The 54,270-nt window shown below is 60.6% G+C and carries 58 protein-coding genes and 2 tRNA genes (2 of these 60 only partly in view); 33 read left to right on the forward strand and 27 right to left on the reverse strand.

The window, feature by feature from the left end; translation table 11 throughout:
* A protein-coding gene (locus HCZ23_RS01705; RefSeq protein ID WP_167599959.1) for an AI-2E family transporter crosses the window boundary here: on the reverse strand, positions 1–140 show its 5' end (the start). 943 nt of this gene lie to the left of the window's left edge; only the first 140 of its 1,083 coding nucleotides appear in the window; its start codon is at positions 138–140; the stop codon falls past the left edge of the window.
* A gap of 170 nt (positions 141–310) precedes the next feature.
* On the opposite strand from HCZ23_RS01705, the gene proS reads away from it, so the two are divergent.
* The 4 genes from proS (at position 311) to HCZ23_RS01725 (ending at position 4,401) form a co-directional block, all read left to right on the forward strand.
* Entirely contained in the window at positions 311–1,648 is a 1,338-nt protein-coding gene (proS, locus tag HCZ23_RS01710) for a proline--tRNA ligase (RefSeq protein ID WP_167599960.1), read from the forward strand.
* A 140-nt stretch (positions 1,649–1,788) separates the two neighbouring features.
* Entirely contained in the window at positions 1,789–2,295 is a 507-nt protein-coding gene (locus tag HCZ23_RS01715; RefSeq protein WP_167599961.1) for a DUF2937 family protein, read from the forward strand.
* Between the two features lie 122 nt (positions 2,296–2,417).
* Complete coding sequence (locus HCZ23_RS01720) at positions 2,418–3,713, forward strand: lipoprotein-releasing ABC transporter permease subunit (RefSeq protein WP_167599962.1); 1,296 nt, start codon at positions 2,418–2,420, stop codon at positions 3,711–3,713.
* The gene (locus HCZ23_RS01725; RefSeq protein WP_167599963.1) at positions 3,706–4,401 is read left to right on the forward strand and encodes an ABC transporter ATP-binding protein; all 696 of its coding nucleotides are present in this window, start codon (positions 3,706–3,708) and stop codon (positions 4,399–4,401) included. The genes HCZ23_RS01720 and HCZ23_RS01725 overlap by 8 nt, the downstream gene beginning before the upstream one ends.
* Here the strand turns inward: HCZ23_RS01725 and HCZ23_RS01730 are convergent.
* From HCZ23_RS01730 to parE, 4 genes are all read right to left on the reverse strand, one after another.
* Positions 4,398–5,261, reverse strand: coding sequence for a phosphotransferase (locus tag HCZ23_RS01730; RefSeq protein ID WP_167599964.1), 864 nt, complete (start codon positions 5,259–5,261; stop codon positions 4,398–4,400). The genes HCZ23_RS01725 and HCZ23_RS01730 overlap by 4 nt on opposite strands.
* 65 nt (positions 5,262–5,326) lie before the next feature.
* Positions 5,327–5,761: a hypothetical protein gene (locus HCZ23_RS01735; RefSeq protein ID WP_167599965.1), complete on the reverse strand. Its 435-nt coding sequence runs from the start codon at positions 5,759–5,761 to the stop codon at positions 5,327–5,329.
* A 94-nt stretch (positions 5,762–5,855) separates the two neighbouring features.
* Positions 5,856–6,779: a restriction endonuclease gene (locus HCZ23_RS01740; protein ID WP_167599966.1), complete on the reverse strand. Its 924-nt coding sequence runs from the start codon at positions 6,777–6,779 to the stop codon at positions 5,856–5,858.
* A gap of 39 nt (positions 6,780–6,818) precedes the next feature.
* Positions 6,819–8,774, reverse strand: a complete 1,956-nt coding sequence (parE, locus tag HCZ23_RS01745) for a DNA topoisomerase IV subunit B (RefSeq protein WP_167599967.1) — start codon at positions 8,772–8,774, stop codon at positions 6,819–6,821.
* Between the two features lie 183 nt (positions 8,775–8,957).
* Here parE and ppk2 point away from each other — a divergent pair, with 183 nt between their 5' ends.
* Positions 8,958–9,947, forward strand: coding sequence for a polyphosphate kinase 2 (gene ppk2, locus HCZ23_RS01750; protein WP_167599968.1), 990 nt, complete (start codon positions 8,958–8,960; stop codon positions 9,945–9,947).
* Positions 9,948–10,016: 69 nt separating this feature from the next.
* Here the strand turns inward: ppk2 and queC are convergent, their stop codons facing one another.
* Together queC and HCZ23_RS01760 are read right to left on the reverse strand one after the other, a co-directional pair.
* The gene (gene queC / locus HCZ23_RS01755; protein ID WP_167599969.1) at positions 10,017–10,709 is read right to left on the reverse strand and encodes a 7-cyano-7-deazaguanine synthase QueC; all 693 of its coding nucleotides are present in this window, start codon (positions 10,707–10,709) and stop codon (positions 10,017–10,019) included.
* Between the two features lie 82 nt (positions 10,710–10,791).
* A complete protein-coding gene (locus HCZ23_RS01760; protein WP_167599970.1) occupies positions 10,792–11,736 on the reverse strand; it encodes an isopenicillin N synthase family oxygenase in 945 nt (314 codons plus the stop codon).
* Positions 11,737–11,895: 159 nt separating this feature from the next.
* Here HCZ23_RS01760 and HCZ23_RS01765 point away from each other — a divergent pair, with 159 nt between their 5' ends.
* The gene (locus tag HCZ23_RS01765; RefSeq protein WP_167599971.1) at positions 11,896–12,360 is read left to right on the forward strand and encodes a GNAT family N-acetyltransferase; all 465 of its coding nucleotides are present in this window, start codon (positions 11,896–11,898) and stop codon (positions 12,358–12,360) included.
* 9 nt (positions 12,361–12,369) lie between these two features.
* Here HCZ23_RS01765 and HCZ23_RS01770 read toward each other — a convergent pair whose 3' ends face one another.
* Positions 12,370–12,801 (reverse strand): DUF983 domain-containing protein, encoded by a 432-nt coding sequence (locus tag HCZ23_RS01770; protein ID WP_167599972.1) that lies wholly within the window; start codon positions 12,799–12,801, stop codon positions 12,370–12,372.
* A 294-nt stretch (positions 12,802–13,095) separates the two neighbouring features.
* Between HCZ23_RS01770 and HCZ23_RS01775 the strand changes: the two genes are divergently transcribed.
* The 4 genes from HCZ23_RS01775 (at position 13,096) to HCZ23_RS01790 (ending at position 15,554) form a co-directional block, all read left to right on the forward strand.
* Positions 13,096–13,842: an EF-hand domain-containing protein gene (locus HCZ23_RS01775; protein ID WP_167599973.1), complete on the forward strand. Its 747-nt coding sequence runs from the start codon at positions 13,096–13,098 to the stop codon at positions 13,840–13,842.
* A 91-nt stretch (positions 13,843–13,933) separates the two neighbouring features.
* Complete coding sequence (locus tag HCZ23_RS01780; RefSeq protein ID WP_167599974.1) at positions 13,934–14,524, forward strand: RNA polymerase sigma factor; 591 nt, start codon at positions 13,934–13,936, stop codon at positions 14,522–14,524.
* Positions 14,511–14,966 carry a hypothetical protein gene (locus HCZ23_RS01785; RefSeq protein WP_167599975.1) on the forward strand — a complete coding sequence of 152 codons (456 nt, stop codon included), beginning with the start codon at positions 14,511–14,513 and terminating at the stop codon, positions 14,964–14,966. The genes HCZ23_RS01780 and HCZ23_RS01785 overlap by 14 nt, the downstream gene beginning before the upstream one ends.
* A gap of 3 nt (positions 14,967–14,969) precedes the next feature.
* Positions 14,970–15,554, forward strand: a complete 585-nt coding sequence (locus tag HCZ23_RS01790; RefSeq protein ID WP_167599976.1) for a periplasmic heavy metal sensor — start codon at positions 14,970–14,972, stop codon at positions 15,552–15,554.
* A gap of 49 nt (positions 15,555–15,603) precedes the next feature.
* On the opposite strand, the gene HCZ23_RS01795 is transcribed toward HCZ23_RS01790, so the two are convergent.
* Together HCZ23_RS01795 and HCZ23_RS01800 are read right to left on the reverse strand one after the other, a co-directional pair.
* Positions 15,604–16,101: a hypothetical protein gene (locus HCZ23_RS01795; protein ID WP_167599977.1), complete on the reverse strand. Its 498-nt coding sequence runs from the start codon at positions 16,099–16,101 to the stop codon at positions 15,604–15,606.
* Positions 16,102–16,180: 79 nt separating this feature from the next.
* Complete coding sequence (locus HCZ23_RS01800) at positions 16,181–17,557, reverse strand: diguanylate cyclase (protein WP_167599978.1); 1,377 nt, start codon at positions 17,555–17,557, stop codon at positions 16,181–16,183.
* Positions 17,558–17,761: 204 nt separating this feature from the next.
* Here HCZ23_RS01800 and HCZ23_RS01805 point away from each other — a divergent pair, with 204 nt between their 5' ends.
* The 5 genes from HCZ23_RS01805 to HCZ23_RS01825 all read left to right on the forward strand — a co-directional run bounded on the left by HCZ23_RS01805 (position 17,762) and on the right by HCZ23_RS01825 (position 20,710).
* Positions 17,762–18,040 carry a DUF3572 domain-containing protein gene (locus HCZ23_RS01805; protein ID WP_167599979.1) on the forward strand — a complete coding sequence of 93 codons (279 nt, stop codon included), beginning with the start codon at positions 17,762–17,764 and terminating at the stop codon, positions 18,038–18,040.
* A 12-nt stretch (positions 18,041–18,052) separates the two neighbouring features.
* A complete protein-coding gene (locus tag HCZ23_RS01810; protein ID WP_368487267.1) occupies positions 18,053–18,760 on the forward strand; it encodes an HAD family hydrolase in 708 nt (235 codons plus the stop codon).
* Between the two features lie 141 nt (positions 18,761–18,901).
* Complete coding sequence (locus HCZ23_RS01815; protein ID WP_167599980.1) at positions 18,902–19,501, forward strand: heme NO-binding domain-containing protein; 600 nt, start codon at positions 18,902–18,904, stop codon at positions 19,499–19,501.
* Entirely contained in the window at positions 19,498–20,526 is a 1,029-nt protein-coding gene (locus HCZ23_RS01820) for a diguanylate cyclase (protein WP_368487268.1), read from the forward strand. Before HCZ23_RS01815 ends, HCZ23_RS01820 begins: the two co-directional genes overlap by 4 nt.
* Before the next feature lie 109 nt (positions 20,527–20,635).
* A tRNA-Glu gene (locus tag HCZ23_RS01825) sits at positions 20,636–20,710 on the forward strand.
* An 82-nt stretch (positions 20,711–20,792) separates the two neighbouring features.
* Here HCZ23_RS01825 and HCZ23_RS01830 read toward each other — a convergent pair.
* The 5 genes from HCZ23_RS01830 to HCZ23_RS01850 are packed head-to-tail and all read right to left on the reverse strand — an operon-like array spanning position 20,793 to position 25,186.
* Positions 20,793–21,191: a DUF2177 family protein gene (locus HCZ23_RS01830; protein WP_167599981.1), complete on the reverse strand. Its 399-nt coding sequence runs from the start codon at positions 21,189–21,191 to the stop codon at positions 20,793–20,795.
* Between the two features lie 33 nt (positions 21,192–21,224).
* Positions 21,225–21,965 carry an SDR family oxidoreductase gene (locus HCZ23_RS01835; protein WP_167599982.1) on the reverse strand — a complete coding sequence of 247 codons (741 nt, stop codon included), beginning with the start codon at positions 21,963–21,965 and terminating at the stop codon, positions 21,225–21,227.
* On the reverse strand, positions 21,958–23,112 hold the full coding sequence (locus HCZ23_RS01840; RefSeq protein WP_167599983.1) for a cyclopropane-fatty-acyl-phospholipid synthase family protein: 1,155 nt from the start codon (positions 23,110–23,112) through the stop codon (positions 21,958–21,960). The genes HCZ23_RS01835 and HCZ23_RS01840 overlap by 8 nt, the downstream gene beginning before the upstream one ends.
* Positions 23,112–23,864 carry a DUF1365 domain-containing protein gene (locus HCZ23_RS01845; protein WP_167599984.1) on the reverse strand — a complete coding sequence of 251 codons (753 nt, stop codon included), beginning with the start codon at positions 23,862–23,864 and terminating at the stop codon, positions 23,112–23,114. Before HCZ23_RS01845 ends, HCZ23_RS01840 begins: the two co-directional genes overlap by 1 nt.
* The gene (locus HCZ23_RS01850; RefSeq protein ID WP_167599985.1) at positions 23,861–25,186 is read right to left on the reverse strand and encodes an NAD(P)/FAD-dependent oxidoreductase; all 1,326 of its coding nucleotides are present in this window, start codon (positions 25,184–25,186) and stop codon (positions 23,861–23,863) included. The genes HCZ23_RS01845 and HCZ23_RS01850 overlap by 4 nt, the downstream gene beginning before the upstream one ends.
* Before the next feature lie 302 nt (positions 25,187–25,488).
* On the opposite strand from HCZ23_RS01850, the gene HCZ23_RS01855 reads away from it, so the two are divergent.
* Positions 25,489–26,013 carry a sigma-70 family RNA polymerase sigma factor gene (locus tag HCZ23_RS01855; protein ID WP_167600296.1) on the forward strand — a complete coding sequence of 175 codons (525 nt, stop codon included), beginning with the start codon at positions 25,489–25,491 and terminating at the stop codon, positions 26,011–26,013.
* The gene (locus HCZ23_RS01860) at positions 26,006–26,641 is read left to right on the forward strand and encodes a ChrR family anti-sigma-E factor (RefSeq protein WP_167599986.1); all 636 of its coding nucleotides are present in this window, start codon (positions 26,006–26,008) and stop codon (positions 26,639–26,641) included. Before HCZ23_RS01855 ends, HCZ23_RS01860 begins: the two co-directional genes overlap by 8 nt.
* A 103-nt stretch (positions 26,642–26,744) precedes the next feature.
* Here HCZ23_RS01860 and HCZ23_RS01865 read toward each other — a convergent pair.
* The 5 genes from HCZ23_RS01865 to HCZ23_RS01885 all read right to left on the reverse strand — a co-directional run bounded on the left by HCZ23_RS01865 (position 26,745) and on the right by HCZ23_RS01885 (position 31,917).
* Positions 26,745–26,819: transfer RNA gene (locus tag HCZ23_RS01865), tRNA-Glu, on the reverse strand.
* Positions 26,820–26,944: 125 nt separating this feature from the next.
* Positions 26,945–28,690 (reverse strand): single-stranded-DNA-specific exonuclease RecJ, encoded by a 1,746-nt coding sequence (recJ, locus tag HCZ23_RS01870; protein WP_167599987.1) that lies wholly within the window; start codon positions 28,688–28,690, stop codon positions 26,945–26,947.
* A 219-nt stretch (positions 28,691–28,909) separates the two neighbouring features.
* Positions 28,910–29,872, reverse strand: coding sequence for a class II fructose-bisphosphatase (gene glpX, locus HCZ23_RS01875; protein ID WP_167599988.1), 963 nt, complete (start codon positions 29,870–29,872; stop codon positions 28,910–28,912).
* A gap of 231 nt (positions 29,873–30,103) precedes the next feature.
* Positions 30,104–31,414: a homoserine dehydrogenase gene (locus HCZ23_RS01880; RefSeq protein ID WP_167599989.1), complete on the reverse strand. Its 1,311-nt coding sequence runs from the start codon at positions 31,412–31,414 to the stop codon at positions 30,104–30,106.
* Between the two features lie 158 nt (positions 31,415–31,572).
* Positions 31,573–31,917: a hypothetical protein gene (locus HCZ23_RS01885; RefSeq protein ID WP_217703096.1), complete on the reverse strand. Its 345-nt coding sequence runs from the start codon at positions 31,915–31,917 to the stop codon at positions 31,573–31,575.
* 127 nt (positions 31,918–32,044) lie between these two features.
* Between HCZ23_RS01885 and HCZ23_RS01890 the strand changes: the two genes are divergently transcribed.
* Positions 32,045–32,548: a hypothetical protein gene (locus HCZ23_RS01890; protein ID WP_368487269.1), complete on the forward strand. Its 504-nt coding sequence runs from the start codon at positions 32,045–32,047 to the stop codon at positions 32,546–32,548.
* Between the two features lie 85 nt (positions 32,549–32,633).
* Here HCZ23_RS01890 and HCZ23_RS01895 read toward each other — a convergent pair whose 3' ends face one another.
* The 3 genes from HCZ23_RS01895 to HCZ23_RS01905 are packed head-to-tail and all read right to left on the reverse strand — an operon-like array spanning position 32,634 to position 35,537.
* Entirely contained in the window at positions 32,634–33,311 is a 678-nt protein-coding gene (locus tag HCZ23_RS01895) for a TadE/TadG family type IV pilus assembly protein (protein ID WP_167599991.1), read from the reverse strand.
* 10 nt (positions 33,312–33,321) lie between these two features.
* Entirely contained in the window at positions 33,322–33,867 is a 546-nt protein-coding gene (locus HCZ23_RS01900; protein WP_167599992.1) for a TadE/TadG family type IV pilus assembly protein, read from the reverse strand.
* Positions 33,864–35,537 (reverse strand): TadE/TadG family type IV pilus assembly protein, encoded by a 1,674-nt coding sequence (locus HCZ23_RS01905; RefSeq protein WP_167599993.1) that lies wholly within the window; start codon positions 35,535–35,537, stop codon positions 33,864–33,866. Before HCZ23_RS01905 ends, HCZ23_RS01900 begins: the two co-directional genes overlap by 4 nt.
* Positions 35,538–35,909: 372 nt before the next feature.
* Between HCZ23_RS01905 and dnaG the strand changes: the two genes are divergently transcribed.
* The 5 genes from dnaG (at position 35,910) to HCZ23_RS01930 (ending at position 42,213) form a co-directional block, all read left to right on the forward strand.
* Complete coding sequence (gene dnaG / locus HCZ23_RS01910) at positions 35,910–37,895, forward strand: DNA primase (protein WP_167599994.1); 1,986 nt, start codon at positions 35,910–35,912, stop codon at positions 37,893–37,895.
* Positions 37,896–38,209: 314 nt separating this feature from the next.
* Positions 38,210–40,198, forward strand: coding sequence for an RNA polymerase sigma factor RpoD (gene rpoD / locus HCZ23_RS01915; RefSeq protein ID WP_167599995.1), 1,989 nt, complete (start codon positions 38,210–38,212; stop codon positions 40,196–40,198).
* A complete protein-coding gene (locus tag HCZ23_RS01920) occupies positions 40,195–40,863 on the forward strand; it encodes a hypothetical protein (RefSeq protein WP_217703097.1) in 669 nt (222 codons plus the stop codon). Before rpoD ends, HCZ23_RS01920 begins: the two co-directional genes overlap by 4 nt.
* A 260-nt stretch (positions 40,864–41,123) precedes the next feature.
* Positions 41,124–41,426 (forward strand): HlyU family transcriptional regulator, encoded by a 303-nt coding sequence (locus HCZ23_RS01925; protein ID WP_167599997.1) that lies wholly within the window; start codon positions 41,124–41,126, stop codon positions 41,424–41,426.
* A complete protein-coding gene (locus tag HCZ23_RS01930; protein WP_167599998.1) occupies positions 41,419–42,213 on the forward strand; it encodes a Stf0 family sulfotransferase in 795 nt (264 codons plus the stop codon). Before HCZ23_RS01925 ends, HCZ23_RS01930 begins: the two co-directional genes overlap by 8 nt.
* An 85-nt stretch (positions 42,214–42,298) precedes the next feature.
* On the opposite strand, the gene HCZ23_RS01935 is transcribed toward HCZ23_RS01930, so the two are convergent.
* Positions 42,299–43,153 carry an SDR family oxidoreductase gene (locus tag HCZ23_RS01935; protein ID WP_167599999.1) on the reverse strand — a complete coding sequence of 285 codons (855 nt, stop codon included), beginning with the start codon at positions 43,151–43,153 and terminating at the stop codon, positions 42,299–42,301.
* Positions 43,154–43,262: 109 nt separating this feature from the next.
* Here HCZ23_RS01935 and HCZ23_RS01940 point away from each other — a divergent pair, with 109 nt between their 5' ends.
* The 6 genes from HCZ23_RS01940 (at position 43,263) to ribD (ending at position 46,708) form a co-directional block, all read left to right on the forward strand.
* On the forward strand, positions 43,263–43,652 hold the full coding sequence (locus HCZ23_RS01940) for a helix-turn-helix domain-containing protein (protein ID WP_167600000.1): 390 nt from the start codon (positions 43,263–43,265) through the stop codon (positions 43,650–43,652).
* A 120-nt stretch (positions 43,653–43,772) separates the two neighbouring features.
* A complete protein-coding gene (locus HCZ23_RS01945; RefSeq protein ID WP_167600001.1) occupies positions 43,773–44,030 on the forward strand; it encodes a hypothetical protein in 258 nt (85 codons plus the stop codon).
* Between the two features lie 104 nt (positions 44,031–44,134).
* Entirely contained in the window at positions 44,135–44,584 is a 450-nt protein-coding gene (locus HCZ23_RS01950; RefSeq protein WP_167600002.1) for a hypothetical protein, read from the forward strand.
* A complete protein-coding gene (locus HCZ23_RS01955) occupies positions 44,581–45,000 on the forward strand; it encodes a secondary thiamine-phosphate synthase enzyme YjbQ (RefSeq protein WP_167600003.1) in 420 nt (139 codons plus the stop codon). The genes HCZ23_RS01950 and HCZ23_RS01955 overlap by 4 nt, the downstream gene beginning before the upstream one ends.
* 140 nt (positions 45,001–45,140) lie before the next feature.
* Positions 45,141–45,608 carry a transcriptional regulator NrdR gene (gene nrdR / locus HCZ23_RS01960; RefSeq protein WP_167600004.1) on the forward strand — a complete coding sequence of 156 codons (468 nt, stop codon included), beginning with the start codon at positions 45,141–45,143 and terminating at the stop codon, positions 45,606–45,608.
* Positions 45,605–46,708, forward strand: coding sequence for a bifunctional diaminohydroxyphosphoribosylaminopyrimidine deaminase/5-amino-6-(5-phosphoribosylamino)uracil reductase RibD (gene ribD / locus HCZ23_RS01965; RefSeq protein WP_167600005.1), 1,104 nt, complete (start codon positions 45,605–45,607; stop codon positions 46,706–46,708). Before nrdR ends, ribD begins: the two co-directional genes overlap by 4 nt.
* Here ribD and HCZ23_RS01970 read toward each other — a convergent pair.
* The 3 genes from HCZ23_RS01970 to HCZ23_RS01980 form a co-directional block, all read right to left on the reverse strand.
* Positions 46,694–48,445 (reverse strand): capsular polysaccharide biosynthesis protein, encoded by a 1,752-nt coding sequence (locus HCZ23_RS01970; protein ID WP_167600006.1) that lies wholly within the window; start codon positions 48,443–48,445, stop codon positions 46,694–46,696. The two genes, ribD and HCZ23_RS01970, sit on opposite strands and share 15 nt — an antisense overlap.
* Before the next feature lie 5 nt (positions 48,446–48,450).
* The gene (locus HCZ23_RS01975; RefSeq protein WP_167600007.1) at positions 48,451–49,581 is read right to left on the reverse strand and encodes a polysaccharide biosynthesis/export family protein; all 1,131 of its coding nucleotides are present in this window, start codon (positions 49,579–49,581) and stop codon (positions 48,451–48,453) included.
* 251 nt (positions 49,582–49,832) lie between these two features.
* Positions 49,833–51,137: a capsule biosynthesis protein gene (locus HCZ23_RS01980; RefSeq protein WP_167600008.1), complete on the reverse strand. Its 1,305-nt coding sequence runs from the start codon at positions 51,135–51,137 to the stop codon at positions 49,833–49,835.
* A gap of 218 nt (positions 51,138–51,355) precedes the next feature.
* On the opposite strand from HCZ23_RS01980, the gene HCZ23_RS01985 reads away from it, so the two are divergent.
* From HCZ23_RS01985 to HCZ23_RS02000, 4 genes are all read left to right on the forward strand, one after another.
* The gene (locus tag HCZ23_RS01985; protein ID WP_167600009.1) at positions 51,356–51,955 is read left to right on the forward strand and encodes a riboflavin synthase; all 600 of its coding nucleotides are present in this window, start codon (positions 51,356–51,358) and stop codon (positions 51,953–51,955) included.
* The gene (locus HCZ23_RS01990) at positions 51,952–52,521 is read left to right on the forward strand and encodes a hypothetical protein (RefSeq protein WP_167600010.1); all 570 of its coding nucleotides are present in this window, start codon (positions 51,952–51,954) and stop codon (positions 52,519–52,521) included. The genes HCZ23_RS01985 and HCZ23_RS01990 overlap by 4 nt, the downstream gene beginning before the upstream one ends.
* A gap of 152 nt (positions 52,522–52,673) precedes the next feature.
* Complete coding sequence (ribB, locus tag HCZ23_RS01995; protein ID WP_167600011.1) at positions 52,674–53,789, forward strand: 3,4-dihydroxy-2-butanone-4-phosphate synthase; 1,116 nt, start codon at positions 52,674–52,676, stop codon at positions 53,787–53,789.
* A 3-nt stretch (positions 53,790–53,792) separates the two neighbouring features.
* Positions 53,793–54,270: the 5' portion of a 6,7-dimethyl-8-ribityllumazine synthase gene (locus HCZ23_RS02000; protein ID WP_167600012.1), read on the forward strand. It continues 59 nt past the right edge of the window; 478 of the gene's 537 nt are visible here — the first part of the coding sequence; it begins with the start codon at positions 53,793–53,795; the stop codon falls past the right edge of the window.

A 54,270-nucleotide genomic window follows, 5' to 3' on the forward strand; every position in this document is an offset into this window, starting at 1 on the left:
GCGACAGGATCGAGCATATAGGCCACCGCCATGCCCAGAACAAAGGGTAGGATCACATCGCCCAAAAGCCACAACACCGCGAGGAACACCGCCGCAGCGACACCCCAATATTTCATCTGATCGCGAACCGGTAGTGCCATGACGCCCCTTTGCCTTTTCCTCCATATCGCCCGTGCCGACATGGGTTTCAAGGGGAAGAGGCCGCGAGCGCCACGCCGCTTTGAAGATCGCGGAAAACTTGCGCAGTCTTGTTTGTGCTCTGGCGATCGCTTAGACCGATGCAAACACTGATCACTTGAGGGCTCCGCCTATGCGTTTGTCGCGCTATTTTCTTCCGGTTTTGAAAGAAACCCCGTCCGAGGCACAAATCGTGTCGCACCGTCTGATGCTGCGCGCCGGCATGATCCGCCAGCAATCCGCTGGCATCTACTCCTGGCTGCCGCTGGGCTATAAGGTGCTCAAGAATATCGAGCGGATCGTGCACGAAGAACAACAGCGCGCGGGGCACATTCCGCTTTTGATGCCGACGCTGCAATCGGCCGATCTGTGGCGCGAAAGCGGGCGCTATGATGCCTATGGCGAGGAAATGCTGCGGATCACCGACCGGCATGGCCGCGATATGCTGTATGGGCCCACCAACGAGGAGATGATCACGGACATCTTCCGGGGCTATGTGAAATCCTACAAGGACCTGCCGCTGACGCTCTATCACATCCAGTGGAAATTCCGCGACGAGATCCGTCCGCGTTTCGGCGTGATGCGGGGCCGCGAGTTCTTCATGAAAGACGGCTATACCTTTGATTTGACGATGGAAGACGCGCTCCACGCCTATAACCGTCACCTCGTGAGCTACCTGCGCACCTATGAGCGCATGGGGCTTCAGGCGATCCCGATGCGCGCGGACGGTGGGCCGATCGGGGGCGACTACACCCACGAGTTCCTCGTGCTGGCCGAGACCGGCGAATCCGAAGTGTTTTACGACAGCGAGATCACCGATCTGAAATTCGGCGACCGCGAGATCGATTATGATGATGTCGCACAATGTCAGGCCGTGCTCGAAGAATTCACCTCGCGCTATGCCCGCACCGACGAAACCCATGACGAGGCGATTTTTGCCGAGGTCCCCGAAGAGCGCCGCCGCAGCGCGCGTGGCATCGAAGTCGGTCAGATTTTCTACTTCGGCACGAAATACTCCGAGTCCATGGGCGCCACCGTCCAAGGCCCGGATGGCAAACCTGTGCCCGTGCACATGGGCTCGCATGGCATCGGTGTTTCTCGCCTGTTGGGCGCCATCATCGAAGCCAGCCACGACGACAAAGGCATCATCTGGCCGGAGGGCGTGACGCCCTTCCACGTTGGCATCGTCAACCTGAAACAGGGCGACGAAGAGGCCGATGCGGCCTGTGAAGCGCTCTATAAGTCCTTCGAAACATTGGGCCTTGAGGCGCTTTACGACGACCGTAACGAACGTGCGGGCGGCAAATTCGCCACCATGGACCTGATCGGTTTGCCGTGGCGCATCACCGTCGGTCCGCGCGGCCTCAAGAACGGCGTGGTCGAAGTGACCTGCCGCAAGACGGGCGAGAGCGAAGAGATGACGCCGGAGTTGGCGGTCGAGAAAATCGTGAAAATCTACGCGGGTCTCTGATCGATCTATCGGCGAGTTTTCGCGAGACTTTTAAAAAACGGGGGCGGGGCATTTGTGTCTCGCCCCCGAATCCTTTTAGCCTCTTCGCCATAGAATTTCCGCGTCAGACGGAAACCGCAGCAGACGGATGAGAGGCAAATATGTTGAGAGCACTCGCCCTTTCGGGCGGCCTGTTGGGGGCCGCCATTGTGTCCCAGTTTCCTGAGTTCACCCAGCAATACACACAACGCTTAGGCGGTCAGGTCGAGGCCCTGCAAACGGTCATCGCCGATTTCGACGCATCTGCCACTCGCGCCGAGATGACGCGTGAAGAGGCGTTGGCCTCCATGGGCGGCTCGGTGTTTCTCGAAAACCGCCGCCGCGATATGCGCAACACCATCGACCGCCACGCGCGATTGTCGGAGGACCTGTCTGTGCTGAAAGAGGCCACGCCTCTGGAGCGTCTGACCATGCCGCAACGCGTCGCCGACACGGTGCTGGCGCGTGCCACCTATGATGATTTCCGCCCCGCGCTTCCCCTGACGCTTGAGGGCGGGATTTCCGCGCTTGTCGGCTATCTGGGCGGCTGGCTGGCGGTCAGCGGCGTGTTGGCGCTTTTGGCCTGGCCCTTCCGTCGGCGCAAATCGCAGGCCGGTCTCACGTTTTAATCCGTTTCCCTCACGCGGCTTTCATCGCGTTTCATCGCAACAGGCCGCGTATAGGGCCGGGCAGCGCTTGACCTTTGCGCGCCCAAAGGGTTTGGTCTGGCAAAGTTTTCAGGAGCCTTTTCGTGGACGCCGCCAGAACGACCAAGCCCTTTTCCCGCTTCGAGTGGAAAATCGCCTTTGCCTACCTGCGCGCGCGGCGCGAAGAGGGGGGCGTGTCCGTGATGACTTGGATTTCGCTGATCGGCATCACTTTGGCCGTGGCGGCCTTGATCATCACGCTCGCCGTGCGCACCGGATTTCGCGCCGAATTCGTCGATACGATCCTGGGTTCCAACGCCCATGTGACCGTCTATTCCTCGATCTATGTGACCGAAGACGGCACCACCTCGCGCGCGCTCACCGATTACGACGGCTGGGCCGAAAAACTCCGCGCCGTGCCGGGCGTGACCCGCGCAGCACCTTTGGTGCGTGGTCAGGTCATGGTCTCGTCGCGCGGCACCAATGCGGGCGTCGAGGTCTACGGGATTTCGCCCGAGGACCTGATGACCATCCCGCGTGTTGCGATCGAACCCGATCAACATTGGGGCGACGTGACACGGTTTTCCGAGGGCATCGCCATCGGCTCCGGCGTGGCGCGTGATCTGGGGGTCACGGTGGGCGACAGGATCAAGCTGATCTCCCCCGATGGCGCCAAAACCGCCTTTGGCACAAGCCCGCGTGTGTCCTCTTTCGAGGTCGTCTATGTCTTCTCTGCCGGGCGCTATGATATTGATAAGACACGCGCTTACCTGCCCTTTGCCGAGGCGCAGAAGTTCTTTAACCGCGAGGGGGCGGCAGATGAGATCGAGGTCATGGTCGAGCATCCCGAAGCGGTGGACGACATGGCGATCCCTTTGCTGCAAGCGGTGGGCGAGCACGGCATGGTCTGGACCTGGCGCGATGCTTCGGGGTCGTTCCTGCGCGCCTTGGACATCGAGGACAACGTGATGTTCGTGATCCTCTCTGTGCTGGTGCTGATCGCCGCGATGAACATCGTTTCGGGCCTCATCATGTTGGTGAAAAACAAGGGCCGCGACATCGGCATCCTGCGCACGATTGGCCTGACCGAAGGCTCCATCCTGCGCGTTTTCTTCATCTGCGGGGCGATTACGGGCGTCTTGGGCACGCTCTTTGGGGTCCTCCTCGGGTCGCTTTTTGCGATCTACATCGATCAGGTGCTGAGCTTTGTGAACTGGCTCAATGGCGGTGGGGCATGGGATCCGTCGATCCGTGGCATCTATGAACTGCCCGCGGAACTGCGTGCTGTCGATATTCTCAAGGCCGTGTCTTTGTCCTTGGGCCTCTCCTTCATCGTGACCATTTTTCCGGCCCGCCGCGCGGCCCGCATGAACCCCGTGGAGGCGCTGCGCTATGAATGATCAAACTGCGCGTGAGATGTTGTCCCTGACGGGCGTCGCCAAGACCTATAACGCCGGCAAACCCAACGAGGTGGACGTGCTGCGCGGCATCGATCTATCTGTTTCCCGTGGTGAGATCGTGGGCCTTATCGCGCCCTCGGGCGCTGGCAAATCCACGCTTCTGCACATCGCCGGACTTTTGGACCTTCCCGACAGCGGGTCTGTCAAAATCGCGGGTCAGGAAATGACGGGTCTCGCAGACAAGCCCCGCACCGCTATGCGCCGCGCGGGCGTGGGATTTATCTATCAGTTCCACCACCTGCTGCCGGAATTCACCGCGCTCGACAACGTTATCCTGCCGCAGCTCGCCAATGCCGTGCCGGAGGCAGAGGCCTCGGAGCGCGCCATGGGATTGCTGGAAAAAGTCGGCGTCGGCAAACGCGCCGAGCACCGGCCTTCGGCGCTGTCGGGGGGCGAGCAGCAACGCGTCGCTTTCTGTCGCGCTTTGGCGAACAGGCCGGGGCTGTTGCTGGCGGATGAGCCCACCGGCAACCTTGATCCGACGACCTCGGCTCTGGTGTTTGAGGTTTTGATGGGGTTGGTGCGCGACGAGGGGCTTTCGGCGCTGATCGCCACGCACAACCTTGAATTGGCGGCGAAAATGGACCGTGTGGTGCGGCTTGACGCCGGGCAGGTTGTGCCGGTTTAAAGGCCTAAAAACCGCGCGCGTTCGTGTCCGTGTTTCAACCCGCCTGAGGCCTCGATGTTTTGTGCCAACGCCACCCCGTAATAGATCGGAAAAGCGCGCGCGTCGTCCGGCAAGAGGCCCGCCAAGAGCGGATCGGTGATGCGATCCGTCAGGCCGCTTTCGCTATATTCGGTCAACTCGCGCGCAAACCGGGCGAGGTCTTCCACCACGGGATAATTGCGCGGTCCGGCGAGGTCTATGGCTGTCACGCTGTCGCCATCGAGCATTAGGTTCGGAGGCCATAAATCGCCGTGGCCCGCCGACCAGGTCAGAGCATCTGGTGCCTGAAACAACAGCGCGCGCGTGCGTTCGGCGACATCGGCGGCGATGCCTTGTGACAGGGCGTCGAGCTGTTTCGCGATCCGGGTGTGGGGGAAGGGTTTCACCTCTTTGTGCAATCCGCTGGCGGCGGTCATCCAGAGCTGAGCTGCCCGTGCGACGCGTGGAAGAGCCGCTTCGCCCTCGCGTCTGAGAATTTGACGCGCGTTTTCGCCGGGGACGCGGGCGATCACAAAAAAACCTGCCTTGGGCGCGACGTGCAGGACCTCTGGCACGCGGGCTTTTGCGTCATCCCGGTTGAGATGGTCGCCCATCTCCTTGAGGGCAGCGCTTTGCCCGGTCACGGCATTGGCCCGATTGTCGTGCCAAATCTGTTTGGCAATCGCCGCGCGCCCGTCCCAAGTCAGACGATAGGTGGCGCGCTGGCTGATGGATTGGATCAGTTCGATATCCGTGGCCCGCGCCGCCAGATGCGGACGGTCTTGAAACAGTCGGGCGAGGTGGTCAGCGGCGATTTCATCTTGATTTACAGCACGGGACATGGCGCGACTATGGCCTTGACGGGCCGTAGCGTCAAAAGGCTTTTCACGTCGCTGCGATCACGGCCTCAGTTGCTCACGATGTTGTTGTAAATCCCCATCGCGGTGATCACGATGGCCGCATCGCGGGCGATTTTATAGATCGTATCGCCGGAAATGGCGTAGCGGTCGCGGCCCGGATCGGGCAGGCCATACCGCCCGTAATCGCGCAGGATGGTGTAACCTTCGGGCAGGCGGTCGCCTTTGGCGAAACCTTTGTTTTGGGCGCAGTTCTTGGCGATGCCGGGGGGCAGGGAGGTGCGCTTGCCCTCACGGATTTGCTGTTCAATCCCGGGCGGCAGATCGCAGCCCGCCGGGATGTGGACGTGGACATAGCCGGGGGTGCCGTTGCCATTTCCATTGCCGTGCCCGTTGTCGTTTTTGGCCTTGTTCGGATTGGCAAAAGCCGGGCTTGCCGCCAAAAGCGTGAGGGTAATGAGAGTTGTGGTTTTCAAGCGGGTCATATGCGCCTCTGAATTTGTTTTCAGAGAGTATAACGCGGGGGGAAAGGGAAGGGTTCCGCACAGTTCGGGGATGGGCGGAAGGGTGCCGAGGGGGTCAATCGCTCGTGAAATAATCGTCATCTAGTTTCTTGATAACAACAGTACTTTGAGTTCGAACACCAACATTATGTTCGATCATGAGCTGCGCGAGACGTTGGCCGTTGAGGAGGACTATCCTTTGCTGGACACGTTGAACATACTCATGTGCCTCGCGTGAAAAGTCCGAAGTTGTGACAAAGACACCTTTCGTCGCGCTTTCTCCTGTCAGTGAGCCAACAAATCTTTGAATGTCAGGTCGCCCGACTTTGTTTTCAGGAGCGTATCTTTTTGCTTGGATGTAGACTGCGTCAAGCCCCAGCGCATCTTCATTGATGACACCATCAATGCCGCCATCTCCAGAAATAGGAGTTAAAGTTTTGTTGGATAGTTTGCCGCCGCCAAAGCCCATTGCAGACAAAACATCCAAGATAAGCTGTTCAAATCGAGCTGGGCTAACACGTAATAATTCCGTTAATAGATCATCACGCAGGGTGCGATTTAGTATTTGGCTTGCTTCCTGAATAGCGTCTTCGGGTGTTTGGTCGCTTTGATCGTTACCTTTTGGCAGAGGCGTTTCAATGTCAGAATCTGTCGCTGATTGTGTTGAGCGCCATTCTGCAAAAGCGTCAAACTGTTCCAAGACCTTGTTGTTAAGTTCTTTTGGGTTTGTCGCGAGAAAATTCCTCCCGAGTTCCGTGATTTCATGAAATCCACGTCTCGGAGAGTGAAGAAGACCGGCCTTGCCTAGATATGTCCTCGCCCAATGAGCGCGGTTGCCCAGATATGTCATCTTTCCGCTAGGAAGGAGTTCTTCAGCTTCCTCGTCCGAAATGTCAAATTCACGCTTCAGATCATCTAAGCATTCTGAAATATTGGTTTTCCCTGCTGCGAAGAGCCGAAGCACGGGTAACATGAGCGTTTGATAATCAGGTACTGACATTATTTCCCCCTTCACGCGAACCTGTTCGCGTGAAAACCATTACACATCCAATTCCTCAACAAACCGCGCGTTTTCCTGAATATACTGGAACCGCAACTCCGGTTTTTTCCCCATCAAACGCTCCACCAGATCGGCGGTTTCGCCCGGTTCGTCTTCGTCAATCGTCACCCGGATCAGCTTGCGCGTGGCCGGGTCCATCGTCGTCTCTTTCAAATCCTTGGCGTCCATTTCGCCAAGACCTTTAAACCGCGAGACGTCGATTTTGCCTTTGCCGCCAAGGCCTTTTTCCAGCCACATGTCGCGCTCCGCCTCATCCAGGCAGTAGACGCGTTTCGCGCCCTGCGTCAGGCGGTAGAGCGGCGGGCAGGCGAGGTAGAGGTGGCCCTGGTCGATGAGGGGCCGCATCTGGGTGTAGAAAAACGTCATCAGCAGGGACGCGATGTGGGCGCCGTCGACGTCCGCATCGGTCATGATGATGATGCGCTCATAGCGCAGGTCATCGACGTTGAACCGTGTGCCCATGCCGACGCCTAGCGCTTCGCAGAGGTCCGAGATTTCCTGGTTCGACGTCAGCTTGTTCGACGCAGCGCCCAGCACGTTCAGGATTTTACCTTTCAAAGGCAGCAAAGCCTGCGTCTCGCGTTTGCGCGCGCCTTTGGCGGAACCGCCCGCAGAGTCGCCCTCGACGATGAACAGCTCGGTGTTGGAGCGGTCTTTCGAGGTACAGTCGGTGAGCTTGCCCGGCAGGCGGAGTTTCTTGGTCGCGGATTTGCGCTGGGTCTCTTTTTCCTGACGGCGGCGCATGCGTTCTTCGGCGCGGAGCACCAGAAAATCGAGGATGGCGCCAGCGGATTTCGTATCGGCGGCGAGCCAGTTGTCGAAGTGATCGCGCACCGAGTTTTCGACCAGACGCGCGGCCTCTGTGGTGGCGAGACGGTCCTTGGTTTGGCCGACAAACTCAGGATCGGAAATGAAACAGGACACGAGAGCACAGCCGCCGGTGATCAGGTCGTCGCGCGTGATGTCCTTGGCTTTGCGGTTGCCGACCAGCTCGCCGTAGGCCTTCACGCCCTTGAGGATCGCGGCCCAGAACCCGGCTTCATGAGTGCCGCCCTCGGGCGTCGGCACGGTGTTACAATAGGACTGGAGGAAGCCATCGCGCGACGGCGTCCAGTTGATCGCCCATTCGACCTTGCCCGGCACACCGAACCGGGGCCCGAATTCGACCACGCCCGCGAAGGGGCGTTCGGAATAGGTCGATGAGGTGCCGAGCGTTTCCGACAGGTAATCCGCCAGACCGCCGGGGAAGTGAAAGGTGGCCTCGGTCGGCGTCTCGCCATCGTCGATCTCGCTTTTCCAGCGAATCTCAACGCCGGAGAAAAGATAGGCCTTGGAGCGCGCCAGCGTAAACAGACGCTTGGGTTTGAAGCGATGCGAGCCGAAGATCTGCTCATCGGCGTGGAATTTCACCGAGGTGCCACGCCGGTTGGGGGCGGCGCCGATTTTTTCGACCGGACCTTCGGGAATGCCACGGGAAAACCGCTGTTCGAAGAGCTCCTTGTTCTTGGCGACCTGCACGACCATCAGGTCCGAGAGCGCATTCACGACAGAGGAGCCAACGCCGTGCAATCCGCCCGAGGTCTGATAGGCCTTGCCGGAGAATTTGCCGCCGGCGTGGAGGGTACAGAGAATGACTTCGAGCGCGGATTTGCCGGGGAATTTCGGGTGCGGATCAATCGGAATGCCGCGCCCGTTGTCGGTGACGGTGACGGAATAATCGGCATGAAGAATGATCTCGATCCGGTTGGCATGGCCCGCGACGGCCTCGTCCATCGAGTTGTCGAGAATTTCCGCCACAAGGTGATGCAGCGCGCGCTCGTCCGTGCCGCCGATATACATGCCGGGGCGTTTGCGCACGGGTTCAAGCCCCTCCAGCACCTCGATGGAAGATGCATCATACTCGTCAGGGCCACTGGCCAGCAGGTCGTCGGACATATTGCGCTCGATTCTCGGACTGTTCTCGTTTGGACAAGGATTAGACCATTCGAGCGCAAAAGGCGCAAGCGATAGAGGGGAAAGGCCGATAAACCTTGCCTCAGATCAAGGAAAGGCAAAGGGTTTTCATGTAACAGGGAGGTGACAAGCGCACAGTTTGCCTAACGATGGAGATTTGCCCGCATGACGACGCCGTTGAAACCCGCCGCCAATACGCCTTCCGTTGCTGAGCCTGTCGCCGAAACGACGCCAGCGCCTGCTGCGTCTGAGGCGGCTGTGCATGGCGGGCCGAAAAGCTTTCCGACCGTGACCCCGGACAAGATCCGCGCAGCTTTCGAGAGCGGCAAATATCCCTATCGCAAAAAGATGACCCGCACGGAATATGAGCGCACTAAAGTGGCGCTTCAGGCCGAACTTTTGAAAGCGCAGCTTTGGGCGCAGAAGACCGGCGACAAATTTGTTCTTTTGTTCGAAGGCCGCGATGCGGCGGGCAAGGGCGGCACGATTAAGCGCTTCATGGAGCATTTGAACCCGCGTCATGCGCGCGTTGTGGCACTCAACAAACCGACCGACGAGGAACGCGGGCAATGGTTTTTCCAGCGCTATGTCGAACACCTGCCGACCAGCGGAGAATTCGTGCTCTATGACCGCTCGTGGTACAACCGCGCGGGGGTCGAGCGGGTGATGGGGTTCTGTAGCCCCAACGATTATCTGGAATTCATGCGCCAGACGCCCGAGTTTGAACGGATGCTGACGCGGTCGGGGATCAAGCTTTACAAATATTGGTTCTCGGTGACACAGGCCGAACAGCAACGCCGGTTCAAGGCGCGGGAAACCGATCCGCTGAAACAGTGGAAGCTGTCGCCGATCGACAAGGCGTCCTTGGACAAATGGGACGATTATACCGAGGCGAAAGAGGCGATGTTCTTTTACACGGACACGGCGGACGCGCCTTGGACGATCATCAAATCGAACGACAAGAAACGCGCCCGGATCGAATGTATGAAGCATTTTCTGATGACGCTCGACTATCCCGACAAGGACGAAGAGCTGATCGGTGAGCCCGATCCGCTGATCGTCGGCCACGCCGGCCATGTGGTGCATAGGGCCGAACATATTCTCGGCACGGCGCTGCACCCGGATGCGCGGCGGGGCCGGAACGGCAAGGTGTGAGGCTCCAGGCCTTTTAGGATCGTGTGGTGGGAGGCCCCGTCTTTGAGGCGGGGCTTTTGCTTTGACGTTTCAGGTGCGTGAGGTGGCCGCTTTCCAGAACTCCGGGTCGTCGTAGCTGGTCGGGTCCTCAACGCCTGCAAGGTGAAACGCCTCGCGTCGCTCGACACAGGTGCCACAGCGCCCGCAGTGCTGCGCACCGCCTTTGTAGCAGGACCAAGTGTCGGCAAAGGGCGTTCCGGCGGCGGCGCCTGCGGTGACAATATCGGCCTTGCTCTGATGTACGAAAGGTGTCGAGAGCCGGATGTCGGCATAGCCGTCGAGCGCGGCCTTTTGCATCGTCTCAAACGCCTCGGTGAAGGCCGGTCGACAGTCCGGATAGATGAAATGATCGCCGCAATGCACGGCGGTGGCGACCGCCTCATCCCCTGCGGCGGCGGCAATCCCGAAAGCGATACTCAACATGATGGCATTGCGATTGGGCACGACGGTGATCTTCATCGTCTCCTCGGCGTAATGCCCGTCCGGCACGTCGATGTCGTCGGTCAAAGCCGAGCCTGTGAGTGCCGCCCCGATCATGCGCATGTCGATGATCTGATGTGGGACATTCAGGCGTTCGGCGGCCAAGGCGGCGAACTCCACTTCCTTGGCATGACGCTGGCCGTAATCGAAAGAGACCAGACGCGACAGAGTGCCAGAGGCGGCCAGCACATAGGCGAGCGACACGGAATCCAATCCGCCTGAGCAGATGACGAGGGTTTTCATGGGTAAAGTCCTTGTTTTGTAACCGGGTAGGCTGCGACCGGTGGTCCTGTTTTGCGCGGTGAGGGGCTTTGAGGCAAGGGGATTAGCCGTTGGCGGCGGCGAATTTGCTCATCAAGTAGGGGCCTGAGGTCACAGACTCAGACGCCGGACCCGACAGAGGTTTGACCTCCGCATGCCAGTTCGGCTGATGGAAATAGGCAATCGACATGCGCCGACGGGTGGCCCAATTGGGCGGCGTGACAACGCGGTGCAGCGTCGAGGTCCAGCGCCCACCGGTCCAGAGCGTCATGAGATCGCCGATGTTGATCACGAAGGCGCCGTCAATCGGCGGTACGGCTTTCCACTCCTGTTCGGGCGTCAAAATCTCCAACCCCTCGGAGCCGGGTTCGGGCAATAGGATCGTCAGAGAGCCATAATCGGTGTGTGCGCCCGCACGGAGCTGTTTCTCCTCGGGCGCCTTGTCTTGCGCCGGGTAATTGAGCGCCCGCATGCCGGAGATCGGCGTCGTGATATAGGGCGCGAAATGATCGTCAGGCAGGTTCAAGGCGACGGCAAAGACCTCCATGATCCGGGCGGCCAGGGCCTCCATCTCGGCGTAATAGCCGCGCCAGGCGGCCTTGAAACCGGGCAGGGCCGGGAAGGGCGTGGGCGCATAGCAAAAGGCCAGGGCGTCCGGGTCGGTCTCGCCCGGCGGGATGGCGGCGGGGCCACCGTTAAAGCTTTCCTTGAGATCGGGAGGCGTGTCTTCGCCGCGCGACTTTGCCAGCGCCTCGGTGCCCGAGCCTAGATAGCCGTAGGGGCCGCCGGGGGGCGGGGCGACGGCGTGTTTCGCTTCGGGGGATTGTTCGAAAAAGGCGCGGGCCTGTGACCAAAGCGCGTCGATCACCTCTTGCGGGACGCCATGGCCGGTGACGGCGAGAAAGCCGGTTTCGCGACAGATGCGATCCACCTCGGCGCCGATTGCCGCGCGCCCTTCGGCATCGGCGGTTTGGAAGGCGGAAAGATCGAGCAGCGGAAAATCAGTCATGTGGAGGTCTTTCGATTGAGATTGCGCTGATCTGAAAACCCGAGGCCTCGACTGTCAATCTTGTGTCCCGCACAGGGCCATTGCAGGCCCTATATTTGTGCAGCTCTGGCCCCATGCTCTGGTCTTGTCACGGGCCCGCGCGCATGGATGAGTGCGCGTATGACGGAAGATGTGGACATCCTCTTGCGCCGGGCCGAAGGCACGGACGCCGACGCGATCACCGATCTGGTGGGGGCGGCCTTCGCGCCATACACGCCCCTGATCGGCAAACCGCCCGCGCCCGCGCTCTATGACTATGTGTCGCTGATCGAGACGGGGCGGGTGCGTGTGGCGATCTCAGCCGGGCAAATCCTCGGCGTGATCTACACCTACCCTGAGGACGATGGCGGCGTCATGCTCGATGTGCTGGCGGTCTCTGAGGCGGCGCGGGGGCGAGGCCTCGCCATGCGGCTGATCTCGGAGGCCGAAGCCCGGGCGCGCAGAGAGGGCGCGGCGGTGATGCGGGTCTATACCAATGCGGTGATGGTGGCGCCTCAGAGGCTCTATCCCAAACTTGGCTACACCGAGACCCATCGCGGTGAAAGCGATGGATACGCCCGCATTCATTACGAAAAGCGGCTTTAGCTGCCGCCCTTAAGTCTCGTCGCCGCCAAAGCCATGCATCCGCTTGGCCCATTGAAAGGCGACGATCATGCCTTTGAACCGTGGCAACAAATAAAGCGACAGCAGGACCGTGCCGGTCGCAAAAATCGCAATGAGCGTCAGAGGATCGGGGCGGAATTCGATGAAGACCCAGCCCAAAAGCGGCGCCATCAGATGACCGACGATCAGAATGGTCAGATAGGCCGGGCCGTCATCCGCGCGGTGGTGATGCAGGTCCTCGCCGCAGACCGGACAGGCGTCACGCACCTTGAGATAGCTTTTGAGCATCGGTCCCCCGCCACAGGCCGGGCAGCGACGTTTCCAGCCGCGAAGCAAGGCCGGGCGCAACTCGCGCTCGCCAGCGTCCGACGTGCTGAGCCCGGCGGTGGTCTCGTTTGGCGAATGTGTCTGTGTCTCTGTCATGTGCGATGCGCCTCTTTCGTGCGGGAGATGGCGTAATACGTTTTGTCCTTTTTGTAGGGGGCGCAAATTGTCCTTGCGGCGCGATGTCGCGCAGCAGCCGGCCCTGACGGGCCTCTCCTCCTCCATTGGCACACCATGGCCAAGGATCACGGCTCTGTGAAGGGAATTCTTTGAGGACCTGCGACGGAACCCCCGATCTGGCGCGTTTACAGTGTATCGAAAGCGCGGGAGGAGCGGTCACAGACCGCCTGTTCCAAACAGACCTGCCAAACAGACCTGAAAGAGGAAAATACCATGAAACGTAAAACGCTGATCTCCGCTGTCGCTCTTGTTGCGGTTTTGGGTGGCACCTTTGGCGCCTATGCCGCAGGTTACGGATCGCAGGGCTGGGGGCCGCAAGAGCGCGGCATGAGAGGCCAGATGCAACAGATGGGCGGCATGTCGCCGTTCGGGCCGAATTTCGATTTTGCGACGGTGGACGCCGATGAAGACGGCAAGATCACCCAGGACGAGATCGACGCCTTCCGCGCGGCGCGCTTTGCCGAAGTGGACGCCAATGGCGACGGCACCGTGGATGCGGACGAGTTGTTCGCGCATCAGGAAGCCCAGCGTGTGGCCCGGATGCAGGCCCGTGCGGCTTCGATGATCGAAAACCGTGACGGCGATGGGGATGGCCTCTTGAGCGCCGAAGAGATGCAAGGCCCGCGTGCCGGAACGATGTTCAGCCGGTTGGATCGCGACGGAGATGGCGCTGTAAGCCAAGAGGAGCTGAGCCTGATGACACGTCAGGGCATGGGCCGCATGGAAGACCGCATGCAACAGGGTCAGAAATTCGCACGCATGGGCGGTCACCACGGTCAATATCACGGCCAGATGATGCAGCGTGGTCTGAACGATGGCTGCATGATGATGCCGGGTCAGATGCGCGGACAAATGCAGGGGCAAGGTATGGGCCAAGGTATGGGGCAGGGCATCGGGTACGGCCCGATGTACGGCCAGCAAGCCCCTGCTCAACAAGCGCCAGCCTCGGACGGCAACTGAGCCTGAAACCGGTCGGGGGCATGCATGCCCCTGACCCTCATCTCAGGACGTGATGGACCTGCCTGCAAGACTACGATACGCAGACCCGGTAATGACCATGCCTTTTGACGCCCTCAATGACGTGTCTGACGAAGCTTTGCTGATTTCCTTCGGCAATGGCGACAGGGCGGCTGCCCGCGCCCTGACGATGCGTTTGACGCCAAAGGTGCTTGGCTATTCCGCACGGCTCCTGAAAGATCGCGCGGAGGCCGAAGACGTGGCTCAGGAGGCCATGCTCCGGCTCTGGAGGATCGCGCCGGAGTGGCGTCAGGGGGAGGCCAAGGTCACCACATGGCTCTACCGCGTGGTCACCAACCTGTGCACGGATCGTTTGCGCAAGAAACGCGGGAAGGGTCTCGACGAGATCGCCGAGCCGGAAGACGAACGGCCCTCTCAGGACGCGGTGTTGATGCAGCGTCAGAGGGTGGATGCTTTGCAGGCGGCGCTGGACAGCTTGCCGGATCGCCAACGCGAGGCGGTGGTGCTGCGACACATCGAAGGTCTGGGCAATCCCGAGATTGCCGAGGTTCTGGACATCAGCGTCGAGGCGGTGGAAAGCCTGACCGCCCGAGGCAAACGTGCGCTGGCCAAGGCTCTGGCCTCTCAGCGCGAGATATTGGGGTTCGAAAATGACGGATCGTAACGACAAACGGACGAAAGAGCTGACAGACAGCTCACTGGACGCGCTCTTTGCCGAGGCGCGGGAGGCGGCGCCTCAGCCCTCGGGAAATCTCATGGCGCGGGTTCTGGCCGATGCCGAAGGCATGATCGCGACCCGAGAGGCCGAAGAGGCTGCCCGGATCCAAGCACTACGCCCGAAACAGCGCCATCCTATCGTGGCAGCCATGGTTGCGGCCCTTGGCGGCTGGCGCGCGGTTGCGGGTCTGGCGACGGCTGGTGTCGCGGGGCTGGCGATCGGGCTCGGCGCGCCGATGACCGTCACGACGCTCGCAACCGGCGGATATACAGACGGATATGCAGACGGTGCGATGAGTTATGAAACCACAAGCTATGCGACTGGCGAGAGCGGATATGCGCTCGACGATCTGGTGCCGAGCTTTTACGATCTGGCGTCAGAGGGGTGATCCATGAGTGATAAGATGACACAACCCGGCGCGTCCGGTGATGCCACCCAGAAAAAGGGCATCCGTTGGAGCCGGATCGTGCTTGTGGCCTCACTGGCGCTGAACATCGCGGTGCTGGGCATCGTCGGCGGCGCGCTGTTGCGGTGGGATGCGGGTATGGATCGGGCCAAGGCGCTTCAGACGCGGGATTTCGGCTTTGGGCCTTTCGTCGGCGCCTTTGACACGCAGGAACGTCGCGCTTTGGGACGGGCGTTTAGCCGCTCTGCAGGGGACCCGCAAACCGCGCGCGGTCAGGTGCGCGAGATGTTCGAAACCATGGTGAAAACGCTCAAGACCGAGCCCTTCGATGCGGCGGCTTTTGAGACCCTGCTGCTGCGTCAGCAAAAGAATTTCTCCGACCGTCAGGAGATCGGTGCGCGGTTGGTGGTCGATCAGATCGAGGCGATGAGCGCCGAGGAGCGCATGGCCTATGCGGATCGGTTGGTCGAGGCGCTCAGACGCCCGCCGCCGCGTCCGCGCGATGGTGGGGCGGGTGGTCCGCACGGCAATGGGCGTGGAGATGGTCCGTCGCGCCAGGGCGAAGATTGAGAAAACATAGCCTTTTCGTAGTCTTGGGAGGCGATCCTTCTTTGGCGCATTAATCGGTGGGATGATCCGCAAGGAAGCGCGAACAGGTGACCTCGCTCGCATCCTCAAGGAGTGTCCATTCCGATTTGATGGCGTAGGTGACCTTGTCCGGTCCGAAGGTTGCCAGATACCAATCGGACAGGCGGTCGGCGGTCTCTGACGTGCCGAGTGACAGATGCTGTCCGGGCGACGTGCCCGGACCACGGTAATAGAACTCCGGATGCGCTTTGTGTAGCGCCGGGTCTTCTTCATAAGCGCAGATGCTGACAAAGGGCATCCCGGCCACAGTGAGCCCGCCTTGCAGTTTCCAGCAGCTGAGGCTGTCGTAGCCGATGTTGACCTCAGGGATGATTTTCTGCTCCTCGGCAAGCTCCGTCAAAATGGCGAGGGACTGAGGCGGCGCGTCACAGGACAATTCCTCAAGGATCATGCGCTCCAGAGGGGAGAGGGCCAAGCTGGCAGAGGGGAGACCTACCGCCAGAAGAAGAGTTACGAAACCTGCGTGCATGAATGACCTGCTGACCTTTGGGCGTTCCTTCGCATGACTGGAACATGGCAGGTTCAGGGTTTCAAGGGGGCGCGGCCTTTCACGCGGCGTGGGAGCCCAGGGTCACCTGATTGCGCCCCTCGGCCTTGGCGGCATAAAGCGCGCGGTCGGCGATCTCCAGAAGCGTATCGATGTCATGCGCCTCCGCGCCGCCCATGGCCAGACCGATGGAGGCGGAGACCGCCACCGGCGTGCCATCGGACGCAATGGTGGCCGGGCGGGCACAGATCGCGGCCCGCAGGCGTTCCGCCACAGCGCGCGCCTCCATCAGCGTCGTCATCGGCATACAGACCAGAAACTCCTCGCCGCCAAAGCGCGCCAGCAAATCCATGCTGCGCAGGCTGTCGCTCAACCGTTTCGCCACATCGATCAGCACCGCATCGCCCGTGGCATGACCATAGGTGTCGTTGACCGATTTGAACTTGTCGATGTCCAGAAGCATCACGGCGAAATGCTGATGATTGTCGCGCGCGTCGCGGGCGAGTTTTGCCAGATGAGGCATGGCGTAATGGCGATTGTAGAGCCCGGTCAGCTTGTCGCGGGTGGCCAAACGCAACCCCTCGTCGAGCGTCATCTTCAACAGATCGGCCTCTTTTTTGCGCCGCATCTGGGTGCGCAGGCGCAGGGCCATTTCCTCGGGGTCTGCGCCGCGGGTGATCAGGTCATTGGCGCCGAGATCGAGCGCCATGAGGGCCTCGCGCCGATCCTGCGGACCGTGCACGACGACGATCCCGGCGCTGCGGGTCGCTTCACGCGCGCGCAGATCGGAGATCAGCCGCAAACCTTCGCTCGACCCACCGGCCTGTGCGGAAATCACATACAGATCGGCCACCTTGCCATGGTAAATCGATTCCAACAGATGATCGGCCCGCTCGATGGCAATCTCGTCATGCACCATGCCCTTGAGCCCCGCACGCCAGGTCATCGCCTCCTCGGAGGTGGAGCCGATGAGGGCGATTTTGCCAGGGGTGGCGTAGTGGCTCGCGGCCTCGGAAAAGCCCAGGGCATGCGCGGTTTCGTTGCGGCGGCGCAGCTCTTCGGAGGTGGCGGAGGCGCGCATGAGGGCACGCACCCGCGCGGTCAGGGTCAATTCATCGAGCGGTTTCGACAGGAATTCATCGGCGCCGGCCTTGAGTGCGGCAATCTTGGCTTCAGGCTTTTGCGCGGGCGTGATGATGGCGACGGGAATATGCGCAGTGAGCGGATCGGCTTTGAGCGCGGAGCAGGCGTCATACCCACTCATATCGCCGAGATCGCCGTCGAGGATGATGAGGTTGGGACGCGCTTCGCGCGCGAGGCGGAGGGCGTCCTGGCCGGTTGAGGCCTGTGTCACATCGTAGAAGGCCGAAGAGAGTTTGACCTTCAGGATGATCCGATTGGTCGGCACATTGTCAGCGATGAGAATCCTGCCTGCCATATCTGTTGCGCGTCCTCTGTAACGGGTCTGCCGGGCTCTTTGGGCCCGGGGGCGGGGGACGCAGCCTGTGTCTGCGGTGCCCGTCTTGCTTGACCACTGGGTCTGATGTGTTGCGGTCTGTTGTATTTCTGCTGTTGCATATGGTTAAGAATGTCGGTGACAAAGGTTAAGAAACCGTTTCCAAAACCCAGGGGTTATCCACAGATGCAGCAAGAATCCGCCGAGTTGATCGGCCTGAAAGTTCTGGCCTGGCTCGCCGCAGAAGAAGAAATTTTCCCTGTTTTTCTGGGGGCTAGCGGGATCTCCACGCAGGAATTGATGGCGCGGGCCTCGGAAAGCGAGATCCTGAGCGCCGTTCTCGATTTCGTAACCATGGATGACGAATGGGTGAAAGCCTGTTGCCAGTCCACGGGGCTCGATCCGCATGACCCGATGCGCGCGCGACAGGCGCTTCCGGGTGGCGCGCAAATTCACTGGACCTGAGGCGTGTCGTTGGTGCGTAAGATAGAGGCGATCCTGTTCGACAAGGACGGCACGCTGATGGATTTCCAACGCAGTTGGGGACCCTGGGGCGCGGCTGTGATCGAACGCCGTTGTGGGCCGGACAGGTCCAAAAGGCTCGCCCTTGCAGAGGCGCTTGGCATCGACCTTGAGGCAAAGCGCTTCTTGCCGCAAAGCGCCGTGATCGCGGGCACGCCCGACGAGGTTGTCACCCTGTTGCAGCCGTTTTTCCCGACCAGTAGCGCGGAGGAAATCACTGGCTGGCTGGAACCAGATGCGGAGAATTTCGCGCCGGTGCCTGTGCCGGGCGTCATCGAGTGCTGCGCGGCGTTTCGGGCGCAGGGGCTGGGTTTGGCGGTGGTCACCAATGATTTCGAAGTGGCAGCGCGGGATCATCTCTCGCAGATGGGATTGGATGCGCTCTTTGATGTGGTGATTGGCTATGACAGTGGCTATGGCGGCAAACCTGCGCCGGGGCCCTGTCTGGGGGCCGCGGAACGCCTTGGAGTGGCGCCCGAGGCCTGTGTCATGGTGGGAGATAGCCTGCACGATCTGGAGGCGGCGCGGCGCGCGGGGATGACCCCGGTCGCGGTGCTCACGGGCGTGGCACCCGCCGATGAACTGGCGGACCATGCGGTGGTGGTCCTGGACAGTGTCGCCGACCTGCCAGCGTGGCTGTCTGACGGCAACATCGGGGGCTGAAAACCGCCGCTTTCCGGGCCGGTTTTCGAGAGACTAAAAACAATTTTAGGAGTTTATCGAAGCCGTTCCGGCGGCAATTGGTAATTTCTTAAGAGTGGCCCGTTACACCTCCCGCATGTGAACGTGGGAGGCATGTCGACCATGCATGGTATGATTAACCGGGCGATCCAATGCTTTATGCGCGACACCTATGGTGCGGACACCTGGGAAAAAGTCGCGGAAAAGGCTGATCTCGGGTTCGACAATTTCGAGGCGATGCTTAGCTATCCGGACCAGATCACCCTGGATGTCCTGGGGCGTGCCGCGCGTCAGTTGCACAAGCCTGTGGAAACCTTCCTCGAAGACCTCGGCACCTATCTCGTCTCCCACCCGAATGTCGAGGCGATCCGACGCCTGCTGCGGTTCGGAGGCGAAAACTTTACGGAATTTCTATTTTCTCTCAACGAATTGGAAGGGCGCGCGCAACTTGCATTGCCGGATCTCGAGGTGCCGACACTGAAGGTCGAACATATAGAAGACGGTCGGTTCCGTCTCAGTTGTTCCAGCGCGATGCCCGGCTTTGGCTATGCGATGGTGGGTGTGATGCGGGCGATGGCGGATGATTACGGTGCCTTGGTGTTCCTCGAACATCAGGGCTGGATGGATTCTGGCGAGGAAATCATCACCATCAACCTGTTGGAGGCGGCCTATACCGAAGGGCGCAGTTTCGAACTGTCCGAGCGGATCGGGGGTGAGCTGTGACCGTAGTCAGACCCGTCACCTTCGATGCCGCGCCATTTCTGGCCTTCATGCCGATGAGTCTGGTTTTTGCGGATTCAGGCGTGATCCTGTCGATTGGGCCGACCTTGGCCAAACTGCGTCCGGCGGAAGAGATGATTGGCAAACATGTGACGGAGGTCTTTACCGTGCGCGACGACGGTCGCGGGCAGGGCAATGGCCCCATCCCTCTGGATACGAAACTCTATTTGAAATTTCGGGAAGGGGTGACCACGCGCCTCAAAGGGATGGCGGCCTCGATTCCGGGCACGGGCGTGAACATTCTGAACCTGTCCTTCGGCATCTCCATCGTCGATGCGGTTGCCGATTACCGGCTCACCGCCGGGGATTTTGCGCATACCGATCTGGCCATCGAGATGCTTTATCTGGTTGAAGCCAAATCTGCCGTCATGGAAGAAACCAAACAGCTGAACGCGCGCTTGCAAGGTGCCAAAGTCGCCGCAGAAGAACAGGCTTTCACCGACACTCTCACGGGGCTCAAGAACCGCCGCGCAATGGACCATGTTCTCGAGCGGATGCTACGGACCAATGTGCCCTTTGCGTTGATGCATCTCGATCTGGATTACTTCAAATCTGTCAATGACACGCTGGGCCATGCTGCGGGCGATACCGTGCTCCAGGCGGTCGCCAAAATCCTCATGGAAGAAACACGGTCCGATGATCTGGTGGCCCGTGTGGGGGGCGATGAGTTTATTCTCATCTACAACCGTTTCACGGATCACACCCGTCTGGTGCAGACCGCGCAACGCATCATTTCACGCCTTGAGGTGCCAGTGCCTTATCAGGACACCTTCTGTAAAATTTCCGGGTCTATCGGCATCACCACAACCGACTATTACAAAGTGCCGACGGCCGACGGCATGATCCATGACGCGGACCTCGCGCTTTATAGCTCGAAATACGAAGGACGCGCACAAGCCACCCTGTTTGACCCGGCCGTGCATCATGACAACGCGGTTGCTTACGATGCTTCGCAAGACAAGAGATGACCATTATGTCGGGGCGTCTCTCACCTGATATGGGAAAATGACGTTTCTCTTGAGAATCCCTCTTGCGCGCCGCGTCGGGATTTCATAGATACGCGCTCACACCAAGCGCGGTCCGTTCGTCTATCGGTTAGGACGCCAGGTTTTCAACCTGGAAAGAGGGGTTCGATTCCCCTACGGACTGCCACTTCCCCCCCCTTTAAGCTTCGTGTTCGGGCCTTTCGGTCTGGATTGCGCCTGTCATGCGATGCGCGTCTCTTTTGCATCCTCTAAGCAAAATGTCGCGTGATCAGGACGCCGGCCCATGCGGCCATTCCGGTCAAAAACCCGCCCCAGATCGTGTCGGTCAGCACCTGTTGCACGGACCAGTCCTTGAGCGTGGCGTAATTGGTGAATTCATAGGTGCCGTAGGCCAGAAGCCCCAAAAACACGCCACCGATCAGCGCCATGACAGGATCATTGTCCCGAAGTGCGGGCCAGGACACGAACCACAACACGCCCGCGACATAGCCCAGATAGAACAGCGCGGCGGGGCCCACGCGGAAGGGATCTGCAAACAGATGACCGATATGGCGCTCGAACACCGGTTTGATCAACAGGCGCAACCCGATGGCGTCCACGACGAAGAAGATCAGGGCGGTTGAGACATATAGGATCGCGAGTTTCATGGCGTGCTCCTTTGAAAGTTTCTCGAATGAGGGTTACTGCACCAAGCGGCGGGTCAGCGGCAGGGACGCCCAATAGGGCAACGCGCGCATCAGCTTGAGGGCGAGCGTCAGTCGATAGGGGAAATGCACTTCGAAGCGCCGCGAATTGAGGCCCTTGAGAATGCGTTCCGCAGCGCGCTCAGGCGGGATCACGGCGGGCATCTCGAAATTGTTTTGCGCGGTGAGCCGCGTGTCGACGAAACCGGGACTGATCAGACGCACATCGATCTGATCGCTCAACTCCGCGCGCAGGCTTTCGACGAGATTGATCACCCCGGCCTTGGTGGCCGAGTAAATCTGCCCTTGCGGCAGGCCGATATAACCTGCGACCGATCCACAAAGCGCCAGTTGTCCGCCCGCCCGCAACAAGGGCGGCGCGATCTGGGCGATGTGGAAGCTGCCCATGAGGTTGACCGAGACAAGCTGAGCCGCGCGCTCCGGGTCCAAATCCTTGATTTTGCCGGGATCATAGAGCGCGGCGAGATGGATGATGCGGTCGAGCGGGCCTGTGGCGGCGATCTTTTTTGCCGCCGCCTCAAGGCTTTGCCGATCACTCACATCCAGGGAGACGGCGCGATGATCCGACCCGAGCCTGTCGGTCATGGCGGTCAGCTTGTCCTCGGAGCGCGCTGAGAGAATGAGATGCGCGCCCTCGGCCGCATAGGCCTCGGCCAGCTTCGCGCCGATGCCGTCGGAGGCACCGATGATCCATATGCGTTCAGGGGCATCAGGCATGGCGCAGCTCCACCTGTACAACGTCGGTCTGCCCCACGGAAAAAGAGGCGGCGCAAATGCCGAGGTAGAATCGCCAACTGCGCAGAAAATCCTCGCCATAGCCGAGACGTTTCACGCGCGGGCTTTGTGCCGACAAACGTTGGTCCCAAAGTGCGCAGGTGCGGGCGTAATCCGCACCGAAGGCAAAGTGATCCGTGACCTTGAGACCAGCCCTTGCGGCCTGCTCCCGGATCACCCGGTCGCTGAGCAACATGCCGCCAGGAAAGGTGTGCTGACGAATGTAATCGGCGCTTTTGCGATAGGTCGCGAAATAGTCGTCGGGCACGGTTATGGCCTGGACCATGGCGCGTCCGCCCTCATTGAGACGGGCTTTGAGGGTCGCGAAATAGGTCGGCCAGTAGGTCTCACCCACCGCTTCGATCATCTCGATTGAGACGATATGATCGAACTTCCCTTGGGTTTTGCGATAATCCTGAAGACGAATGTCGGCCCGTCCATCGAGGCGTGCGTCGGCATAGCCTTTTTGGCTGGGCGAAATCGTGAGCCCCGTGACATGGTGCCCGGCCTCGGCGGCGCGTTCGGCAAAGCCGCCCCAGCCGCAGCCGATCTCCAGCACGCGCTCGCCCTTCAAGCGGTTGAGAATACGGTCGTATTTCTGCGCTTGAGCGGTCGCGAGATCACTCGATTCACCCGCAAAAAGCGCCGAGGAATAGGTCATGCTGTCGTCGAGCCAAAGCTGGTAAAACTCATTGCCGACGTCGTAATGCGCGCGAATGTTGCGGGCCGCGCCGCGCGGTGAATTGGCGCGCATCAGACGGTTCACCACACGGTATTTCAACATGTTCCAAAAGCCCGCATAGGCATAGCCGCGAAACTGGTCGAGGTTGCGCAGCGCCATCTCCGTCAGATCCTGCACCGAACTCGTATCCCAAAGCCCCGCCACATAGGTTTCTCCCAGACCGATGTCGCCCCGCGCGGCAATGGCCGTCACCACGGACCAGTCGTAAATCTGCATCTCGGCAGCGGGGGCACCGGTGCCAAAGTCGAAAATCTCGCCTTCGGGCGTATGGAGGCGCAGGCTGCCCACGTTGATTTGGGCGCAGGTCTCTAGAAAATCGCGTTTCACGCGGTTGGTAAGGAACAACATCAGCTGACCTCCTGTTCGGGCGGTGTCGGGCGGGTGCGATAGGTCGCACCCTTGAGTTTCAGGCGCAGGGCTTGCCAATAGATCAGGATGATCGTGCGCAGCGCGCCCAGCGGTCGGCGGAACGCGGCTTTGACAAAGCCCAGATTGGTCATCGGCTGGCGCGGGCCGGAGAGTGTCGCCACCACGCCGTCCTCGCCGTTGCGATGCAGAATGCGGATGGCGATTTGATCCTCCAAAATGCCAAAGCCGAACTCATAGCCGCCCTTGATCTCTTGGAAGGGGGAGACATGCAGGGCTTTCGGTTTTTCCAGACGCGTTTTCACCGTGATGGGGGCGAAATTGCCGTCGTTGCAAAAGTAGGAATGCCGGTCGCCGAAGGGGGTCGAGACCTCCGCGATCACGGCAATCAGGTCCTGCCCGCGGTAAATCAGCCAAAAGCTCACCGGGTTGAACACATAGTGAAAGAAACGCGGCTGGGTCAGCAGATAGAGCTTAAGATCAGGATCCGTAAGGCCATGATCCGCCATGACCTCGCGCGCCCAAACCGCGCCGCGTCCCTGTTTAAGCGGTCCGCCATGATCGATGTCATGCACGGAAAACAGGTTGAATCGATTGCGCGAAAACAAGGCCGGCGTCGGTTGCTCCGCCTCCGGCTCGATCAACACGTAATCCACGCCGTAGCGAAACCCGTGACGCACGGCGCCTCGGCGTTTGTGCATGGTTACGGCCGGGATGTGATGCGCAATGCTCATACCAGCGCGCGCTCCAGATCGCGGTTCATGCGGCTTTCCAACAGGCGTTTGATCCGCACCGCACTGGCAAAGCCGTCTTCGTGAAAGCCGTGCCGGGTGTAAGCCCCGGCAAACCAGGTGTTGTGTTCGCCCTGCATCTCGGCGAGGCGTTTTTGCGCCGCAAGGGCCGGACCGTCAAAGACCGGATGCCGAAACGTCGTCTGGTCGTAAATCATCTCGTCGCGCACGGGCTCTGAGGGGTTCAAGGAGACAAAGAGCGGATCACTCTCAGGGATGTTTTGCAGCCTGTTCATCCAATAGGTGACGCCGATCGCCGTCTCAGGCTTCGTCGTGTCGGCCTTGTAGACCCAGCTCGACCAGACCTTTTTGCGCATCGGCATTTGCGCGGTGTCGCGGTGCAGGATCACCTCGTTGTCTTGAAACCGCATCGCCGACAGTGTCGCCTGTTCCGCCCGCGTCGGGCGCTCCAAAAGTCGCAAGGCCTGATCGGAATGGCAGGCGAAAATCACATGATCGAAAGGTTCCAATGGCCCTGCCGCACTGTGCACAAGACTCTGCGTGCCGAACCGGGTGACGCCCTCGACCGGCGTGCCGGGACGAAGCGCCACACCTTGCCCACGCAGGTGATGCTCAAGGCGCGAGACATAGGATTGGCTGCCGCCCTCGACGGTCCACCATTGATGCTGGCCGGAGGTGCTCAATAGCGCGTGGTTGCGGAAGAATTGCACGAGCGCGTGGGCCGGAAAGGCGCGGATTTGATCCGGCGGCGTCGACCAGATCGCGCCCGACAAAGGCGTCAGATAAAAGCGTTGAAACCAGTCGCCCAAGCGCAGCTCATCCATCAACGCGCCGATGGTCAGCGTGTCGTCTTTGGCAAGCTCTTCGGCAGAGGCATTAAAGCGCAGGATGTCGCGGATCATGCGGGCAAAACCGGGCCGCGCGAGGTTGCGTTTCTGGGCGGTGAGCGCCGTCAGGTCATTGAGGCCATATTCGATGCGCCCCTGATCGATGCTGGCGCCAAAGCTCATATCGCTTTTGATCACCGGCACGTCGAGGTCCATGAACATGCGCGTCAGATGCGGGTAATTGGCGTAGTTGAACACGATGAAGCCGGTGTCGACCGGCTGATCGCCGTTCAGCCCCGCCATGACTGTCCGCGCGTGCCCACCCAGCCGCGGCGCGGCCTCGAACAGCGTCACCGCATGGGTCGGCGCCAATAGATAGGCTGCCGCCAGCCCCGAGATGCCCCCGCCGATGATGGCGACACGCGCAGCACCTGGATTGGTACGCTGAGGCTCGAAAGGAAAGGCATCGAATGACATCGGGGACTCCGCTCTGGTTTGCCGCTTGTTTTGAAGGGATTACGAGCGCCCGAAAAAAACAGATCAAAAAATGGATCAAAAATGATCCGGCTTTCTTTCGAGCGCGTAAAAAGACTATGTTGATCGCAAGCACAGATCATCCCGCGGCCTCTCGCAGGGATCACCAGCGCCCCCCTCCGGCGACATTCTCGGACGGGCGCAAGGAAAGGGCGCGTACGACCATGACAGAAGTGACCTCGCCCGATCCAGACAGTTCCGCCACGGCCTCTGCAAGGGCCGGGTTTTCGCAGGAAACACTCTGGATGTTGGCCGTGCGCGATCAGCGGGACAAGGCGGCGTTCGTGTCCCTCTTCGACCACTTCGCGCCCCGTCTCAAAGGCTTTATCATGCGCTCTGGCACGGGCAGCGGTCAGGCCGAAGAGATCGTGCAAGAGGTCATGCTGACGGTCTGGCGCAAGGCGGCGCTGTTCGATCCGGGCCGCGCACAGGTGTCGGGCTGGATTTACCAAATTGCGCGGAATCGGCAGATCGATGTGATCCGAAAAGAGAACCGCCCCGTACCTGAAGAGCTTTACGAGGACCAGGGCAGCGCGCCTGACGCCAGTCAGATCGTCGGCCTTGAACAGGAAGCGAGTGAATTGAGACAGGCGCTCGGTCGGTTGAAACCGGACCAGCGCGAGATGATAGAGAAGGCCTATCTGGGCGAATTGACCCATCAGGAGATCAAATCCCAGACCGGCCTGCCGCTTGGCACGATCAAATCCCGGATCCGTCTGGGCCTTGAAAGATTGCGCCATGAATTGAAGGACATGCGGTCAGATGACTGAGATCACGCATCATATCCCGGACGCCCTGATGGCGGCCTATACGACAGGGTCCTTGCGGGAGCCCTATGCTTTGGTTGTGGCCACGCATCTGTCGATGTGTCTGGAGTGTCGTGCGAGCTATGAGGCGCATCAGGCGCTGGGCGGCGCGGTGCTTGAGACCACTTGCGAGGCAGATGTGTCTGAGGCGCTGAAATCCGATGTGATGGCGCTATTGGACGCCCCCGTGGCGGATGAGCCGGTTCACAAACGTTCCGGCGTCTACCCCGGACCGATCATGGCGGCCTTGAAAGGTCGTGCGCCCAAGTGGAAATCGCTGGGCCTCGGCGTGCGCCAATGCATCCTGTCGGGCAATGCCGAAGGGTCGGTGCGGCTCCTCTACATTCCACCGGGGCAGGCCGTGCCGGATCACGGGCACAACGGTTTGGAAATGACGCTGGTGCTTCAGGGCAGTTTCAGCGACGAGACCGGTTGGTTCGGTGTCGGCGATGTCGAATTGGCCGATCAGGAGCTGGAGCACACCCCGATTGCCGATGCTGGCCCGCCCTGTATCTGCCTCGCGGCCACCGATGCGCCTTTGCGCTTCAATTCCTTTATGCCGCGTCTGCTGCAGCCGATTTTCCGGATTTGAACCGCCCAGAGCGGTTCAAAGCGCCTGCGTGTCGCGTGGAAACAGTCGCGCGCAGAGGCGCTGCATCGGCGATCGGGATTGCACTTTGATTGTCAGGTGAAAGTGGCAGTCCGTAGGGGAATCGAACCCCTCTTTCCAGGTTGAAAACCTGGCGTCCTAACCGATAGACGAACGGACCGCGCTTGGTGTGAGCGCGTATCTATGAAATCCCGGCGGGGGGCGCAAGGGGTATTTTGCCTTTGGGTCGCGTTTTTTGAAAAACTTGTGACAGGGTGCAAAACGGTGCGGGAGACGGCGGCCTTCTTACGCCTCCGCGGCATCTTCGAGACGCAGTTGCACCGATTGCCGGCCACCCCAAGTGTTGATCTCCAGACGTCCCGCCAGATGGAACCGCGCTCCGCCGTGGCGTTCGAGCGCAGGGCCCAGAGGTCCATCGAAAGCGCCAAAGCTGATCGCGTCGAGACGCGGGCCGACACCGGCGGAGAAGGTCACCTTGAGATGGCTTTCACCGACGCGGCGGGCGAAGTGAATGGCGCAGTCGGGGAAGGCAAAGCGTGGGGCAGGGGCCGAGGCACCATAGGGGCCAGCCGCCTCGAGCTGTGCGATCAGATCGGGCGTGGCGGCGGCGGGCATGAGCATGCCGTCGAGTTTCAAATCCGAAGGTCCAAGATCGCCTGCGCCCTGTTTCGCCAAAAGCTCGGCCAGCCGTTCCATCGCGGGCTCCAACTGGTCGCGCATCACGGTCAGACCCGCCGCCATCTTATGCCCGCCGCCTTTGACCAACAGCCCCTCGGCGGCCAGCCGCTGGATCGAGGCGCCGAGATCGACGCCGCTCACCGACCGCCCGGACCCTTTGCCGACGCCGTCCTCATCGAAACCGATCACGACGGCGGGACGGTTGGTGGATTCTTTCAGGCGCGAGGCGACGATGCCGACCACGCCGGGATGCCAGCCGTCGCCTGCGGCCCACACGAGCGGCGCCTCCAGCCCGCGCATTTCGGCCTGGACCAGCGCCTCGGCGCGCACGGCGTTCTCCACCTCGCGACGTTCGGTGTTGAGCTGATCAAGCCGTTCAGCGAGCGCCTGCGCCTCATGCGGGTCTTCGGTGGACAAGAGCCGCGCGCCGAGATCCGCCGCACCGATCCGCCCGCCTGCGTTGATCCGCGGCCCCAACATGAAGCCCAAAGAATAGGAGGTCGGCGCCGAATCCATGCGGGACACATCGGCGAGGGCCCGAAGCCCGATGCGCTCGCGCCGGGCCATGACTTTGAGGCCTTGCCGCACCAGCGCACGGTTCACACCGATCAGGGGCGCGACATCGGCCACAGTGGCCAAAGCCACGAGATCGAGCATCGCCATGAGATCGGGGCCTTTGGCGCCCTCGACCCGCATCTGGCGACCCGCTTCGACGAGCATGAGAAACACGACAGAGGCGGCGCAGAGATGCGCCAGATCGCCGCTCTCATCCTGTCGGTTCGGGTTCACCACGGCGACACAATCGGGCAGGGTTTCGCCGCCCAAGTGGTGATCGAGCACGACCACATCCGCGCCTTTGGCGGCGGCGATGGCATCATGGGAGAGCGTGCCACAATCGACGCAGAGGATCAGGTCGTGATCCCGGGCCAGCGCCGCCATCGCGGGCTCATTGGGCCCGTAGCCCTCGTCGATCCGGTCGGGAATATAAAGCGTCGCGGGGCGCCCCATCTGGCGCAGCCATGTGATCAACAGCGCCGCCGAGGTGCCGCCATCGACATCGTAATCGGCGAAAACGGCGATTTTCTCATGGGTCTTGACCGCCGTCAGAAACCGCGTGGCCGCCACGCCCATGTCCTTGAGCGACAATGGATCGGGCAGCAATTCTTTGAGCTTCGGATCGAGAAATCCCGCGACCTCCTCCGTTGTCACGCCGCGTCGGGCCAGCGTTTGACAGAGCGGCAGGGGCAGGGCGGTTTGCTGCGCCAGCGCCTCGGCCTGACGGTCGCGCTCGACCGAGGGGCCAAGCCAGCGGCGGCCTGTGAGGGAGGCGGAGACATTGAGAAAATCACGCATGCGCCCTGTATCGCCGAAGCCCGCCAGAGTTGCAATCACGCATAAAATAAAGCGTTTGTGCTTAAACCTGAATTCGGGTTTGAGCAGAAACGCAGTGCAACGTCCAAGCAGAGCGGGCGTTTCGACTTTACGTGATAGATCAAGTTAAAGTCGAAACGCTTTGCCAATGAAAAAAGGCGGCTCCGAAGCGCCGCCTTTCCATTCGTTTGGCCGATCCGCTTACTTGATCGGGTTGCGATAGGTCATGTGACGCACGGAGCCGGTTTTCGAGCGCATCAGGATGGTTTCTGTTGTCAGGAAGCCCGGCTCGCGCTTGATCCCCGGCACGATGGAGCCATCGGTCACGCCGGTGGCGGCGAAGATCACGTCGGAGGTCACCAATTCGTCGCGGGAATAGATTTTGTCGAGATCGGTGATGCCAGCCTTGGCGGCACGGCCCCGTTCGTCATCGTTGCGGAACAACAGCTTGCCCCACATCTGACCGCCCATGCATTTCAATGCGGAAGCCGCCAAAACGCCCTCGGGCGCACCGCCGGAGCCCATGTACATGTCGATGCCGGTTTTCGGCTCGGCGCAGTGGATCACACCGGCGACATCGCCATCGGTGATCAGACGGATCGCAGCACCTGTGGCGCGCAGCTCGGCGATCATGTCTTCGTGACGGGGACGCTCAAGCACACAGAGCGTGATGTCTTTCGGGGAAACTCCTTTGGCTTTCGCGAGCGCTTCGACGCGCTCGGTCGGGGTCATGTCGAGGGACACGACGTCTTTCGGATAGCCCGGCCCGATGGCGAGCTTGTCCATGTAAACGTCTGGCGCGTGCAAGAGCGTGCCGCGCGGTGCCATGGCGATCACGGTCAGCGCGTTCGGCATGTCTTTCGCGGTCAGCGTAGTGCCTTCGAGCGGGTCGAGCGCGATGTCCACCGCCGGGCCGTTGCCGGTGCCGACGTTTTCGCCGATGTAGAGCATCGGGGCCTCGTCGCGTTCGCCTTCGCCGATCACCACGACGCCCTGGATGTCCAGAGAGTTAAGCTGTTCGCGCATGGCGTTCACGGCGGCCTGGTCCGCGGCTTTCTCGTCGCCGTGGCCGACGTAATCGGCGGAGGCGATGGCGGCCTGTTCCGCCACACGGGCGAGGCCAAGGGACAGCATGCGATCATAAAAAGCGGGGGCTTGCGACATAGTGTAGGGGTCCTTTTGAGACGGACAGGAAGTTCTGTCCTTCCTCATGACCACATGTTCCCAATCGGGGCAAGGGTGCTGGGTCCCTCTGGGCGCTAACATTGTGATGTTTGCGCCAACACTCTGATCTGGATGAAATTTTTACAACAATTGCGCCTCAATTGCATGGCAATTGAACAGGCCAAACCCCGAAGCGTTCAGAGGGGAGGTTGGGGCCAGCGGCCCCAACCCTCAGACGTTTTCGATGCGGATGGCGACCGGTTCGGAGGCCAAGACGGAGGTGGCTTTCATCCCCGCCAGAGCGGCATCGAGAGAGCCGCGCGAGGTGGCATCGGTGACAATCAGCACTGGCGCAACTTCGGGATTGGCGTCCTGGCCGTACTGGCGCATCCGATCGATGGAGACACCTGCGTCCCCCAGAGCGGCGGCGATTTTCGCCAAGGCACCGGGTTTGTCCAAAAGCGACATGCGCAGATAGTAAGGCGCGGGCGTCGCGGCGACGGCGGGGGTGGATTTGTCCAGCGTTTTGGCCGGCGCGCCAAAGGTCGGCACGCGAATGCCGCGCGCGATGTCCAGGACGTCGGACATGACGGCGGAGGCGGTGGGGCCTTCGCCCGCACCGGCACCTCGGAGCACGATCTGGCCCACTTCGTCGCCTTCGAGCACGACCATATTGGTGGCGTTTTCAAGCTGGCCGAGCGGCGACAGAGCGGGCACGAGGCAGGGAGTCATGCGCTGTTCAAGGCCACGGCCGGTCATCTGGGCGACGCCCAGAAGCTTGATGCGGTAGCCCATATCGGCGGCGTGGCGGATGTCCTCGATGGTGATCCGCTCGATACCTTCAAGCACCATATTGTCGAAATCGACCTGCGTGCCAAAGCCGATGGCGGCGAGCAAAGCCAGTTTATGCCCGGCGTCGATGCCGCCCACGTCCAGCGTCGGATCGGCTTCGAGATAGCCCAGAGCTTTGGCGGCCTCAAAGACCTCATCGTAAGACAGGCCCTCGTTCTCCATCCGGGTCAGGATGTAGTTGCAGGTGCCGTTCATCACGCCCGCGATGCGCTCGATCCGGTTGCCCGCCAAGCCCTCGGTCAGCGATTTGATCACCGGGATACCGCCGGCCACGGCGGCCTCAAACCGCAGCACGGCGTCTTTGGCCTCGGCCTTTTCCGCAAGCATTTGCCCGTGATGCGCGAGCATTGCCTTATTGGCGGTGACGACATCCTTGCCAACCGCCAGAGCGGCTTCGGTCGCGGCTTTGGCCGGGCCATCGGAGCCGCCCATCAGCTCAACGAACAGATCCACGTCCTCGCGCAGCGCCAAAGCGACCGGATCGTCTTCCCAGGCGTAATGCGAAATATCGATGCCGCGATCTTTGTCTTTCGAGCGGGCGGAGACGGCGGTGACCACCACAGGGCGACCGGTGCGTTGGGCGATCAGATTGGCCTTGCGCTGGATGATCTTGATCACGCCGACGCCAACGGTGCCAAGGCCTGCAATGCCGAGACGCAGGGGGGCTTGGGAAGACGTAGGTTTGGGCATGAGACGCTCCGGCTGGGTGAGAAAACTGACCGTTCTGATAGCGGCGAACGGGGGCATATGCAACTCATGTTGGACAGGGGCGTTGCGGCCCGTGCCGGGAGCTGTGCGGCCGATCCCCTGTGAGGCCCGTGTGAGGCCCGTGTGAGCCGCTGCGGCGATTACTGAGGGGCGTCGAGACGCGCGATGGCGGACAAAAGCAGGCGGCGCTCGGAGGTGCTCAGAATCGGGGTTTGCGACAGGCGGCGGGCACGCGAGCGCAGAGCGGCCGCGCGGGCCTCAAGGCTTTGTGCCTGAGTTTGGCTGTCTTCCGCCGCCGTCGCATCGGTCGCGCTTTGCGCCAGAGCCGTGGTGTCCAAGAGGCTCGGCCAGGCAAGCGTCGACTCCACGGGGGCCACGCGGCCCGACAGATCGGGGCGATCCGCACAGGCCGAGAGACCGAGGATCAGAGCTGTTGTCATGAGGCCAGTTGTCAGCAGAGAAGGCATGGCACGGAGATGCGGCATGAGAGATTCCTAAATCAGTGCCCCCGTTCTAGCCCGCGCGGCGCATGCGGACAATCCGCCTTTGCCTTTCCCTTTTCCGCGCAGCGGGCTAAAGCCTTTTGAGCAGAGGACCGCCAGGAGAGTGCCCGTGACCGAACTGAAGACGACCGATCTGAATGTGACCCCATCACCGATGCGGCGGGTGACCGCCGTTGGCATGCTGGTGGTGCTGGGCGTTTTGCTCTTGCGGGTGGCGTTGGGGCCGGAGGGGCTTGGCGCGGGCTGGCTCGTGATGCTTTTGGCGATGGCCGCGGGTGTATTCTGGGTGGCTTTGCGGCTGTGGCAAGCCACCGCGCGGCGGCTGGTGTTGACCGAAGAGGCGCTGGTCGAAGAGGCGCCCGACGGAACGCGCGGGCGGGTGCTCTGCCGGTTGGACGAGATTGCGCGGGTCGAGCGCGGCACCTTTGCGTTCAAACCCTCGAACGGGTTTGTCATCCGGTTGAACGCCCCCGCTGCCCGGGTCTGGGCGCCGGGGCTGTGGTGGCGATTTGGCAAGCGGATCGGTGTCGGCGGCGTCACACCTGCGGGGCAGGGCAAGGCCATGGCCGATGTGATCGCGGCCCGGATCGGCGGTCTCGGTCGGATAGACTGACCGGATGGAGAGGGACCTCTCGTCACACATAGACAGGTACATATGAGGCAGGCGTTCCTGCGGTTTTAGATGCGGTGAGGACGCTTTAGTTCCACCAATACCAGCCGGAGGTGTTTGTCCCCGTTGAATTGCCCGAGGCATCGACGTCGCTGTCATCCGAGTCCTGATGTTCGGCGTCGTTGACCTCTGTGGAGCCGTCATCAAAGACCACCTGTGAGGCGAAGCGCGGTTTCGTCGTGACAATATCGGCGAATTCCATCTCGGCCATCCCGACCCGGAACAAAGGCATCCAGGGACGCAGGGTTTCGACCACAACGACCTCTTCGCCGTCGGCCATGAGCGGCAGGCGGGGTTCGAGGACACTCACGCCATCGCCACTCAGCGCGCTGTAGTCGCCGATGCCGTAGGACCAGACCATTTCGTAATATTCGTTCTCATCCTCGTCGATCACGAATTGCACGGCAGAGACACGCATGGAGATGTCGCCTTCGTTGTTGAGGAACTTGTAAAGCTCTCCCAACCCGTCGAGGAAATTCGCATCAATCGTATCGGTCTGACGCGAGATGTAATCCGAGATCGTGTAATTCGCCTTGTTCGCCTTGGTCTTGGCCTCGAAGGCGGCAAAGAACGTATAGATGAACATCAGCAGGAAAATCAGGAAGGGGGCCATGAACATGGCCTCCAGGGACATCGAGCCGGCCTCGTCGCGATGAAAGGCCTTGGTCAGTTTGCGCAAAATCTGCTTTGGGTTCGGAAGTGTCATGATCGGCCCCTTAACTGTTCGGCTCGTTGACGAAACCGGCGGTCGAGACCAGCGCATAGCCCGACCCTTCGGAGCGCTGCATGGCGGCGCCCAGCCAGGTGGTCGGGAAAATCGGATCGACGTTGACGCAGGCACGGACCAGCATCAGCTCGTTTTCGCCACCGTCCGAGAAGGTCGTGTTCGGTGTCACATTCTGCGAGCGGTCGATACAGGCCGCGATGGCATCGGGGCGCACAAAGTTTCGCGCATCGACGGGTTCCAGCGCGATGTGGATGTTCTCCTCGCATTTGCGCACGTAACGGGCATATTCGCAGGTCGCCGATTTGAGCCGCGTGAGCGTCACGGAGGGCATATTGCCCAAACGCACATCGCGCACCGCCAGATCGAGCCCGCGGTCCAGCATGGCGCCCGTCACGGAATAATAGCCGATCTCATAGCCGCCCATCATCAGGAACATGAAGGCCGGGAACACCAGCACGAATTCGACGGTGGCGATGCCGTCCTCGTCTTTGGTGTGACGACGGCTGAGACGGCGCAGTTTCGACAGAATGCTCATTGAACCAACCTCAGCTCGGTGATCTTGGTGGCGATCGCAGAGAAGGCCTCGGCAATCTCCATCCCGTCCACATCGTAATAATGCGCGTCCGAGGAGGCGCAGCTGCGCATGACGTTCTGACCGGCGGTCGGGGCTTCGAACCCGATGGCGAAGATGATGATCCCGGCTTCTTTCGCCTTGGAGCAAATGTCCAACAGGCGATTGTCCTTGGTGGAGGTGCCGTAGCTTTTGCGCGTCGCGTCGCGCCAGTTGTAGTAGACGTTGCTGTTGTTCGCCGCGAGGTAGCGGGCGTAGGCGTGGTTGTAGACGGTCATCTTGGACCAGACTTCCGACCAGGTCATTTCCCAGATGTCGCCAGAGCCCAAAGAATAAGGCAGGCTGTTCGAGACGCTTTTATTCTGGATTTTCGTGTAATATTTCGAGGTCCAGCAATTGTAGTAATTGCAGGATCTTCGATCCGCGCTGACATAGACATAGCCGTTCTTGTCCTTGTAGACGCCGGTGTGTTCATCGTCGTCGCGGTAGGGATCGGGCATGAAATATTGGCTGGTGTGCGAGCCGTCGGTCATCACCACGATGAACTTCTGCGCCTCGGAGGCATCGGCAGGATGTTCGGAGCCGGAGACCGACTGTGCCGAGGTGTCCAAAAGGGCGACGCCCCATTTCATGCCCAGATCGATCGAGGTGTTGCCATAGGCCGAGAGCGCCGAGATGTAATTCTTGATCTGGGTCTGGTTGTTGGAGAACGGCAGGATCTCACGCGAGTTGGCCGGCGCACAGGTTGGGTCCTGCAAGGCCATGTCCAGATCGTTCCAGTTGTTGTTGAACGCGTCGAAATCCATGGTTTGGTCGTAATAACGGATCGTGCCCTCGGCATCGGCATATTGCAGGCCGAGCATGGAAAAATCGTCTTCCTCGAAGTTGATGCAGTGGGATTTGGTATGCGCATTCGACAGGTTGAGCTTGGACAGAATGCCCGCGCCCGCGTTCACCTGCGTGGCATAGGGGACGACGGAAAACGACACTTCATCGCTGCCGGCATTTTCGAACACGGTGTCGGTAAAGTCACGCGCGGCGGATTTGAGGTTGGTCAGACGGCTGTAGCTGTTCATCGAGCCGGAGACGTCGAGCACCATCGAGACCTCAAGCCCCGAAAGGCCCTGTTCCGCCATGCTGTGGCTGGCAAGTTCGAGCTCGTCGATGGCGGCAAATTTCATGAAATAGGTGGGCACCGAGGCCTCGACCGTGGCGCTGACCTGACGGCCGTCGCCCAGAGGCACGATCTTGATATCGTCCTCGTTGAGATATTGGCTCAGGCCCGCCTTGGCGAAATAGTCGATGATGACGTCTTTGGGAGCGTTGGTGTTTTCCAGGTTTGTGGCGGCCAGAACGGCGCGGTCCAGCGTGTTCTGTAACTCCGTGCGCAACGCTTCATGGCGCACGATGTCGATGCCGATCCCGGCCAGCAACAGGATGATCACAAAGGTGAACATGCCGAAGATCGCGAAGGAGCCATGCTCGTCGCGTGCAAAATCCCGGCGCAAACGCCAAAGGCCCGCAAGCGCCTTCGGACGCCCGGAGCTCACACGATGTTCGGACGCGAGGGTCATCCCGCGGCCCGATTTTAACAGATGAAGTCCCGCTTCGCGGCTTTCAACCTTACCCAACATGACACCGTCTCTTTATACGAGTGGTGCCCCCAATTCCCCAGTACGTGCTTTGATGCGGCCGGGTTTTCCCGTGCATACACACCTCACACGGGGCTAAGTTTGACCGGCTCTTTACCAGTCGTAAAGTTCAGAAAAGCCCGGCCTTGAAATGGTCACATTCGCCGCTCACGCCCCGCCCAAACCGGCGCAAATCGCAACACCCGTCGGAGGCGACGGAAAGGCCGCCTTGGTTTTGCCGCGATTGGCCTTTATTGCGCCACAGTTCAGCCACGGACCTGCCGCAATGCGATTCGGGTTGAGCGTTCCAACCTGCAGACGTCGCGCCCCTTACCCCTCTGGACCTCGTCCTGATTTCGGAGAATACTTGCCCTCATGTCGTTACCCCCGGGATTCTTGGATGAGCTGCGCAACCGCCTGTCACTGACCGATGTGGTCGGCCGCAAAGTCATGTGGGACAGCCGCAAATCGAACCCCGGCAAAGGCGACATGTGGGCGCCGTGCCCGTTCCATCAGGAAAAATCCGCCTCCTTCCACGTCAACGACAAGGACGGCTATTATTATTGCTTCGGCTGCCACGCCAAAGGCGACGCCATCACCTTTGTGCGCGAGACCGAGAATGTCGGCTTCATGGAGGCCATCGAGATTCTCGCCCAAGAGGCCGGCATGCCGGTGCCCAAAGGCGATCCGAAAGCCCAGGAGAAATCCGACAAACGCGCGGAATTGGCCAAGGTCAACGAGGCGGCGAACCGGTTTTTCCGGCTGAACCTGTCGCAACAAGGGGGCGCGCAGGCGCGGGCCTATCTCGACAAACGCGGCATGCGGCCCGAGACCCGTGAACGCTTTGAAATCGGCTTTGCGCCCTCGGGCAATACGCTTTTGCGGGCCCTCAAAGAACAAGGCATTTCCACCGAGCTGGCCATCGAAGCGGGCGTGGTCGCGAAACCTGACGACGGGCGCGAGCCGTATGACTTTTTCCGGGACCGGATCACTTTCCCGATCCGTGACGCGCGCGGACGGCTGATCTCCTTTGGCGGCCGCGCCATGGACCCGAACGCGCGGGCGAAATACCTGAACGGCCCGGAGCGGCTTTTGTTCGACAAGGGCGCGGCGCTCTATAACCATAAGGACGCCCGCGCGGGCTGTGGCAAAGGCCAGACATTGGTTGTCGCCGAGGGCTACATGGACGTGATCGCCATGGCCGAAGCCGGGTTCGAGGCCACCGTGGCGCCTCTGGGCACCGCCATCACCGACCGGCAATTGCAGCTCATGTGGCGGATGTCCGACGAGCCGGTGATCGCGCTCGATGGCGACAAGGCGGGGCTGCGCGCCGCGTTTCGTCTGATCGATCTGGCGATGCCCTTGCTGCAATCCGGCAAGGGGCTGCGGTTTGCCATTCTGCCCGAGGGTCAGGACCCTGACGAGTTGATCAAGGCCAAGGGGCGCGAGGCGATGCAGGACGTGCTCGACGGCGCTTTGCCGATGGTCGCGCTTTTGTGGCGCCGCGAGACGGAGGGCAAAGTCTTCGACAGTCCCGAACGCCGTGCCGCATTGGACAAAAGCCTGCGTGACGCGATCCGGCCCATCGCCGACCCGTCGATCAAAGGCCACTATGGCGAGATCCTCAAAGACATGCGGTTCGAGCTGTTTCGCGGAAAACGCAGTGAGGGCGGGTCTTCTGCGGGCGGCGGCGAGCGTCGGCCTTGGACACCCGCCGCGAAGGGCAAATTCGGAGGGCGGTTCAAAGGTCCCGCCGTGCCGACCGAAGGCCTCAAAGCCTCGCTCATCGTCTCGGGAGACGACGCGCAGGCCGATCTGATGCGTGAGGCCGTGGTGCTCGCCGTGCTTCTGTGCAACCCCGGCATGGCGCTTGAATTCTTGTCACAACTTGAATCCCTCCAGCCCCGCACCGAAGAGCACGCAGCACTCCTGCATGCGCTCCTGATCCACGCCGATGTCGAGGAGGCGGCGGAGCTGCGCGAGAAAGTTGCGATGGATGTCGGTCGCGGCCCCCTTGATCGGTTGCTGTCGCATCCCCATGTGCAGATCACGCCCCCCGTGCGGCGGCCCGATCGCGAGATCGCGCAGATGTGCCTCACGGAAGAGCTGGCCAAACTCAAGGCCCGGCGCGGCTATAAAACCGAGCTGGACGAGGGGTTGGCCGATCTCTTGGCGGCAGAAGACGAGAAAGTGACTTGGCGGCTCAGACAGGCCGCCGAGGCCCGCAACCGGGCGACAAAGGCGGAGGCCGAAGATAAAACCGAATTCGACACAGCCGAGAACGGGCTTGAACTGTCGCGGGATGAACGCGACGCGTTTCGGGCCCTGTTGGACCGGATTGCGCCCGGCCGGCAGAAATAGGGCGCCAGAAGTAGGATGCCCAAGAGACCGTGGAATGCACATGTCGCTCAGGAAACGGGCAGAGGTCCGGTTTGACCTGTGTCGGCGTGGCACTAGTTCCCCAAACGATGCGTAAAAGCAACGTACGTGGGCCTCTGGTGCAAGCTTGGTTAAGGAAATATGGGTATTCGGGTGGCGAATCGCCGATTCGCATGACATGATTCGTGAAATCAGCCGGACAGTGAGATGTCCGCAGCGATTCGGGCAAAATCGCACCATCTGGTCTCCGGGGGGGAAACCCGTAAAGACCACAGGATTGATGAGGGGAGAGCCGCATGGCCGCTAAGGACAATGACGACGCCAAGACCGAGGATCAGGACCAGGACGTGATGCTCGACGTGAGCCAGGCCGCGGTCAAGAAGATGATCGGCGAGGCGCGCGAAAAGGGCTACATCACCTACGATCAGCTCAATAAAGTCCTTCCGCCGGAGCAGGTCAGCTCGGAACAGATCGAAGACGTGATGTCGATGCTCTCCGAGATGGGCATCAACATCATCGAGGATGAAGAGGCCGAAGAGGACGAGAATGCGTCCAAAGGCGGCGAACTTGTGACGGCGAACACCTCGCGTGAGGTTACGCTGGCCTCGTCCGAAACCGAAAAACTCGACCGCACGGACGATCCGGTTCGGATGTACCTGCGCGAGATGGGCTCTGTCGAATTGTTGTCGCGCGAAGGCGAGATTGCGATTGCGAAACGCATCGAGGCGGGTCGCAACACGATGATTGCCGGGCTTTGCGAAAGCCCGCTGACCTTCCAGGCGATCACCATCTGGCACGACGAACTTTTGTCCGAGGACATTCTCCTGCGCGACGTCATCGACCTCGAAGCCACCTTTGGCGGCGGCGTCGATGAGGACGAAGAAGAATCCGTGGTCGGCGGTCTGAACGCCGAAACCGGGGCTGGAGAGACCAAAGAGAAAGAACAGGAATACGACGCCGACGGCAATCCGATCTCCACGGATGACGACGACGAGGATGAGGACGAACAGGCCAACATGTCGCTCGCTGCGATGGAAGCGGCGCTGAAGCCTCAGGTTCTCGAAACGCTGGCCCGGATTTCCGAGGATTTCGCTCATCTCTCCGAGATGCAGGACCTGCGGATGTCGGCCACGCTCAATGAGGATGGCTCCTTCTCCGAGGCCGAAGAGGCGCAATATCAACAGCTCCGCTCCGAGATCGTGGTGCTGGTGAACTCGCTGCACCTCCACAACAACCGGATCGAAGCGCTGATCGACCAGCTTTACGGCATCAACAAGCGCATCATGACCATCGACTCGAGCATGGTGAAACTCGCTGACCAGGCGCGGATCAACCGTCGCGAATTCATTGAGGAATATCGCGGTGCGGAACTTGACCCGAACTGGCTCGACCGGATGGCCGAGAAGTCGGGTCGTGGGTGGCAAATGTTCATCGAACGTCACACCGACAAGGTCGAAGAGTTGCGCGGCGAAATGGCCATGGTCGGGCAATATGTCGGCGTCGATATTTCTGAATTCCGCCGCATCGTGCAACAGGTGCAAAAAGGCGAAAAAGAGGCCCGTCAGGCCAAGAAGGAAATGGTCGAGGCCAACCTGCGTCTGGTGATCTCGATTGCCAAGAAATACACCAACCGCGGGTTGCAATTCCTTGATCTCATTCAGGAAGGCAACATCGGTCTAATGAAGGCGGTCGACAAGTTCGAATACCGTCGCGGCTATAAATTCTCGACCTATGCGACCTGGTGGATCCGTCAGGCGATCACGCGGTCTATCGCGGATCAGGCCCGCACCATTCGTATCCCGGTGCATATGATCGAAACGATCAACAAGCTGGTGCGGACCGGTCGTCAGATGCTGCACGAAATCGGTCGCGAACCGACGCCGGAAGAATTGGCCGAAAAGCTGCAAATGCCGTTGGAGAAGGTCCGCAAGGTGATGAAAATCGCCAAGGAACCGATCTCTCTGGAGACGCCGATCGGCGACGAGGAAGACAGCCAGCTTGGCGATTTCATCGAGGACAAGAACGCGGTTCTGCCCCTCGACGCGGCCATCCAGGAGAACCTCAAAGAGACCACCACCCGCGTGCTGGCCTCGCTCACGCCCCGCGAAGAACGCGTGCTGCGGATGCGCTTCGGGATCGGGATGAACACCGACCACACGCTCGAAGAGGTGGGTCAACAGTTCTCCGTGACCCGCGAACGGATCCGCCAAATCGAGGCAAAGGCTTTGCGGAAGCTGAAGCACCCCTCGCGGTCGCGGAAGCTGCGGTCGTTCTTGGATCAGTGATCAAATTTTTCAGAGCGGCGCGAAAGTGCCGCTCTTTTTTTAGGACGGTTCATGTATTGAAGACTAAAGACGCGGCAGAACTCGGCAAACGCGCTAATGCGTCGGCAAAAGCGTGGGCATATGAGAGCCGACGAAACTGGCTCTTTTGGACCTTTTGTATTCGTATCCCATTTATCGCTCTATTGCTGGGCGGGTTAGGGTGCAGTTTTCTTCTTATTATGAATGCATTCATTGTGAGTGAGGAGTGGTACAACTTTATAAAGCCATTTGTCTTACCAATTCTTGGTGTGTCATTTCTCTATGGATATTTTTTTGGAATTTGGTTTTCTCGAGTTGCGGCGGAGAGGATTTGGCATCCGCGAAATTATGGCTTTTTGATGCTGTACTTGGCTTTGCTATCGACAATATTCGGAGTTCCTGTCTCGGCGGGGATCCTATTTGGTGATCAAACTGCCATCACATATGTTGTCGAACGGGCGAACAGTCCGGGTGACAGTAAGTGCCGAAGGCCAATCGAGTTCGAAGGCATGCCGATCTTTCTTGACAGACTGTGTGGTACGCAGGAAGCATTTCAGTCGAATTTATCTCCGGGAGATAACATTGCGATTGTTGGAAGGGGCACGACATGGGGCGTTTTTAAAAAGTCCGCCCATAAAATAGAGTGATGTCTCTTGGAGCTTGAATGCGCAACGCGGAACAAGGCCGTAGGCTGCCGCGCATCGGTCATGCTGAAAGCATGCCTCCGGCATGACCCGTCCAGCGGTCTGGCGATTTCTGAGCGCCGCGCGTCGATTTTAAGTCCGACGGATTTGGCAGGGATAAAGTGCGCCGTTCAAGCGTTCCATCGCCAGCCCCCGGTCAGGCGATGCGCGGCTTGCACTTCGGCCTCATGAGTCGCAAAATACCTCCCAAACAGGAGGCCCAAATGTCCATTTTCTCCAAACTTTTCGGCGGCAAATCTGGTGGTCCATCCGATGCGCAAAGCGCGTCGAAAGAGGACGCAAAGCCTGAACTTTACGGCGATGAGTTCCGCATTTTCCCCGAGCCGATCAAGGAGGCGAACGGCTACCGAGTCGCCGCTCGGATCGAAAAGGACATCGATGGCGAGACCAAGACCCACCATATGATCCGCGCCGACACGATGGGCGGCGAAGACGATGCGCGGATGGCCAGCCTTCATAAAGCGCAGATGTTTATCGACCAGATGGGGGTGCGCATCTTTGACTGACACGGCCCAAAACGCGTCCGTCAACCAGGCCTTCGCCTATCCCGACCAGTTCTCGCCCGAGATGGACCTGCCGCTCTTCGAGGGCGCCCCCAAGACCTATCTGATCGCCTCGACGCCCCGCTGCGGCAGTCACTATCTGGGCCACGCGCTGAGCGCGATGGGCGGTTTCGGCGTGCCGCTCGAATATCTCAACAAGGGCAATTTCAAAGGCTGGAAAGACCGGTTCGGGGATCAGCGCCTGCCGGGGCTTTTGCGGGACATCCTCCGCCACCGCACAAGCCCCAACGGGCGGTTCGGGATCAAGGCGCATTGGAGCCAATTCAGCCCCCACATCGGCACCGACAGGCTCGCGCCGCTCGGCACCATCGAGCGCGTGATCCATATCTACCGTGGCGACCTCTTGGGGCAGGCGATTTCTTTGGAGAAAGCCAACCAGACCGGCCAGTGGATCAGCGGTGCGAAGGCTCAAAGCGATGCAGTGTTTCGCTACGGCAAGATCGTGAAGGCGGCGGAGAATCTAAGATCACAAAACCTTGCCTGGGCCGCCTATCTGGCCAATCATGAGGGCGAGGTTTTGCGATTGGATTACGCCTCTTTGATCGCGGCGCCTGAGGCAAAACTGGCCGAGATTCGCGATTTTCTCGACCCGGAAAGCAAGGCCCAGCCGCAGCCGTCCGAACGGACGCAGAAGCAGTCTGATGGCCTCTCGAAACAGTGGCGAGAGCGGTTTCTGGGCGACATGCGCCCAGAGCACGCCTGGATCGCGGAGCCCTTTGCGTTGGAGTAAAGCCGTCTGGCGCGGTTCGCGGCGCGGCTGACAATCAGCTCCGCGCCGCGAGGGGGTTTAGGCCAGAATGATTAGGCCTTGAAGTTTAAGCGAGCGCGGCTTTGACCGTCTCGGCGATCGGCTCGGTCGGGTGACCGATCAGCTTGGACAGCGTGTGGCTGTCGTCAAACAGCGCGCCTTTGGCGGCTTTCGCGTCCGAATCCGCAAGGATCGCGGCGAAGGGACCGGGCAGCCCCGCGCCGATGAGCGCTTCGGAGAAGGCAGTTTCGGGCATGTCGGTGTATTTGACCTCTTTGCCCGAAAGCTCGGTCACGGTGGCGGCATAGTCGCTCAGCGTGTAGGCCTCGTCGCCAGCAAGTTCGAGAACTTCGCCGTCATGACCGCCCGCCAGCACGATGGCGGCGGCTTCGGCGTAGTCCTTACGTGTCGCGGTGGCGAGTTTGCCGTCCTGCGCGGCACCGAAATGCTGACCCAATTCAAGGTCTTGGCCCAGGGTCATGGTGATGTTTTCGGAATACCAACCGTTGCGCAGCAGGGTGTGCGGGATGCTGCTGTCTTTCAGCATGGCTTCGGTCGCGATGTGCTCTTCGGCCAGCGCCATGTTGCCCGTGTCGGCGTGCAGGATCGAGGTGTAGGCGATGAATGTGACGCCTGCGGCTTTGGCGGCTTTGATGACATTGCCGTGCTGGGGGGCACGCTGGCCGACCTCGGATGAGGAGATCAGCAGCAAGCGGTCGACGCCGGCAAAAGCGGCTTCGAGCCCGGCCTTGTCGGTGTAATCGCCGCGACGGGTGGCGATGCCTTTGGCGGCATAGGCCTCGGCGGCTTTGTCGGAGCGGACGAGAGCGAGGATGTCGTCTTTGGCGACAAGGGTCGCGAGGTGATCGACGACGAGGTGACCGAGTTGACCGGAAGCGCCGGTGACGAGATAGGTTGTCATGATCTTTCCTTTTGGGATCGTTTCGAATATAAGTCTCGTTTAGAGACCAAAATCGCCTTTGAAAAGGAGGCAGGTTTTCGGTCCCAGGTCACATGAAGGGAACCTCGTCATGCGGGATATGCAGCTGAGCCGCCTCGAAGAATGGAAGGCGATGGGATTCGATTTCCAGAACTGCCCTGTGCGGCAGGTGCTGGATCACGTGGCGGCGAAATGGACCTCGTTGATTTTGCTTGAGCTGGAAAACGGTCCGCAGCGGTTCAACGCGCTGGGTCGCGCGCTGCCGGATATTTCCAAACGCATGCTGACGCAGTCTCTGCGCGATCTCGAACGCGACGGGTTGGTCGCGCGTGAAGTCTTCGACACGAAACCGCCCTCGGTGGCCTATAGTCTCACGGATATGGGGCAGTCTTTCCTTGACCCGCTGCACCATATGATCGCCTGGGCAGAGCGCATGATGCCCCAGGTCGAAGCCGCAAGGACGCAGTTCGACACGCGCTGAAATTTCAGGCAAGGCCCCGAGGAAAGGGGCCTTATCCACAGGAATTTTGGCCGGAGATGAAACTCAATTAACTTTTCAGGCGTTTCTTACTCAGAGCTGCAACAGCGATGAGAGAAACACATGACCAAGACGACCAAAATTCTCGCCCTGATCTGTGCTGCCCTTGCGGGGGCTGCGATGGCCTCTCCCTATGTGCCTTTGAGCGAAGAGCACCTCAATCCTGAACCGGTCTTGATCAAGGTCCCTGCCGAAGATCTCGACCGCTGTATCTCCACTTTGGAGCAGGTTTTCTTTGCCCCGGTCGAACAGGCCACCGTGCAAAGCGCGTCTTTGACGGCGGCGCAGGCGGGACCGACCGTGCGCTGTGTCGTCGAGTGATGCCGCCTGTGCGGGAAGCCCGCTTTCCCGTTTCCAGATCGGGCGCGCCGCGTTAAACTGCGCCTATGAAAGCACAATTTTCTATTTTGATTAGCTGCGCCCTGATGGCCCTCCCGCACTTGGCGAAAGCTGAAGACGAGCATCTGTTCCACTGTCAGTTCGACAATGGCAAAGAGGTCACGCTGCGCACATTTGAGGATGGCGTGTCCTATGTCTTCGGGCGCCCGAAGACCAAACCCGAGCTGTTCTTGACGCGCACATATGACGAGATTGCGGTGACGCCTTGGAACGGGGTCGGTCGCTCGATTTGGGAGGATTTGGAGTTTCAAAACGCCGATGTGACCTATCGCATCTGGGGGAATTTTGACCGCATGACCGAAGCGCATGAGATCACCGGCGGCATTCTGGTCGAGCGGGGAGAAGAACACCTGGCCCGGCTGGAGTGCTTGCCCGGCACCGTGACCTACACTCCGTTTTCTTTTTCGGATGCTTATGAGGCGGCGGGCTATTGTTGGAATTTCGACGACAGCCAGTGGCAGGAGCAGTGCGAATGAGCCACCATATCTTCGAAATCGCGACGCATGGCCCCGGTCTCTATGAATTCACCACCGATCTGGCGCGCTGGGTCGCGGGGGAGGGGCTCATAGAGGCCGCCCTCACCGTGATGGTGCAACACACCTCCGCCTCGCTCGTCATTCAGGAAAACGCCGATCCGGAGGTGCAAACCGATCTCGCCGCGTTTTTCCACCGCTTGGTGCCGCCGACCACCGATCCGTCCATGGCCTATCTCACCCATACCTACGAGGGGCCGGACGATATGCCCGCGCATATCAAATCCGCGCTCCTGCCCACAACGCTCACAATTCCTGTTTTGAATGGTCGAATGACGCTTGGAACATGGCAAGGTGTGTACCTTTTCGAACATCGCGCCCGTCCGCACACCCGTCGGATCATGGCGCTTTTGCGGTGAGACGTCAAAAGAGTGCTCCCACAACATCTAGCGGCGCAAATTATCACTACCCAAATTCTGGGCTTCCCCCTATAGTGCCTGTGGATAACTGGGGCAAAGACCCCAGAAGACTGAGGCAGTGATGAGATAAGGGGGCGCAGATGCGTTGTCCATTTTGCGGAAATGTCGATACCCAGGTGAAAGACAGCCGTCCGGCTGAGGATCATGTTGCGATCCGTCGGCGACGGTTCTGTTCGGCCTGTGGCGGGCGGTTCACCACCTATGAGCGTGTGCAACTGCGCGATCTCGTCGTGGTGAAAACCAATGGCCGCCGCGAAGATTTCGACCGTGACAAACTTGAACGCTCCATTCGTATCGCGGCCCAGAAACGCCCGATCGAGCCTGAGCGTCTGGATCAGATGATCTCCGGCATCGTGCGCCGTCTGGAGAGCATGGGCGAGACGGATATTCCGTCGAAAACCATCGGCGAGATCGTGATGGAAAGCCTTGCGCGGATCGATACCGTCGCCTACGTGCGCTTTGCCTCGGTCTATAAGAATTTCCAAGCCGCCGACGATTTCGACAAATTTGTCAGTGAGTTGCGCCCGGATCCCAAGTCTGACGAATGAGCCTGACTCTTGACGAACGGCACATGCGTCACGCGCTATCTTTGGCGGCGCGTGGTCTTGGCCGGACGTGGCCCAATCCCGCTGTCGGCTGTGTGATCCTCAAAGACGGTCGCGTCGTTGGACGTGGCTGGACCCAGCCCGGCGGTCGCCCCCACGCAGAGGCCATGGCGCTCGCGCAAGCCGGTGATCTGGCGCGTGGCGGCACGGCCTATGTGACATTGGAGCCCTGTTCCCACCATGGCAAAACGCCCCCCTGTTCCGAGGCGCTGATCAAGGCTGGCCTGTCGCGTGTTGTTGTCGCCTTGGGCGATCCCGACCCGCGGGTGAATGGCAAAGGCTTTGCACTTTTGCGAAGCGCAGGGCTTTCTGTGAGCTCAGGTGTGCTTGAGGCGGACGCGCGCCGCCAACAAATGGGCTTTCTCTCCAAGGTCACCAAGGGCCGCCCGATGCTGACCCTCAAACTGGCGCTCTCTTGGGACGGGCGCATCGCGACCGCCACAGGGGAAAGCCAATGGATCACCGGCCCGCAGGCGCGGCGCAGGGTGCATGCCATGCGCGCCAATCACGACGCAGTTCTGGTTGGCGGCGGAACGGCCCGCGCCGATGATCCGGGCCTGACCGTGCGCGGTCTCGGTGTCTCGCATCAGCCGGTGCGGGTGGTGATGTCCCGGCGTCTCGACCTGCCTCTGAGCGGCCAACTGGCGCGCACGGCGCAGGAGGTGCCGGTCTGGATTCTTCATGGCCCAGACGTCAGCGCAGAGTTGAAATCGGCCTGGACAGGCCTCGGCGCGGAGCTGATCGAAGTTGGTGTCCTGGCCGGACATCTCGACCCGCAGGCGGCGTTCCAAGCGCTCGGCGCACGCGGTTTGACGCGGGTGTTTTGCGAAGGGGGCGGGGCCTTGGCGGCGTCGCTCTTGTCTGCGGAGCTGGTGGATCGCGTCGCTTTGTTCACCGCAGGCCTGGCGATCGGCGCCGAAGGCCTGCCGGGTCTGGGGGCCTTGGGGCTGAACCGTCTGGCGACCGCGCCGCGCTATCTTTTGGAGAGCTTTGAGCAGATCGGACCGGACGCGCTGAGCCTTTGGAGCTTAGCGGAGACCTAAGAGGGCGGCGCGCAGTTGGCGCAGTTTTGCGAGGCCAAACTGTGCGGCGCGGCTGCGCCCGTTTGGAGTCGATGCCAACAGCTCCACCGCCTCTTCCGGCGACAAGGGCGCGCCGGTTTTCGGGTCAAAATAGCGTGGATAATCAATGAGAACCGCATGGGCGAGGCCCATCACATCGGGTCGCGCCGCGCGACGGGCAGGCGTTGATCCGAGGTCGGTGGTTAGCCCCCAACCGGCATAAAACGGCGCCCCCGTGCAGGTCACGGGCGTGCCGCGCAGGAGCGCCTCGAAGCCCATGAGAGACGTCATGGTCCAGACCTCATCGCAGGCCTCGATGAGGGCCAGAGGGTCGGCTTTCTGCGCGATGATATCGGCGATCTGCGCGGCCTCCGAGGTTTTCCCGCGCCGCAACCCTGCTTCGACATCCGGGTGCGGTTTGTAGACGATCACCGCGTCGGGGTGGGCCGCGCGTGCGGCTTGCAAAAGTGCCAAGTTGGTCGAAATCTCTCCGGCACCGAGACGGATCGAGGCGTCATCCTCCACCTGCCCAGCGACCAAAATCCGATGCCCTTGCGGCAATGCGGGTTGGCCTTGTCCGACATTGTATTTGCTCAGGCGCAGCTCCGTCAGGCGGCGGGTAAGGCTTTCAGCGCGCTTACGTTGTTGGCCTGTCAACACCGCCCGCTCCGCAATCAACGACTCAAGCCGTGAGGGACGAGTCGGATCGAAGTAAATCCCCAGATCGTCCAGCACCAGAGACAGAGGGCGGACGAGGGCGGCGCCGAGGCCGCGTGAGCGCAGGAAACCGTCCTCAAGCCGCAAATCAGCCTGCGACGTTTGCCCCCAGGCAAGGTGGCGCACCCCTTCAGTTTTGTGCCCGGCGATCTCTTCGGCGTCGTCGGAAAATATAATCCGAGCCTGCCCCAGATACTGTCGCAAGAAAGGGCGCTTCCACGGCAAGATATTGGAGGAGACATAACCAAGGCTGTCTTCGTTTCTGGCCCGAAGCCGCGCCTCAAGGCGGCTCAAAACCTCTTCGATTTCAAGGTCTGCATCTCCGCTGCGCCAGACCGTGCTCACCATAAGAGCGCCGCAGAAAAGCTGCGCGCGGGTGAGGCGGCGTGTGGCGTGCGGATCGGGGTTTTCGTCTTGTGTGAGATCGAGACTGCCAAACCAGGGCCGCCCAAACACACGGGGACGGTGGCCGGCCAAAATGGCGTCAAAGCCGGAACCCGCACTATGGGTGTAGACGGAGGTGGCTGTTTCCAGAAGCGGGTAGAGGGGCGTTTCCGGCGGCAAAAGCGTCACGCGCGGGTCGTCATGATCCGTGAAAAACCCGTCTTGGCAGGTCAGGATCGCGACCTGCGCATTCAGCAATTCGGTCTGCGCAAAGACCAGCATTTCCAGCATATCGGCCTCTGTCGGGGCCGCTTGCGTGGCACGGGGCTGATCTAAAACCAGCACATATGGAACATTCGGAAGCGCCTCACCCGACACATGAGACAAAAACTTGGACAATTCCAATGAAACCAGCCAATCCATCGCATCGCGTGCACGTGCGAGTTGTGCACTGTCGTCCAATCCGCTCACGGCCAGAAGATCGTCCCAGTCCTGTCGCGTGGCACAGGTGAGATCGGGGTCTGCCCAAACCCGTTCAAACAGTTTGGGTGTCGCAAAGGAAAGCCGCCCGGACAATGTCGGGGCGGCTTTGGATGCGGTGCGGTCGGCGTCGACCATGGGCCTTAATTGGCGAGGTTGCTGAGCGAATTGGCCGAGGTCGCGGTGCCGGTGATGGCGCCCAGAGTTTTCTGCCATTGGACGAACGGTGCTTCGGTCACATAGAGCGTGTCCTCGTCGCGGATCAGGAAGTCGCGTGCGAGGAACAGCCCGTTCGGCTGCGTCAGGTCCAGCACATAAATCAGGCGCTGCGTGCCGACCAGATCGTCACGGCCCAGGACCTGTTTGGCAATCTCTTCGGGTTCGTTGCGGAACACGAAGACGCCGGTCGGATCGGCGGCATTGGTCTGCAACCCGCCGACTTGGGCGATGGCTTCCAGCGCGGAGAGGTTGCGGGTCTCAAAGGAGATCACGCTTTGTCCACCGGTCGCGCCCATCGCGGTGAAGGAGCGAGGGTCGGCTTCGACCAGAATGCGATCGCCGTCGCGCAACGGAATGTCGTATTTCGGGTTTTCATACAGATCGGCGAACCAGACGGTGCCGACCTTGCTGCCGCGAATGACCTTGACCTGCGCCACATCGGGCTCGACGGAAACACCGCCCGCTTTGGCGAGCATCGCGGTGAGGCGACGGGTCGGGCGTTCGATCGGGTAAACGCCCTGACCGGCGATCTGACCCGTGATGGTGACGGTGGCCCCATCGCCTGCGGCGCGGGCGACCATGACCTGCGGATCCGGGGTCTGGGTGTCGAGTTTTTCGGTGATGATGCGACGGATGGCTTCGGGGCTGTTGCCTGCGGCTTTGATCCGGCCCGCGTAGGGGACAAAGATAAAGCCGCCGCCGTCGACCTGAACCTCGGAGAGGACGGTGGCATTTGCGCCCTGGCCCGCCAAAAGGCCGTCATCCACGTTTTCCCAGATGGTGAGCGACAGCACGTCACCCGGAGAGATTGTGTCAGATCCGATCACGCCCGCGTTTTGGAAGGCGGAGGAAAAGCCAAGTTCCTGATTGATCGCGGTGGCGGCGTTGACGCGGTCATTGACCGTTACGACGAAGGAATCGCCTTGTTCCAGAACGGAGCCGGCAAAGATCTCTTTCTTGTTCGGGCCAGAGCGCGGCAAAGCACAGGCGGACAGGCTTGCGACCACGGCCACAAGCGTGATGGCGCGGGTGATGCGCGATGTCAGGATCTGCACTGGTCGAACTCCTCTGCCCCATATTTTTATCGGGTTTAATCAGAAGATTAATGAATAGCGAGTCAAAAATCCACCGCAGCGACCAAAGCCATGCGGTCCGAAGCACGGGTGTTGCGGGAAGGTCGCTGGTCCCATAGGGAGTGTGGTTGAGGGGATACTCGCCTCAGGATGTAGCGGCACAAATTCAGCTTGGACGTCGTTTTGCAGCCTTCTTTGCCCTGCATGCGCGTCTGGCGGACGGTTTGACGGGGTTACTTGACGAGGCGCAGCGGCTGGCGCGGCGGCGCGGTGCCGGACAAAAGCGCCACATCGGGGGCGTCCTCGGACAACATCAAATCGACGACCTGGCGCATCAACTGGCGCCGTCCGCGTTTGGAATAGAACCCGCCCGGCACCTGCGAGGTTTCCAAAAGGAACTGCCGGTAATCGCGATAGGCGCGGGTGTCGGGGCGGTCGGGGTGCGCGAAAAACGCCTCGAGGCTTTGATGCGACACGAACTCCGGCTTGTCATAGACAGCGCGGCCCAGAATGCGCAGCGGGATGCCCAGAGACAGCACCTGTTGCCCGGCGGTGGAATTCACCGTGACGGCGGATCGCGCGCTGTGCAAAAGCCGCTGCAACTTGCCGCCACGCACATGGTGCACGCGGTGTTCGACCCCGAATTCCGCAGAGATGCGGCGGATTTCGTGACGCAGGTTGCGCCGGTCGTTTTCCAGCGGATGCGCCTTGAACACCAGGTGATGATGCTGCGGCGCGCCGCGCGCAAAGCCCTCAATCACATCGGCGATGAATTCGGGCATGGTGGAATAGGGGCTGTGGACCTGAAAGCTGGTGTCATGTTCGAGCTGCAAGAGCGCGATGTGGAACGGATGCCCGGCAGAGAGGATCGAACGCGTGTGCCACGCCCGCGACAGCCAATGCTGCGGCATTAGGATCAGGCGTTTGAAATACAATAGGAATTCTTTGGTGACCGGCAATTCGCGATGGCCACGATAATGTCTAAAGGCGGAATTCCGGAACATCACGAACCAATGATAGAGCGCGCCGTAAAAGATGTGCTGGCGCATGTCGCCCCAAAGTGCGGGCGGCTCGATATTGTCGTGGTCGATCTTGTCCAAGGCGGCGCGCATCTCCGCCACCGAAAGCGACATGAGGGTCGAATTGCCGTTCGAACCGTCGCGCTCATAGGTGACCCAATAGGGGCGGATGTAGCCCTCTTCGAACACATGCACGGTCAGGCCCAGCTCGCGGGCTTTTTCGATCGCCAGCGCATGTACAGGACGGGTATCGCCGTAAAGCACGATGTCGGTGACGGATTTCTCGCGCAGGATCTCGGCAAAACGCTCGGGCCAGTCATCGGCAGGCTGGGTGTAGGGCAGGAAGCTTTTGGTCGAGAACCAGAACGCCCGGTCACCGGCGTTGAAGCCGACGCGCCAGACGGTGGCGCCAGCGGCGCGCAGCATTTTACCCAAAGACCAGAAAAACGGCCCATGCGGTCCCTGCAACATCAGGAATACGCGCGTTTTCGCGGTGGTTTGGACCTCTGGGTGCTTCATGGCGTTGTCTTTGGGCCTCTCCGGCGGGCTTGTCATGGTTAAAGTGTTGTTTGCCTAAAAAATCGGGCGGATTTGTGGCCGCTCGGTCGCAGCCTCGCGCAGAGCATTTCCGAAAAAGGTGAAGATTCCCTGAGGAGGCCCGCGTTACCACCGCTTGCAGCGCCGCGCCGGGGGCGCTACCTCTGGACGCAAAGCAATTGAGCCCGACAGGAGAAGACATGTTCACTGGGATCGTCACGGACATCGGCACCGTTCTGGAACTGGAAAAGCGCGGCGATCTGCGGGCGCGGATCGGCTGCGCCTATGATGTCGACGGCATTGAGATCGGGGCGTCGATTGCCTGTGACGGCGTGTGCCTCACGGTGATTGCGCTCGGAACCGATCCGCAAAACTGGTTCGACGTGGAAATCTCTGCCGAGAGCGTGTCGAAGACCAATATTTCGGCTTGGGTGGTCGGGAAAAAACTCAACCTTGAGCGCGCCCTGAAACTCGGGGACGAGTTGGGCGGCCATATCGTGTCGGGCCATGTCGATGGCGTCGCCGAGATCATCGCAATGGTGGACGAGGGCGACAGCACGCGGATCAAGTTTGACGCGCCGGAGGCTCTTGCGAAATTCATCGCGCCGAAAGGCTCGGTGGCCTTGAACGGCACGTCCTTGACGGTGAATGAGGTCGAGGGCACCAGCTTTGGCATCAACGTCATTCCGCACACTCAAGAGGTGACGACCTGGGGCCGCGCAAAGGTGGGCGATAAGGTCAACCTCGAGATCGACACGCTGGCGCGCTACGTGGCGCGACTTCAGGAGTGGCAGGCATGAGCCGCCCGCCGCTCTATGGTGTCGGCCACAATGGTGGTCCGGCTCTCGATGGTGGCGTCGGCTATCGTCGGTTTCTCTGGAAAAAGGCGCGCAAGGGGCTGATGGGGGAGACCCTGCCCATCGAGGTCATTCGCCGCCGGGTGCGCCGCGCCGAAGAGCTGGGTCTGCCCTATAAATCCTACGCCTCGATCCGGGCTTGCACCGGCCGCGATGTGATCGGTTTTCTGTTCTCGTCCAATGCCTTGCGACTCATTCGTCAGGGTGATCAGATGCCCGTGGCCTATGCCGACAAACTGGCGCAGGTGAAGGCCACGCGTCTGGTCGCCGCCCATCATCCGCTTGTGCCGGAGCTGATTGAGACCATGGAGGGCATCGACAAAGCCGCCGCAGCCCCCGCGCCTTATGCCCCCTGGAGCACGCAGCGTGCCCGTCTGTCTGCGCTTTTGGGGCCGAAACTGCCGCGCGCGGGTATGGTGCTCATCGCGGATGCGCCCTTTGAGGCGGACTGGCTGATGGCGGGCAAGCTTGGCGGCCAGATCGAGGCGCCGGTTTTCTTTGGAGATTGAGGCTTTCGACACGGGTTTTCAAAGGGATGCCTGTCTTTTCGGACAGGGTGCGTGAAACGACCGGACCATGTGCGTGTGATGAGGCTGGCGTTTGGGCGCGCAAACCTGTACGGAAAGGCGACTGAATCCCCAGAAAGCCGCCGATACCGACCATGTCTGAGACACCCAAGACCGATAGCGAAACCTTTCACGCCGCCATTTCCCCCATCGAGGAAATCATCGAAGACGCCCGCAATGGCCGGATGTTTATCCTTGTAGATCATGAGGATCGCGAAAACGAAGGCGATCTGGTGATCCCGTCGCAGATGGCCACGCCTGAGGCGATCAATTTCATGGCGACCTACGGGCGCGGATTGATCTGTGTGACGCTCACGGGTGAGCGGATCGACGCGCTTGGCCTGCCGATGATGGCCTCGAGCAATTCGTCGCGCCACGAAACCGCCTTTACCGTTTCCATTGAGGCGAAAGAGGGTGTCTCCACCGGCATTTCTGCGCACGACCGCGCGCGCACCGTTGCTGTGGCGATCGACCCGTCGAAAACCGCCGAAGACATCGCCACACCCGGCCATATTTTCCCGCTGCGCGCCCGCGATGGCGGCGTGCTCGTTCGTGCGGGCCACACCGAAGCCGGTGTCGATGTCGCGCGTCTTGCGGGTCTGATGCCCAGCTCGGTGATCTGTGAGATCATGAACGAAGACGGCACCATGTCGCGCCTGCCGGATCTTGTGGGCTTTGCGCAGCTTCATAATCTCAAGATCGGCACGATTTCCGATCTGATCGCCTATCGCCGCCGCCACGACAACCTCGTGACCAAGGTGACAGAGCGCCAGGTGCGTTCCGAATTCGGCGGCGACTGGAATATGCAGATTTACACCGATGATTTGCACGGCGCCGAACATATCGTTCTGACCAAAGGCGATGTGACGGATGGCAAGCCGGCTTTGGTTCGGGTGCACAACCTCAACCCGCTCGAAGACGTCTTGGGCATTGGCAAGACCTCGCGCGAGATGGAAGGCGCGATGGAGCTGATCGCCGAGGCGGGCCGCGGTGTGGTCGTCCTTTTGCGTGACACGCGGATGAAAATGGCGGAAGAGGACGAAGCCTCGCCGCAAACCCTGCGTCGCTACGGGCTTGGCGCCGAAATCCTCGCCGCTCTGGGTCTGCACGAGCTGATCCTCGTGACCGACAGCCCGCAACCGAAGGTGCCGGGGCTTGAGGCTTTTGGTCTCGAAATCGTCGGAACACGCAAAATTACGGAAGGGGCATGAGCCATGGCCGCTGCTGAACAACATCACATTCTCGATCTGCCGAAATTCGAAGAGCCGGTGAAACTGCTGATCGTCGTGGCGCCTTATTATAAGGACATCGCCGACGAGCTGGTCGCAGGCGCCAAATCCACCATCGAGGAGGCCGGCGGCACTTGGGACTTGGTCGAAGTGCCGGGCGCGCTCGAAGTCCCGACCGCGATTTCCATCGCCGACAAGCTGTCGAACTTCGACGGCTACGTGGCGCTGGGCTGTGTCATCCGGGGCGAAACCACGCATTACGAGACGGTCTGTAACGACAGCTCGCGCGCGCTTCAGCTCATGGGCCTTCAGGGTCTCTGCATCGGCAACGGCATCCTGACCGTGGAAAACCGCGACCAGGCCGTGGTGCGTGCCGAGAGCAAAGGTCAAAATAAAGGTGGCGGGGCAGCGGCTGCGGCCTTGCATCTCATCGCGCTTTCGCGCAAATGGGCCGCTCCGAGCA

Source organism: Celeribacter sp. HF31 (assembly GCF_011806455.1).
Lineage (GTDB): Bacteria > Pseudomonadota > Alphaproteobacteria > Rhodobacterales > Rhodobacteraceae > Celeribacter.

Bases quoted from the DNA above. Each gene is read 5' to 3' on its own strand.
- proS (WP_167599960.1), top strand. From the start codon at position 311: ATGCGTTTGTCGCGCTATTTTCTTCCGGTTTTGAAAGAAACCCCGTCC.
- HCZ23_RS01715 (WP_167599961.1), top strand. From the start codon at position 1,789: ATGTTGAGAGCACTCGCCCTTTCGGGCGGCCTGTTGGGGGCCGCCATT.
- HCZ23_RS01725 (WP_167599963.1), top strand. From the start codon at position 3,706: ATGAATGATCAAACTGCGCGTGAGATGTTGTCCCTGACGGGCGTCGCC.
- HCZ23_RS01730 (WP_167599964.1), bottom strand. From the start codon at position 5,261: ATGTCCCGTGCTGTAAATCAAGATGAAATCGCCGCTGACCACCTCGCC.
- HCZ23_RS01735 (WP_167599965.1), bottom strand. From the start codon at position 5,761: ATGACCCGCTTGAAAACCACAACTCTCATTACCCTCACGCTTTTGGCG.
- HCZ23_RS01740 (WP_167599966.1), bottom strand. From the start codon at position 6,779: ATGTCAGTACCTGATTATCAAACGCTCATGTTACCCGTGCTTCGGCTC.
- parE (WP_167599967.1), bottom strand. From the start codon at position 8,774: ATGTCCGACGACCTGCTGGCCAGTGGCCCTGACGAGTATGATGCATCT.
- ppk2 (WP_167599968.1), top strand. From the start codon at position 8,958: ATGACGACGCCGTTGAAACCCGCCGCCAATACGCCTTCCGTTGCTGAG.
- queC (WP_167599969.1), bottom strand. From the start codon at position 10,709: ATGAAAACCCTCGTCATCTGCTCAGGCGGATTGGATTCCGTGTCGCTC.
- HCZ23_RS01760 (WP_167599970.1), bottom strand. From the start codon at position 11,736: ATGACTGATTTTCCGCTGCTCGATCTTTCCGCCTTCCAAACCGCCGAT.
- HCZ23_RS01765 (WP_167599971.1), top strand. From the start codon at position 11,896: ATGACGGAAGATGTGGACATCCTCTTGCGCCGGGCCGAAGGCACGGAC.
- HCZ23_RS01770 (WP_167599972.1), bottom strand. From the start codon at position 12,801: ATGACAGAGACACAGACACATTCGCCAAACGAGACCACCGCCGGGCTC.
- HCZ23_RS01775 (WP_167599973.1), top strand. From the start codon at position 13,096: ATGAAACGTAAAACGCTGATCTCCGCTGTCGCTCTTGTTGCGGTTTTG.
- HCZ23_RS01780 (WP_167599974.1), top strand. From the start codon at position 13,934: ATGACCATGCCTTTTGACGCCCTCAATGACGTGTCTGACGAAGCTTTG.
- HCZ23_RS01785 (WP_167599975.1), top strand. From the start codon at position 14,511: ATGACGGATCGTAACGACAAACGGACGAAAGAGCTGACAGACAGCTCA.
- HCZ23_RS01790 (WP_167599976.1), top strand. From the start codon at position 14,970: ATGAGTGATAAGATGACACAACCCGGCGCGTCCGGTGATGCCACCCAG.
- HCZ23_RS01795 (WP_167599977.1), bottom strand. From the start codon at position 16,101: ATGCACGCAGGTTTCGTAACTCTTCTTCTGGCGGTAGGTCTCCCCTCT.
- HCZ23_RS01800 (WP_167599978.1), bottom strand. From the start codon at position 17,557: ATGGCAGGCAGGATTCTCATCGCTGACAATGTGCCGACCAATCGGATC.
- HCZ23_RS01805 (WP_167599979.1), top strand. From the start codon at position 17,762: ATGCAGCAAGAATCCGCCGAGTTGATCGGCCTGAAAGTTCTGGCCTGG.
- HCZ23_RS01815 (WP_167599980.1), top strand. From the start codon at position 18,902: ATGCATGGTATGATTAACCGGGCGATCCAATGCTTTATGCGCGACACC.
- HCZ23_RS01830 (WP_167599981.1), bottom strand. From the start codon at position 21,191: ATGAAACTCGCGATCCTATATGTCTCAACCGCCCTGATCTTCTTCGTC.
- HCZ23_RS01835 (WP_167599982.1), bottom strand. From the start codon at position 21,965: ATGCCTGATGCCCCTGAACGCATATGGATCATCGGTGCCTCCGACGGC.
- HCZ23_RS01840 (WP_167599983.1), bottom strand. From the start codon at position 23,112: ATGTTGTTCCTTACCAACCGCGTGAAACGCGATTTTCTAGAGACCTGC.
- HCZ23_RS01845 (WP_167599984.1), bottom strand. From the start codon at position 23,864: ATGAGCATTGCGCATCACATCCCGGCCGTAACCATGCACAAACGCCGA.
- HCZ23_RS01850 (WP_167599985.1), bottom strand. From the start codon at position 25,186: ATGTCATTCGATGCCTTTCCTTTCGAGCCTCAGCGTACCAATCCAGGT.
- HCZ23_RS01855 (WP_167600296.1), top strand. From the start codon at position 25,489: ATGTTGGCCGTGCGCGATCAGCGGGACAAGGCGGCGTTCGTGTCCCTC.
- HCZ23_RS01860 (WP_167599986.1), top strand. From the start codon at position 26,006: ATGACTGAGATCACGCATCATATCCCGGACGCCCTGATGGCGGCCTAT.
- recJ (WP_167599987.1), bottom strand. From the start codon at position 28,690: ATGCGTGATTTTCTCAATGTCTCCGCCTCCCTCACAGGCCGCCGCTGG.
- glpX (WP_167599988.1), bottom strand. From the start codon at position 29,872: ATGTCGCAAGCCCCCGCTTTTTATGATCGCATGCTGTCCCTTGGCCTC.
- HCZ23_RS01880 (WP_167599989.1), bottom strand. From the start codon at position 31,414: ATGCCCAAACCTACGTCTTCCCAAGCCCCCCTGCGTCTCGGCATTGCA.
- HCZ23_RS01885 (WP_217703096.1), bottom strand. From the start codon at position 31,917: ATGCCGCATCTCCGTGCCATGCCTTCTCTGCTGACAACTGGCCTCATG.
- HCZ23_RS01895 (WP_167599991.1), bottom strand. From the start codon at position 33,311: ATGACACTTCCGAACCCAAAGCAGATTTTGCGCAAACTGACCAAGGCC.
- HCZ23_RS01900 (WP_167599992.1), bottom strand. From the start codon at position 33,867: ATGAGCATTCTGTCGAAACTGCGCCGTCTCAGCCGTCGTCACACCAAA.
- HCZ23_RS01905 (WP_167599993.1), bottom strand. From the start codon at position 35,537: ATGTTGGGTAAGGTTGAAAGCCGCGAAGCGGGACTTCATCTGTTAAAA.
- dnaG (WP_167599994.1), top strand. From the start codon at position 35,910: ATGTCGTTACCCCCGGGATTCTTGGATGAGCTGCGCAACCGCCTGTCA.
- rpoD (WP_167599995.1), top strand. From the start codon at position 38,210: ATGGCCGCTAAGGACAATGACGACGCCAAGACCGAGGATCAGGACCAG.
- HCZ23_RS01925 (WP_167599997.1), top strand. From the start codon at position 41,124: ATGTCCATTTTCTCCAAACTTTTCGGCGGCAAATCTGGTGGTCCATCC.
- HCZ23_RS01935 (WP_167599999.1), bottom strand. From the start codon at position 43,153: ATGACAACCTATCTCGTCACCGGCGCTTCCGGTCAACTCGGTCACCTC.
- HCZ23_RS01940 (WP_167600000.1), top strand. From the start codon at position 43,263: ATGCGGGATATGCAGCTGAGCCGCCTCGAAGAATGGAAGGCGATGGGA.
- HCZ23_RS01945 (WP_167600001.1), top strand. From the start codon at position 43,773: ATGACCAAGACGACCAAAATTCTCGCCCTGATCTGTGCTGCCCTTGCG.
- HCZ23_RS01950 (WP_167600002.1), top strand. From the start codon at position 44,135: ATGGCCCTCCCGCACTTGGCGAAAGCTGAAGACGAGCATCTGTTCCAC.
- HCZ23_RS01955 (WP_167600003.1), top strand. From the start codon at position 44,581: ATGAGCCACCATATCTTCGAAATCGCGACGCATGGCCCCGGTCTCTAT.
- nrdR (WP_167600004.1), top strand. From the start codon at position 45,141: ATGCGTTGTCCATTTTGCGGAAATGTCGATACCCAGGTGAAAGACAGC.
- ribD (WP_167600005.1), top strand. From the start codon at position 45,605: ATGAGCCTGACTCTTGACGAACGGCACATGCGTCACGCGCTATCTTTG.
- HCZ23_RS01970 (WP_167600006.1), bottom strand. From the start codon at position 48,445: ATGGTCGACGCCGACCGCACCGCATCCAAAGCCGCCCCGACATTGTCC.
- HCZ23_RS01980 (WP_167600008.1), bottom strand. From the start codon at position 51,137: ATGAAGCACCCAGAGGTCCAAACCACCGCGAAAACGCGCGTATTCCTG.
- HCZ23_RS01985 (WP_167600009.1), top strand. From the start codon at position 51,356: ATGTTCACTGGGATCGTCACGGACATCGGCACCGTTCTGGAACTGGAA.
- HCZ23_RS01990 (WP_167600010.1), top strand. From the start codon at position 51,952: ATGAGCCGCCCGCCGCTCTATGGTGTCGGCCACAATGGTGGTCCGGCT.
- ribB (WP_167600011.1), top strand. From the start codon at position 52,674: ATGTCTGAGACACCCAAGACCGATAGCGAAACCTTTCACGCCGCCATT.